The sequence below is a fragment of the Fictibacillus sp. UD genome (assembly GCF_043558025.1).
Taxonomy (GTDB): domain Bacteria; phylum Bacillota; class Bacilli; order Bacillales; family Fictibacillaceae; genus Fictibacillus.
Window position 1 is genome coordinate 173015 of record NZ_JARUHH010000001.1, and the last position, 57671, is coordinate 230685.

Genomic DNA, 57671 nt, shown 5'->3' on the forward strand with positions numbered 1-57671 from the left:
ACAGTTTCCTTTTATCAGACAGCTATTAGATGCTTTTGAAATTAAACGTTATGAACTTGAGAATTATGAAGCCGATGACATCATCGGAACACTTGCTTCGCATGCGGTAGATGGTGAATGGGATGTCAAAGTTTTTACTGGCGATAAAGACTTGCTTCAGCTCGTTACCGAGGATGTTGAAGTTGTTTTAACGAGAAAAGGAATAACAGAGGTAGAAGCATATACAGTCGAACAAGTAAATGAACGATATGGTATCACGCCAGATCAGATCATTGATATGAAAGGTCTGATGGGAGACCCGTCAGACAACATTCCAGGCGTTCCTGGAGTTGGAGAAAAGACTGCGATCAAGCTTATCAAACAATACGGAACGATTGAAAAAGTATTGAATTCGATTGATGAGATCTCAGGAGCTAAGCTGAAAGAACGTTTAACAGAAAATAAGGAACAAGCTTTAATGAGTAAAGAGCTTGCTACTATCACAAAGGAAGCCCCTGTTAAGATTGGTTTAGAAGATACAAACTACGAAGGCTATGATAATTCTTCTGTTTTTCCTCTATTTAAAGAGCTAGGTTTCAACTCGCTGCTAGAAAGATTAGGTGGTGAAGAAGAAGTCCTTCAAGATGCAGAAAAAGAAGAGCTTAGCTTTCAGACTGTTACGAAAATAGAGCCTGACATGCTAAGAAGTCCTTCTGCCCTTGTTGTTGAAACTCTTACAGAAGATTATCATAAAGCGAAAATTCATGGGTTTGCGCTCAGCAATGAAAGTGGAACGTTTTATATCTCTTCCACTCTTGCAGAAGAATCTACTGAATTTAAGGATTGGCTGCAAGATGACAAACAAAAAAAGGTCATGTTTGATGCCAAAAGAGCTCATGTAGCATTACACGGTCAAGGAATAACGTTGAATGGAATTGAATTTGATATCCAACTTGCTTCATACCTGCTAAATCCTGCTGAATCTTTAGATGAGGTGGCTGATGTTGCAAAGCAATATGGGAAATCCAATGTAGATGTGAATGAAGCTGTATACGGAAAAGGTGCTAAGAAAAAGCTGCCGGAAGAAGAAGGAGTTTTAGCTGAACACCTATGCAGAAAAGCAAATACCATCTTTCAATTGAGTGAAATACTAGATGGAAAGTTAAAAGAGAACGAACAGAGTGATTTATTCTATCATCTAGAGATGCCGCTAGCTCTAGTACTAGCTAAAATGGAAGAGTTCGGAGTAAAGGTTAAGGCAGATACACTGCAAAAGATGGGCGCTGAATTAGATCTGCAGTTAACTTCATTAGAAAAAGAAATTCACGAGCTTGCAGGTGTTTCATTTAATATCAACTCACCAAAACAGCTCGGTGAAATCTTGTTTGAGAAATTAAATCTTCCTCCTGTAAAAAAGACCAAAACGGGTTACTCTACTTCAGTAGATGTTTTGGAGAAATTAGAAGGAAAGCATGAGATCATTCATAAGATTCTTATCTATCGTCAGCTTGGTAAGTTAAGATCAACTTACATCGAAGGTCTTTTAAAAGTTGTGAAAGAAGATACAGGGAAAATTCATACTCGATTTAACCAGGTGCTTGCTCAGACAGGAAGACTCAGTTCGATCGATCCGAACCTGCAAAATATCCCGATACGTTTAGAGGCAGGAAGGAAGATCAGACATGCCTTTGTGGCTTCAGAACCTGGATGGAAGATTCTTGCAGCCGATTATTCGCAGATTGAATTGCGAGTACTGGCGCACATCTCTCAAGATGAAAACTTGATGGAAGCTTTCAAAAAGGAGATGGATGTTCATACGAAAACAGCCATGGACGTTTTTCATGTTGGAGAAGATGAAGTAACATCTGAAATGAGGCGACATGCAAAGGCCGTTAACTTTGGTATTGTTTATGGAATTAGTGATTATGGATTATCTCAAAGTCTAGGAATCACAAGAAAAGAAGCAGGCGAATTTATCGCGTCTTACTTAGAAAGTTTTCCAGGTGTACAGCAATACATGAAGGATAGCGTTACAGAAGCAAAGCAAAGCGGATACGTTTCAACTCTTCTTCATAGAAGACGTTATTTACCAGAAATCAACAGCAGAAACTTTAACCTTCGCAGTTTTGCTGAGCGTACAGCTATGAACACTCCGATCCAGGGAACAGCAGCTGATATAATAAAAAAAGCGATGGTGGATATGGATCAGCGTTTAAGTAAAGAAAAACTAGAAGCGAAGATGCTTTTAACCGTTCACGATGAACTTATTTTTGAAGTACCTGAGAATGAATTACAAAAGCTAGAACAAATTGTCTGTGAGGTAATGGAACAGGCAGTTGAGCTAGATGTGCCATTAAAAGTAGATGTGAACTGGGGAGATTCCTGGTTTGAAGCAAAATAAATAAAAAAACAGCATCCTCATTAAAAGTGGGGTGCTGTTTTTCTTAATAAAGGAGGTGGACTTGATGCCTGAGTTACCTGAAGTAGAAAACGTCAAAAATACGCTGAATCAATTTTTGCCTGGCAAAGTAATTAAAGATGTAAAAATTCATTGGGATAATATTATCAAACATCCTTGTACGGAAGAATTTGTCATGAAGCTCACAGGTCAAACTTTTGAAAAGGTGTACAGAAGGGGTAAATTTTTAATTTTTCATCTGAATGAAGATTCTTTAGTTTCTCATCTGCGAATGGAAGGCAAATACGGTTTGTTTGAATCGGATGAACCTGCTGATAAGCACACACACGTGGTGTTTGAGTTTACCGATGGAACAGAGCTTCGATATCGTGATGTAAGAAAGTTTGGTACTATGCACTTGTATCCAAAAGGGACAGAAGAAAGTAATGCCCCGTTGAAAACGTTAGGAATAGAACCTCTATCAGATTCCTTAACAGCAGCTCTTATGAAAAAGTTATTCTCTAACAGAAAACGAAATATAAAAGCAGTACTCCTAGATCAGACGCTTTTAGCTGGATTAGGAAATATCTATGTGGATGAAGTATTGTTTCAAGCAGGCATACATCCAGAGACACCTGCGAATGAATTATCACTTCACAGGTTAAAGAAATTAAAAAAAGCAATAACGGATATATTATCTGAATCCGTTAAGCATGGGGGAAGCTCCATCCGTTCTTATACGAATGCGATGGGTGAAACAGGTGGATTTCAGCTGAAATTATTTGTGTACGGCAGGAAAAATGAAGCGTGCCGGGTATGCGGGACCGAGATCGAACGGTTAGTCGTAGCCGGAAGAGGAACTCATATTTGTAAGTCTTGTCAAAGATAAACCATTTTACTGCTCCTTTCATATACTACGTTTACCGTTAACTGAAAGGAGTACAGGAACATGGTGGCTTACTCATTTGTTTTACTGGCACTAGCCGTCAGCCTGGACAGTTTTGGAGCCGGATTAACGTATGGAATGAAATCCATTAAAATTCCTTTTCGCTCCATAATAATCATTGCAATTTGTTCAGCTGTTACCTTTTTACTTTCAATGGTGCTCGGATTTGCGTTAGAACAATTCATTTCGCCAAAAACGGGTGAGATATTGGGAGGCATGATTCTTTTAGGAATAGGAATCTATTCTCTATGGCAGGTTTTTTTGCCAGAGAAAGAGAACATTGAGAGCAATGAAAAAGAACCTAAGAACATTGTGCTTTTTGAAATTAAGTCTCTAGGCATCGTCATACACATTCTGAAGAAACCAGTGATGGCTGATATTGATAAGTCTGGTTCCATAACAGGCTGGGAAGCTGTACTGCTAGGAATAGCATTATCGCTTGATGCGTTTGGAGCAGGAATCGGAGCCGCACTTATCGATCTTTCACCTTTTTTAACAACTTTTACGATTGCTGTAATGAGTGCGTTGTTCTTGTGGGGTGGAATGGCGTTAGGTTTATATTTATTCAATAAAACAAATTGGATGAAGGGTTTATCCATTCTGCCAGGTGTATTATTGATTGTAATGGGATTGCTAAAAATGTAACAGTAACAGGGGGAAAACGATTGATAATCGGATTAACAGGAGGCATCGCAACTGGGAAATCGACAGTCAGCCAGATAGTAAGGAATCAAGGAATTCCTATAGTCGACGCTGATATCATTTCCAGGGAAGTTGTTATGCCAGGAAAAGAAGCATATGAAAAAATTGTCTCTAGTTTTGGCGCAGGTATTTTGCATGAAGACGAGACGATAAATCGAGCACAATTAGGAGAAATTATTTTTAACGATGCTGAAAAAAGAAGTGTACTAAACAATATAGTACATCCTGCTGTTCGGAAAGAGATGCGGCTGCAAGCTGATTCCTACCTTAAATCAGGTGAATCTTTAGTGATAATGGATATTCCTCTACTATTTGAGAGTAAACTTACGCACATGGTGAATCGAACCTGGCTCGTATATGCAAAACCTGAAATACAGTTAGAGCGTCTTATGTTAAGAGACGATTTTACGGAACAGCAAGCATTATCTAGAATTCAATCACAAATGCCGATCGACGAGAAAAAGAAACTAGCAGATATAGTGATTGAGAATAACGGTTCTCTTACAGAGTTGGAGAGTCGTGTTCTGCAGCTGCTAAACGATACAAAAAACAGACCTTAAGAATGATAAGGTCTGTTTTTTGTATATATAAGCCCCTTTTTAGCCTATTTTAAATAAAAGTATGTTCTTTTCGTGGTTCATTATGATATACTATTTACAGATAGATACCATAAAGAGTATAACACATTGGAAGGAGCAGCTTCATGAAAGCAAAAATTGCAATTAATGGCTTGGGGAGAATCGGAAGAATGGTCTTCCGTAAAATGATGGAGAACGATGAATTCGAGGTTGTAGCTGTTAATGCCAGCTATCCAGCAGAAACACTTGCTCACATGGTTAAATATGATTCTATACACGGAACATATCCTGGAGACGTTATCGCTGGAGAAGATGCCCTTTTTGTTAACGGAAAAAAAGTTCTTTTAGTAAATTCCCGTGATCCTCGCGAACTTCCTTGGGGAACATTAGGTATTGATATTGTTATAGAAGCTACAGGCAAATTCGTTTCAAAAGAATCGGCAGGTCTTCATATTGAAGCGGGTGCAAAGAAAGTAATCATTACAGCGCCAGGGAAAAATGAAGATATTACAATTGTTATGGGTGTAAATGACAGCGATTACATTTCAGCTGAACATCATATTATTTCAAATGCATCTTGTACAACTAATTGTTTAGCACCAGTAATCAAAGTGCTAGATGATCAGTTTGGTGTTCAATCTGGCATGATGACAACGGTTCATGCCTATACAAATGACCAAAAGAATATCGATAATCCACATAAAGATTTAAGACGTGCACGTGCATGCGGAACATCTATTATTCCGACATCAACAGGTGCAGCCAAAGCGATCTCAAAAGTTCTTCCGCATTTAGAAGGAAAGCTAAATGGAATGGCCCTTCGCGTTCCAACTCCAAATGTTTCTTTGGTAGATGTTGTTGTGGAACTTAAGACGCCAGTATCAAAAGATCAAGTAAATCATGCATTTCAATCAGCTGCTGAAGGATCCATGCAAGGTATCCTCGGGTATAGCGATCTTCCTTTAGTTTCGATCGATTATAACGGAAATGAAAACTCTTCGATCGTAGACGGATTATCGACTATGGTGATGGACGGGAATAAGGTTAAAGTTCTTGCTTGGTATGATAATGAGTGGGGTTATTCTTGCCGAGTTGTAGATCTTGCAAAGCATGTTAGCCTTGCATTGAATACGCCTGTTCAAGAGAAGAATGTATCGGTTTCGTAAATTAAAAAATATTTATTCAGAGAGCTGGTAACTTGCCAGCTCTTTTTCGTTTTGCTAAATACTTAAAGAGAATCATACTAGCAGTAAAGGACAGGCAACAAAAATGAATCGCATCAAAAAATTGATACAAAAAAATTTGCCCATACTTATTGCAAATAAATTTTAAAAGAAGTATACTATGTTTCGTGAACTTCAAATAAAGCAAACAAAGGCGTTGAATGCTACTTAAAGGGTTAGGACCTCTTTGGACTAACTTGCCCCCGTGGTGGATGTTCAATACCGCATGCTTGAAGGCATGATTATTTTTAAAAGGGGGACTATGCTAATGGATACAATGGGAAGACACGTAATTGCTGAGTTATGGGGTTGTGATTCTGAAAAATTAAATGACATGAAATTTATTGAAGAGACATTCGTTGATGCTGCATTGAAAGCAGGTGCAGAAATTCGTGAGGTTGCTTTTCATAAATTTGCTCCACATGGTGTAAGTGGGGTTGTTATTATTTCTGAATCTCATCTAACTATTCACAGTTTTCCTGAGCATGGTTATGCAAGTATTGATGTTTATACGTGTGGAGATCGAATTGATCCTAACGTAGCTGCTGATTACATTTCAGAAGCATTAGGCGCTAAGAAACGTGAAAACTTGGAAGTTCCTCGTGGAATGGGTCCGATTTCCGTTGCCAAATCAAAAGTTACTGCTCAATAATTAAAAACAGAATGTAAGCGAGGTGTGAGATTTCACACCTCTTTTTTATTTCACTCAAAATAGGGAATAATACGATACAAATTACGTTGCTTTGGAGGACTACTATGTTTAGAAAACTTCAAAATCTTATGGAAAGCCATGCAGAAACGAGTGAACAGCATGTAGACGAAAGGCTTAAAACACATTATTTTAAAGCTAATAAGCATGAAGTAATGAGAGTTATTAAACAAATCTTAGATGAGGATACCAATTTTCAGGAACTTGGTTTTTCAGAAGAAAGGGGAGAGGTAACCTTTGAGGTAAGACAGCCTAAGAATGCATTTGTTGTAGTAAGTGTCGTAACAGTGAAGCCAAATCGTACAGCTGTAGACCTTAATGTTTCTACAGAATCTGCTCTTCCCTTTAATTTCGGCAATAATCAAAGACTGATCACGAGCATTTACGAAATGTTAAAACAAAAGCTTACGTTTATTGGGACGTCTATGGCTGAAAAATTGTAGGAATAGCTTGTCACATTCCTCCATTTTCTTTAAGATAGATATAGAATAGAAAATTTTTTGGGGATGATTACAATGAGGTGTCCTACTTGCCAGCACAACGGAACAAAAGTGCTTGATTCAAGACCTGTACATAGCGGAAGGTCCATTCGCCGACGAAGGGAATGTGAATCTTGTAGCTATAGATTTACTACATTTGAAACGGTAGAACAAACACCGCTTATCATTGTTAAAAAGGGCGGGGAACGGGAAGAATTCAGCCGCGAAAAGATTCTTCGAGGGCTTATTAAAGCATGTGAAAAGAGACCTGTTCCCTTGGAAACACTTGAAAATATAGTAGATAGTATTGAAAAAGAATTGCGAAACTCAGGTGCATCTGAAATTTCAAGTACAGCTGTTGGTGAACAGGTAATGGAACACTTGTCTAAAACGGATGAAGTTGCTTATGTAAGATTTGCTTCGGTTTATCGCCAATTTAAAGATATTAACGTCTTTATACAGGAACTTAAGGAACTCATTAACAAAGAGGAGCGTTAAAGCGTCTGATATACTGCTGTAACGCTCTTTTTGTTCCTTTAACAAAACAGTTATGAAGAGATAAAAAACGTAAAATACATTGTAATTATGGCTGACGATTAAAACGATCTGTCGGCCACATTACTTTTATAACTTATCATTTATAAAGGGTGAAAACGATGACGGTACATTTTCAGGAAGTCGTGCCCGTTGATGCGTATTCCGTCCAGTGCAAGGGTGTATTACATGAAGGAGATCACAAAGTTCTCACCATGCTTTATCAGCCATTGATTGGCGCTTTTGCACATAGTTTATACATGACATTATGGTGCGAAGCAAATATGGATCGACAGGCACAAAAACACCAGCACCTTATGAACGTAACTCAGTTCTCATTAAAAGATATTTTATCCGGCAGAAAGAAATTAGAAGCGATCGGACTGCTAAAAACATATAAGAGAGATGGAGAGAGTTCAAGGGAATATTTGTATGAGCTTCAACAACCTCTATCTCCAAATGCATTTTTTACAGATGGTTTTTTAAGTATTTACTTATTTAATCGACTAGGAAAAGCGAAATTCACTGAAGTAAGAGAATCATTCTATATTCCTCAATTAGATGTTTCGGGTTTTAAGGATGTGACAGCTTCGTTTAGCGATGTGTTTACTTCGCTGCATCCATCTGAGATGTCTTCAAAGAGTTATGCCGAGATATCAGAAAATGTGCTTCCAGAAGATGCCGCTTTACATGAAAAAGGAGTTCATGGGAAAGTTGTACTAGGTGAGTCTACTTTTGATTTTGAGGCGATGGTAAACCAGATTTCTGCTTTCATCGTCCCTAAAGAGGTTCTTACTCCTAAATTGAAGGAAGCAATATATAAACTGGCTTATATCTACCAGCTGCAGCCAATAGATATGAGCAAGCAAATCCAAAACGTATATTACTCAACAGGTGAGATATCTGCGGAAAACTTAAGAAGAGAAATTCAAAAGTGGTATCGTTTTGAACACGAAGAGGGGCTTCCGGTTTTGGCTTTGAAAACACAACCGGTTCCTTTAAAAGCACTGCATGGGATGCAGCCGCAAACAAAAGAAGAAGAGCTTATTAAGTATTTTGAAGAAGTGTCACCATATCGTCTTCTAGAAGACTACTCTGGTGCTACACCTTCGGAAGTTGATCTGAAACTAGTTGCGTATTGTATGCTCGATCAAAACTTAACACCAGGAGTTACAAATGTGCTTTTGGATTACGTTTTATCTGAGAATGACATGAAACTTGCAAAAGGACTAATTGAACGAATCGCATCACATTGGGCTCGTAAAAAAGCGCAAACCGTAACGGAAGCTATGGCGCTTGCTCGTGATGAAAAACGAAAATATAAAGAATGGCAAGATAAAAAGTCAAATTCTAGATCTTATAGAGATAATAAAAAACCGAACGTAACAGTACCAGATTGGCTGAAGCAAGATAAGGCTCCAACTAGTCAGCCAGACGAGACGAGTTCAAGTTCTACAGAAGATGAGAATCGCAAATGGCTAGAGAGCTTGTTAAATAGTTCGAAATAAAGGGGGGAACAACATGGAATCCATAAAGGAATCTGTTAAACACATGCCGGGTTTTGATAAGTTTCAAGAGAGATATGAGCAAATGAAACAACAAGTTCTATCTGACCCGGGTGTCATGCGTTTTTTAAGAGAAAACCCTGACATATCAGATGTCCACGCGGAAAAATTATTGTCCAGTTTTTACACCTTTAAGAACGAACAACATGCCTGCCGCAATTGCCCTGGTTTAGAGAAATGTCCTAACCTTATGCAAGGATACAGATCGGAACTGACGAAAGTTAGACAAACTGTAGAACTTCGATACAAACCATGCGAGCTGAAAATTCTTGATGAACAAAAGAAAACGATGACTTCATTAATTAAAAGCTATTTTATTCCAAAAGAGATTTTAGAAGCAAGGTTCGATCGTTTGTATAAACATAGTATTGATGAAACAAGACGAAATGCTATCTCAAAGGCGTATGAGTTTGTCCAAATGGCAGGTACAGACCAACAAGTAAAAGGCATTTATTTTTATGGTAAGTTCGGTGTAGGTAAAACGTATTTACTCGGTGCCATTGCAAATGGATTAGCTGAAAAAGGCATTCATTCACTAATCATCCACACACCGGAGTTTCTGCGAGAGATGAAATCATCACTTTCTGATGGCAGTTTTGATTCTAAAATGGAACTATTAAAAACGGTCCCTGTATTAATGTTGGACGATATTGGTGCGGAAAACATGACTAATTGGGTAAGAGACGAGATTATCGGAGTTATCCTTCAATATCGAATGATGGAAAAGCTGCCAACTTTGTATACATCCAATTGTGATTATGACATGCTTCAGCAGCACCTGTCTTATTCCCAAAAAGGCGGCCTCGATGAAGTGAAAGCTCTTAGGATCATGGAGCGAATTAAACATTTAAGTTCTCCAGTATTCATGGGCGGCAATAAAAATTTCAGAGAAGACTATTAATATCGGTTTCTGCTCTTTCTAGGGCAGAAGCTTTTTCTTTAATGCTGTTATAGTTATCATTCATTGGTGTTTTTGAAAGTGGTTGATCTCCGTTTCAGGTGCTCGCTTTCCGCGGGGCATTCGGTGAGCCACATTCGTACGTTTCACTCTTAAGTGTCTCACCTGACCGCTTGTCCCGCAGGAGTCTCACACCTTACACTCCGATCAACCTGCCAATGGAAGCGATTTTTAAAATGCTTTTAAGAGCATCCAATCTTTTAGAAAACGACGTCATTAAAAACCCAAAGCTGTCTCTTCTGCTAAAATATGATAGGATAAGAACAGATGAGATCTAAGAAATTGTATTCGGAGGTTACCGATGAGTATAGAATCGATTTTACAAAAAGCTTTAGATGGCGAACGTTTATCGGTAGAAGACGCCGTTAAACTTTATGAAAGTGATGAAGTAGAACGTATGGGAGAAGTGGCGGATATTATTATGAAAAGGTGGCACCCAGAACCGATCACCACTTTTGTAATAGGACGCAACGTAAACTATACAAACTTTTGTGATACATATTGCAGGTTCTGTGCCTTCTACAGAGCACCAGGAAGTGAAGAAGGTTATGTATTGGACGATGAAGTAATCTTCCAAAAAATACAGGAAACCGTTGATGTTGGCGGTACAGAAATCTTAATGCAAGGTGGAACAAACCCAAATCTGCCGTTTAGCTATTATACCGACTTATTGCGTGAAATAAAGAAACGGTTTGATATTACGATGCATTCTTTCTCTCCGGCTGAAGTGTGGAAGATGGTTGAAGTATCAGGGCTATCTCTTGAAGAGGTACTTCGTGAACTGAAAGAAGCTGGTCTTGATTCGTTGCCTGGCGGAGGAGCGGAGATTCTGGATGATCGTACACGTAAGAAGATAAGCAGATTAAAAGGTTCTTGGACCGAGTGGATCGAGTGTATGAAGACAGCTAAAAAAGTAGGGCTTCATTCTACTGCGACGATGGTAATTGGATTTGGAGAAACGTTTGAAGAGAGAGCTCTTCATTTAAAACGAGTTCGCGATGCTCAAGATGAAGCGGATTGCTTCCTGGCTTTTATTTCGTGGACGTTCCAACCTGACAATACAAATATGAAGGCAGAGAAGACAACGCCAAGAGAATATTTGAAAAACGTTGCCATCTCTCGTATCTTCTTAGATAACATTCCAAACTTCCAATCCTCTTGGGTAACAATGGGTCCTGAAGTTGGAAAAAAATCTCTTCATTATGGCTGTAACGATTTTGGCAGCACGATGATGGAAGAGAACGTTGTTTCAGCTGCTGGGACAACACACAAAGTAAACACAAACTTAACGCTTCGCTTAATTCGTGAAGCAGGTAAGATTCCTGCACAGCGAAATACAAAATATGAAACGCTTCGTGTTTTTGAAGAAGAGGAAAAAGCAGAAAAAGATTTTGTTATGCAAAACTAATGGAGAACACCTGACATGAATTCGTGTCGGGTGTTTTTTTATGTATGAATACCGTTATGACTTTTGTCACAGCGGTAATTTTTATAAAGCATTATTCTGTAGATGTAAAACGTGAGGAGGAATGAAGATGCCGCAGCTTCAAAAAAATGTAAAGGAAGAAGTGGAAGTAAAAAAAGAAAGAGAGTTGTTAGGCACTCTTATATCAGTAATGGGTGTAGGATTATTTATCGTTTTATCATGGACGGCAATTTATTTGCTGTACCTTTCACGTTAGGAGGTTGAAACATGCATATTCATAGATATGAAAAGATTTGGCTCTGGTCTGGCGCAGTGTGTTTAACGCTTTTTCTATTAATTGTAGGTGTATCAGCATTTGCTATGGGGAATCAGCCACCTAGTCATATGGAAACAATCGATCCAGAAAAAGCTGTAACTACTCCTCCTTTTGATAATCCAGGTTTTACAAAGGTTGGAGAAAAGGAATATGAAGCGGTTATGCTTGCACAAGCTTTTACGTACACTCCTTCTAAAATGTCTGTACCTAAAGGCTCTACCGTACATTTTAAAGTAACAAGCACTGATGTGGTTCACGGTTTTGAAATTCCATCAACGAATGTAAACATGATGATTACTCCAGGGTATGTAAGTGAAATCTCTTATACGTTTACAAAACCCGGTAAGTATCTCATTTTATGCAATGAATATTGCGGAGCTGGTCACCAAGTCATGGCAGTAACCTTGGAGGTGACAGCATGATTGATAAAAGAGACGCTCACTTAAGTTTAGCTTTTTTGACGGTTAGTTTCATTGCTCTTTTTATTGGGGCAATAGCAGGGTTATTGCAGACGTTTGTAAGAAGTGGTGCAATTGAACTTCCGCTTTCTATCGGCTATTATCAGCTGTTAACGGCTCATGGGGTATTGTTGGCACTTATTTTTACGACTTTTTTCATTTTAGGATTTTTATATGCTGGAATTAGTAAAACGATGGGAACTCTTTACGACGTACCAAGGCGAACAGGCTGGCTTGGGTTCGTGATGATGACTTTTGGTACTGGGTTAGCAACGGTATTTATTCTTTTAAACAAAGCAACGGTTCTTTACACCTTCTATGCTCCACTCCAAGCATCCCCTTGGTTTTACATTGCTCTCGTTCACGTTGTTGTGGGAAGCTGGTTATGTGCTTTTTCGATGTGGAACCAACATTACATTTGGAAAAGCAGAACAAAAAATAAACTTTCTCCTCTTTTTAGCTACATGGCAGCTATGACTATGGCATTATGGTTTGTTGCAACCCTTGGGTTAGCGGCAACGGTTCTTCTTCAATTTATTCCATGGTCGATCGGCTGGGTTGATAAGATTGATATCTTAATTAGCAGAACTCTCTTTTGGTATTTCGGACATCCGCTCGTATACTTCTGGCTGCTGCCAGCTTATATGTGCTGGTATGTAGTGATTCCAAAGATTATAGGTGGGAAAATATTTAGTGATGCTTTAGCTAGGCTTTCGTTCGTATTGTTTTTATTATTTAGTATTCCAGTAGGGTTTCACCATCAGTTGCTGGAACCTGGAATCTCGCATACGTGGAAGTTTTTCCAAGTGGTTTTAACGTTTATGGTTATTGTTCCCTCTTTGATGACTGCCTTTTCTATGTTTGCTGTATTTGAAACAGCAGGCAGAAAAAAGGGAGCAAGGGGTTTGTTTGGCTGGATTAAAGTTTTGCCCTGGAAGGATGTGCGATTTTTCGCTCCTATGATGGGTATGCTGATTTTTATCCCGGCAGGGGCTGGAGGAATCATCAATGCTAGCCATCAGTTAAACCAAGTTATTCATAACACGCTGTGGGTCACAGGTCATTTTCATTTAACAGTAGCATCAACCGTTGCACTCACTTTTTTTGGCATCTGTTACTGGCTCATTCCTTACCTTACAGGACGGACGTTAACGCCTAGAATGAATAAGCTGGGAATCATCCAAACTATCATGTGGACCGCAGGAATGGCGATTATGTCGGGTGCGATGCATATAGTTGGTCTGTTCGGTGCACCACGAAGAACTTCGTATACGACTTATGCAGATCATTCGCAGGCAGTTGATTGGATTCCTTATCAGGTCGCCATGGCAGTAGGTGGAACAATCCTCTTTTTAGCTATCATACTATTGATGTATATTGCTTGGTTTCTCGCCTTTAAAGCTCCTAAAGGTGTTATGGACTTTCCGGTAGGAGAGGTAGAAGAAAATGCAGTATCCACTCCTGTCATTCTTGAAAACTGGAAGCTTTGGGTGGGCATTTGCGCTGCATTGATCCTTATCGCGTACACCGTTCCTTTTTGGCACATGATTGAGCATGCACCCCCAGGTTCACCAGGTTATAAGTTTTGGTAAGAAAAAAGCTTGTAGACACAGTCGTCTACAAGCTTTTCTTTTTTTGTTCATGAAAAAATACATAATTAATTTGGCGCAAAAATTTTGCTGTATCTTTATTGTTCTCGCTTAATTGTTTTTGAAGGACACTCAATACACTTTTATCAAACAAACTATTAGTAAAGCAGGTCTTCGATTCCTCTTGATAGAGAATACCTTGAGTTTGAAAGTATTCCTTCGTTTTTTTCATTTCTTTAAAAGTATGAATACCAGAAAAGCCTTTGGATTCATGAAGCAGCCAAACTTCGTCTGAAACAGCTAAGGATAATGAAGTATGAAGAGACGATAATGGATCTGCACCTTTGTAGAAAGGAACAAGAATACGTGCTTGATTCTTAACAAACGGCAAATATAGTGAGGGTTGATTGCTGATCAAAATTTTTTCTTGAAAATAAGGTTCAAGTTCTTGCAATATGTGTGGTACAGTATTGGTTTTGTGACTAGCTGGTTGTATTTCCGTTAAAATAACTGCTGCTGTCATTTAAATAACCTCCTTCTAACAAAAGGATAATTCAAATACATTTAAGGGGATGTATCAAAAATCACACATTGTTCACAGTTGGTGTGATAAAAATCACACCCGTTATTTCGTTTGTGGATTATAATGGAAACAAGTAAAGCGGGGAGGTTTTATTTATGGGTGCCTGCACGCAACAGTCAAATTTTTGTTCATATCAAAATACCGATGTATTTTCAAAGAAAACATTTCAATATTTAGAGAATCTTATGTATTTGAAAAAGGTGGAAAAAGATCATTATTTATTTGTTGATAACGATCCTGCCGATCGTCTGTATTACTTGAAACAAGGACAGATTAAAATTACTAAAATGAACGAAGATGGAAAAGAACTCGTCTTATATATTTTTCAAGAAGGCGATCTTATTGGCGAATTAGGCATTTCAACAGACTCACGATACAGCTACAGTGCAAAAGCAACGAGAACGTGTGAAGTAGGAATCATACAGCAAAAAGATCTTGAAACGATTATTTGGCAGCATGGTGAAGTAGCAGTTGAATTCATGAGATGGATGAGTAATATGCATGCAATTACTCGATCCAAGTTTAGAGATTTAATGCTTTATGGAAAAAAAGGAGCGCTATGCTCGACATTAATCAGGCTTGCAAATTCTTATGGAATAATGACACCGGAAGGAATTGTGCTATCCCAGCACTTCACAAATACTGATCTTGCAGAACTTATAGGTACATCACGAGAAACGGTAAACAGAATGTTAAGCCAGTTAAAAAAAGAGGGTGCCGTTGTTTATTCAGAAGGAACGATTAAAATTACCTCTTTGGAGTATTTGAAAACAGCATGCAGCTGTGAAGATTGTCCAATCGAGATTTGCAGAATATAAATGTTTAAATAAGAGACTCCTAGATGGGGTCTTTTTGTTTAATACAATTTTCTAAAGGATTGTTGTTTTGCTTTGTTGTTCCAAATACACCTTTGACAAGCTAAGTGGAGTGAAGGTGCGTGTCTAACACTTAATCAGCTTTTCGCATAGCATGGAAAGAGGAAGCTCGCGTCGTTAGCATATACTTTTAGACGCAGAGCAAAGATCAATTTTATTTTCTTCTCTGAAAGTTGATTGTAGTGCAAGGTGGGAGACTCCTGCGGGAGGCGGGCAGGTGAGACACTTAAAAGTGAAACGTACAAATGTGGCTCACCGCCTGCCCCGCGGAAAGCGAGCACCTGGAACGGAAATCAACCACTTTCAAAAGCATCAAAGTTTACGAAAACAGCGATTTCTAAAAATAATTATCTTAATTTTCCTTATATTTTAAATTTTGTGTATAATATAAGAATATTTAGAATAAAGGGGGAAACAAAATAATGAACATGAAACGAAAATTTAAAATGGGACTTATCGGTTTATCTGCTGCTTTCCTTGTAGCCTGTTCGTCTTCAGAAGATAAGTTAACGATTGGAACAGATGCGGCATATGCCCCTTTTGAATCCTTGGATGGGGAAAAGATTGTCGGATTTGATGTGGATTTACTTGATGCTGTGATGAAAGAAGCAGGATTAGAATACGAAATGAAGAACACAGGGTGGGAGCCACTCTTTATTGCCTTAAAAAATGAGGAAGTATCTGCAGGGATCTCAGCTATTACGATTAATGATAAAAGAAAAAAAACGTACGATTTTTCTTCACCGTACTTTGAATCCGTAAATATGATCCTAGCAAAAGAAGGAACATCTATTAAGAGTGCAAAAGACCTTGAAGGAAAGAAAGTAAGTGTTCAAAACGGGACAACCGGTCAAGAAGCTCTAGAAAAAATGTTCGGGAAAAATGAAAATATCAAAAAGTTTGATAACAATACACTGGCTATACAAGCATTATTGAACGGGGAAGTAGAAGCGGTTGTTGCGGATAATGCAGTTGTTCAGGAGTATGAAAAGAATAACCCTGATAAAAAACTAGTGACGATCAGTGATAAAGATAGTTTTGAAAGTGAATTCTACGGTATCATTTTCCCTAAAGACGGGGAGCATCAAGATGAGATCAACAAGGCTTTGAAAAAAGTAATTGATGATGGCAAGTATGCTGAAATTTATAAAAAATGGTTTGGTGAAGAGCCGAATGTAGATGTGCTGAAACAATAAACTATCTTTGGAGGTCTACATGGAATTCTCTTTACAAATAATTGGTGAGTATATGCCTCTGTTCTTAAAAGGAACATGGGTTACAATCCAGCTTTCATTGCTAGCCATTCTTTTTGGCACCCTATTAGGATTGTTTATTGGACTCGGGAAAATGATGAAACAGTCATACATAAGTCTTCCTTGTGTCTGGTATATCAGTTTTTTTCGAGGAACTCCATTATTAGTTCAGATTCTTTTGATTCATTCAGCACTAATGCCGATTTTTATGAAGCCGCCTAATGTATTTGTATCCAGTGTTCTAGCACTCTCACTGAATGCGGCAGCATATATTGCGGAGATCTTCAGAGCTGGTATTCAATCGATCGACAAAGGGCAGATGGAAGCTGCGCGATCTCTAGGAATGAATCATGTACAAGCTATGAAACATGTAATCCTTCCGCAAGCTTCAAGAAGAATGATTCCTCCGCTTGGGAATGAATTTATTGTTCTGATTAAGGATTCATCACTCGTTTCCATCATTGCTACACCTGAATTGATGTATTATGCGAGGGCCATGATGGGGGAATACTACCGGCCCTGGGAGCCCTATATGACCGCAGCCTTGATGTATCTGCTCTTAACTCTTGGGATGGCATATATCTTATCAAAAATTGAACGTAAATTTGTTTATGATTAAACAACCCGATCTACTGGGTTGTTTTTTCGTTTGTAAGTAACATGTTTTAGGACCTCGTCCCATATAGTGTATTATTGAGGATTTTATATGGGGGGGACTTATTTGGTCGCGATTGCTTTTTCACACCCATCAGATGGAATAGCTGTCTTGAAAAACATGATCAGGATGGCTGCAAAACATAAAATAAACCCTTCCTTTGCCAAATTATCTGAAACTTCTTCAAAAATTCTTGAACTGCACATACATGAGAAAAAATCGTTCATATTGGATGTGTTAACAGAATTTACACGGAATAAGGTAGAAGATATTTGTTTAAAGGAATTGATTGAACATGCCTTTTTTTACACAGATACCGCTGAACAAAAAGAAATTTTCGCCATCACAAAAAGTATTCTTTTAGGAGAAATCGAAGGAATTCCTGAGGTGAAGCATCTGCCAAACTTGAATGATCTGATTCGCAGACAGTGGGATTCTATACTTGAAGCAAAAACAGAATTTTTAGAGTTTGAATCATTTATAAAATTTAGATTGAAAGAGTACTTAGCTACCCTGCTTAAGGTTGTTGAATGTGCGATCGATGAATATAAATTAGAACTTGAATACCAGATGTTTGTCGAACAGCTGCGGACTTGCTTAACCAAACAAAGATCTTTCTCGAAATCTGATATCATCATTATTTTTGAGAAAGAGCATGTGTTTCTTTTTGATGAACAGCAAAAACAGTTGTCACACACAGAATTAATGATGTTGCATGAAAAAGCTTTGAGGTTAACAAATGTTACAAATCTGGATGAAAGGCTTCTAGGTCCGTTAATCGGATTATCACCCTCTTCAGCTAGAATATATGCTTATGACATCGATCACCCATTGCTTCAAACCGTAAAAAATATATTTCAAGAAAAGGTGACAATTAGTCCGATTGAGAGGATGACATATAAGGAACAACGGTACTATCGCAAAAAAAAGTCATAAACATACAGAGCCCCCTTGCTTTTTGAAAAGTGACTGCATATAATAAATGTATAATTTTATCACTCAATCTGTATTGAAAAGGACACGAAGCAAATTTTTACGGTTTAAAGAGAGGGAAGTCTAGGCTGAAAACTTCCTATCACGGAAAATTGCTTTACCACCTTGGAACTTCAACGGTGAAATGTTTTCAGAGTATTCGTTGACGGCCGCAGTCCGTTACACTGTCCGAGTGCCGCAGCATATTTATTTGTTGTGGAACAAGGGTGGAACCACGAGATAATCACTCGTCCCTTCTTTTAGGGACGGGTGTTTTTTGTTTTTTTGAAGGTTTGTTGCTTCTGAGTTTTTTGATTTTACTTTACCTTCATCGAAATGTTGATTGGAGTGTAAGGTGCGTGCCTACCACCTGAGAAACTTCTTGCAAGGCATGCGACGAGGAAACTCACTTCGGTAGCATGTACTTGTAGACGCAGGAGCAAGATACTTCCTTGAAGTGGGACAGGTGAGACTCCTAATGGCGCATAGCGTCAAGGAGGCTCACCGCCAACCCCCGGAAAGCGAGTATCCTGAGATCAACCTCTTTCAAGGACAACAAATATTGCGAAAAAGAAATTGTTTTAAATAAAAAGGAGATGTTTAATATGTCGTCAATTTCAATCAAATTCCCAGACGGATCAGTCAAGGAATTTCCAAAAGGCGTTACTTCTGAACAAGTGGCAGAAAGTATCAGCCCAAGTTTAAAGAAAAAAGCAGTTGCAGGAAAAGTAAACGGACAATTATATGATTTTTCTCGTCCGATTGAAGAAGATGCTTCCATTGAAATCGTGATGCAGGATTCTAAAGAAGGTCTTGAAATGACAAGACACTCGAATGCCCACTTGCTTGCTCAAGCTCTAAAACGCCTTTACCCAGACGTGAAGCTAGGAATCGGACCTGTAATCGATAACGGCTTCTACTACGATGTAGATATGTCTCACAATTTAACACCAGAAGATCTTCCAGCGATTGAAAAAGAAATGAAGAAGATCGTTAACGAAAATCTGTCTATCGTGCGTAAAGAAGTAAGCCGCGAAGAAGCTCTTGAAATTTATGAAAAATTGAACGATCACTTAAAGCTTGAATTGATTCGTGACCTTCCAGAAGGTGAAAAGATCACAATCTATGAGCAAGGTGAGTTCTTTGACCTTTGCCGCGGGCCGCACGTTCCTTCGACTGGAAAGATCAAAGCGTATAAATTAATGAGTATCTCTGGAGCTTACTGGCGTGGTGACAGTGACAACCAAATGCTTCAGCGTATTTATGGCTCTGCATTCTTAAGCCAAAAAGATCTTGATGAGTATCTCCACTTTATTGAAGAAGCTCAAAAACGTGATCACCGTAAATTAGGAAAAGAATTAGAACTGTTCATGTTTTCTGAAGAAGCTCCAGGTATGCCGTTCTATCTTCCAAACGGCCAGACTATCCGTACTGAGCTTGAGAATTTCTCTCGCGAACTTCAGCGTCAAGTGGATTATGATGAAGTGCGTACGCCATTTATGATGAATCAGCGTTTATGGGAGCAATCTGGCCACTGGGATCACTACCACGAAAACATGTATTTCTCCGAAGTGGATGATACTAAATTTGCGATGAAACCGATGAACTGCCCAGGTCACATGCTTATCTTTAAAAACAAGCTTCATTCATACAGAGATCTTCCTGTACGTATGGCCGAGTTCGGTCAAGTTCACCGTCATGAATATAGCGGTGCACTAAACGGTATGATTCGTGTTCGTACTTTCTGTCAAGATGATGCACATATCTTTGTTACACCGGGGCAGATTGAAAGTGAGATCAAAAACGTATTCAAACTGGTAGATAAAATTTACAGCACTTTTGGTTTTGAGTATTCAGTTGAACTATCCACTCGTCCAGAGGATTCTATGGGCGATGACCGTTTATGGGAACAAGCTGAGGGCGCGTTGAAAAACGTTCTAGAAGATCTTGGAATGAACTATCACCTTAATGAAGGAGATGGAGCGTTCTACGGTCCAAAGATTGACTTCCATATTAAAGATGCTTTGAAGAGAAGTCATCAGTGTGCAACAATTCAGCTGGACTTCCAGATGCCAGAAAAGTTCGACCTAACTTATGTAGATGAAAACAACCAAAAGGTACGTCCAGTTGTTATTCACCGTGCGATCTACGGATCAATTGACCGTTTTTTAGGAATTCTAGTTGAACACTTTGCTGGAGCATTCCCTACATGGTTAGCACCAGTTCAAGTGAAACTAATCCCTGTATCCGATGTTCATAACGAGTATGCTCATAAGCTACAAGAAGATTTGAAAAAGCACGCTATTCGTGTAGAGATCGATACTAGAAATGAAAAGATGGGCTACAAGATCCGTGAAGCTCAAATGAAGAAGATTCCTTACATGCTTGTTTTAGGTGATAAAGAGATCGAAGACAATGCGGTAAACGTTCGTAAATATGGTGAGCAAAAATCAGAAACTGTTTCATATGAAGATTTCAGAGACAAGATTCTAGCTCAAATTAACGAGAAGAGATAGATAAAAGAGCGAAGCAGCCAATTTCAAAGTTGGCTGCTTTTATTTGATAGGAAAGTTGAATTGGACAGTTTATCTATTTTAGACACACAACAAATGGGTTTACTATCATTAAAGTGGTTCGCTCAAAAAAACTCTTGCATTCTTTCTGTAAACGAAGTAAAATTAATTTCGTTGCTTGTTGTTATATTCGTTGTTTGACACAATTGACTCCAATATGTTATAGTATGTAAGGTTAATAAAATAAGCAAAAGCATCAAACAAGCAGAAGCACCCGCTTCTCACCTGATTCGACGTCTTTAGACTGTTGATGGGTAGATGGATATTCAGGCATGTCAAAGTGTACATAGCCGGTTTACTATGTGTGGGTGATCGTTGCGCCGACGCTTTTTTTATTTGCAGAAATAACAAGTCGAGTGTATTTGCACTCACTGAAAAATTTTGGAGGTGACTTACTATTAGTAAGGACATGTCTGTCAATGAAGGTATTCGTGCCCGTGAGGTTCGATTAATCGGTCCTGATGGAAGCCAGCTTGGCATTAAAACAAGACAGGAAGCTTTAGACCTTGCAACAAACGCAAATCTTGACCTTGTTCTCGTTGCTGCAACTGCTAAACCGCCAGTGTGTCGTATCATGGACTACGGTAAGTTTAAATACGAGCAACAGCGTAAAGATCGTGAAGCACGAAAAAATCAAAAAGTCATTACGACTAAAGAGATTCGTTTAAGTCCAACAATTGAGGAAAACGACTTTAATACAAAGCTTAGAAATGCCCGTAAGTTCCTTGAAAAAGGCGACAAAGTAAAAGCAAGTATTCGTTTCCGTGGACGTGCAATTACTCATTCTCAAATCGGAAAAACGGTATTGGAAAAGTTAGCGAAAGAATGTGAAGATCTTTCTACGGTTGAAACAAAACCGAAAATGGAAGGTCGTAGCATGTTCCTTATCCTTGCACCTAAAGCCGAAAAATAATTTTTACCAGGGAGGATAACCATTATGCCTAAAATGAAAACTCATAAAGGTGCTGCAAAGCGCTTTAGAAAAACTGGATCAGGTAAATTGAAGCGTGCTCGCGCTTATACTAGTCACTTGTTTGCTAACAAGTCTACAAAAGCAAAGCGTAAGCTTCGTAAAGCAAAACTTGTTCACAGCGGTGATTACAAGCGTATCCGCACATTGTTAACTTACAAAAAACGTTAATCGTTCGTCATTCGATTTAAAATTAGGAGGTTTTTAATATGCCAAGAGTAAAAGGTGGCTATGTAACACGTCGTCGTCGTAAAAAAGTTCTTAAGTTAGCTAAAGGCTATTTCGGTTCTAAACATAAATTATTTAAAGTAGCACAACAACAAGTATTCAAATCACTTATGTACGCTTACCGTGACCGTCGTCAGAAGAAGCGTGATTTCCGTAAGCTTTGGATCACTCGTATTAACGCTGCTGCACGTACAAACGGTCTTTCTTACAGCCGTTTAATGCACGGTCTTAAACTTGCGGGTATCGACATCAACCGTAAGATGCTTTCTGAGATCGCAATCACAGACGAAAAAGCTTTCGCTGAATTGGCTTCAAAAGCTAAAGAAAGCCTAAAAGCTTAATTCGAAAAAAAGAAAAGATCATTTCCTCATTTGATGGAGATGATCTTTTTTCATTCTGAAGGGAAAACAACAAGGTGTTAATCATATATTTAATCATTTTAAACGCTGCCGCCTATTATGTTATGAAAAAAGACAAAGCGAACGCAAAAGAAGGAAAATGGCGCACGCCTGAAGCGAGGCTTTGGCTGATCGCTTTTATAGGTGGAGCACCTGGAATGTGGCTCGCTATGAAAAAGTTCCGTCATAAGACGAAACATCCATCTTTTCGAAATGGTTTACCTGTCTTAAGCATTGTAATAACTGTTTTGGCCGGCTGGTTTATATAAAAAAACACTAATCCTGTTGAAGGTATCGTTTGTCTTTTAAGAAGAGCCTCCAGAATATATAAAAACCAGGAGCGAGTATGGCAAGACCTACGATATACATAATCATCAAGGAATAAAAGGTTTCTTTAGCGGTAAAAGCCTCATAAATCGTTAAATCAGGGAAAACGATATACGGCAGGTGAGCTAAACCATAGCCGATACTAGCTAGACCATATTGAAATACAGTTGCCAATAATGTAAAACGCGGCCGTCCAATTCCTGGGCGGTTTTGTTTTGGCCACCAAAGGGCTGCATATGCCATTAGAAACGCAAGTAAAGATAGAATAAACCATATCTTTTGATCCATTAAATTGTCTATAAGCCAACGAGATTCAGGTGCCATAAACAATAATGTAAAAAGAGCTGAAAGCAAAGTAAGGGGTCCTAACATGATGGCATTGCTGCGATACAGCTTGTAAGCATCTTCTTTATTTGAAACCCGTGCGTAATCTGCTAAAAATAACGATGACAAATAAAGTTCAGAAGTTAAGCCGAACAGTACATAAAGATATAGTGTAGGACTTGTAAACAATTTTCCTAACAAAAGGCTTTGGGTGTCTCCATCAACAGCTATAAATCCACCTTGAGAAATAGGCAAAACAGCTATGAGTAGGGAAGGAATTAATAATCCTGATATTCCTGATATGATAAACATCGTCCTTCTATATCCTTGTACAGAATAGGAGAACACCATAAAAGCACTTCGAATGGCCAGCAAAAAGAGAATCAATGAAACAGGTACTAGCATGACAGTTCCAAGTGTGTAGGCTCCTTTTGGAAAGAAGCCGACAAACGCTACCACTAGAAGAACGAGAAACGTATTCGTAATTTCCCATGTGGGTGATAAGAAACGATTGGCGATCCTACCTGCCATCGTCCTATGATTGTTGTAGATCATCGCCCAAAATCCTGCTCCAAAATCGATGGATCCAAATATGCTATAAATAAATATAAAGGTCCACATCATCAGGATCGCTAAAACTTCTTCGCTCATCCTTTACTCCTCCTTTCTAACTCTGAAGTTTTTCCATATCTTTTGAAACTGGGTTTCGTTTGAAATAAGCAGTTAAAATAAGAACCGTTAAAACGCTTAGCAAGGCATATAGGCCTAAGAATAATAAGAAAAGCATACCGAGATCTTCATTCTTTGTTGCAGCTTCTGCTGTTGTCTGAACTCTGTAGATGGTCCATGGCTGTCTCCCGCTGCAGCTGAATACCCAACCGAATTCAATGCCTAGCATGGATAGAGGTCCAGACAATACGAGCGACCAAAGCAGCCACTTTGGAAATGGCTTTCCTCGCTTTTTAACAAAAAACCACCAATAAAATAACACGAATGCGGCCAGTCCCAATAAAAGAGTGCCGATCCCAACCATTAAATTAAAGAGAGTGTGGACATAGAAAGGTGGCCACGTTTCACGAGGAAATTCGTATAGTCCCTTAACTTCCGTATCAAACTTTCCGGCAGCCAGCCAGCTGAGAGCCCATGGAATTTCTATGCCGTATTTAACTTCTTCTGTCTTTGGATCTGTATAACCACCTATTGCAAGCGGTGCATATCTTTGTGTTTCAAACAACCCTTCAGCAGCAGCTAGTTTTTCAGGCGAATGCTGATGAAGAATCTGTGCTGAATGATGCCCGGAAGTAGCAGAGACAAAACTCATAACAAGAGCGACAGCTAAAGACATGAATAAACCTTTTAAGTGATATGCACGTTCACGTTCAGGACGTTTTTTTAATAGTTTAAATGCCGCGACTGCTGCAACGGCAAAGGCACCTGTCATATAGGCGGTGACCGCAACGTGGAAGGAGGAAGACAAAAAGCTGGGGTTAAAAAAGGCGTCCCAAGGATTTACATCATAGATCGTGCCATCAGGTTTGATTTTAAATCCTGCAGGTGTATTCATCCATGTATTAACTGCAGAAATTAAAATCGCAGATGCCACGGCGCCTAGTGCAACAAAGAATACCGAGATTAAGCGAAAGTACCTTGGTAATCTGTCCGCTGCATATACATAAATAGACATAAATAAGGCTTCCAAGAAAAAAGCAAAAATCTCAATCTGAAAGGGAAGTGAGATTACTTTCCCGACGATCTCCATAAAACCTGGCCATAGAAGCGATAGCTGTACACCTACAATCGTTCCTGATGGAATGGCAACACCTAAAAGAACAGCGAAGGCTTTCGTCCAACGTTTTGCCATAATAGCGTAGTCGTTGTCACCTTTAACTTGATGAATGATTTCTGCGATGACGATCATTAAAGGGATTCCAACGCCAAGCGTAGCAAAAATAATATGAAAACCCAGTGATGTTCCAAAAAAGGCTCTCGCTAGTACAACTGTATCCATGCCCGATTCCTCCTAAAAACTAAGAACTTTGTAAGTAAACAATCTATCTTTAAGGTGTCAATATATAGAATGGATTATGCACACGACATTTTGTCATATAGAGCTCGTCTTCTGTCATATGCTGACTTAAAGGGGGGTGAGTGCGTGCTAGACAATACAAGTGTGTATATCGAGGTGCTCAAGTTTAGTGGAATCTTTGCCCCTTTGCTGTTCATTCTTCTTCAGGCTTTCAGACAATTCTTTTTCCTGCCTGTAGGTCTTATCTGTCTGACAGGTGGAATTTTGTTCGGAGCCGTTGCGGGCACATTTTATTCTGTTATCGGTATCACCTTGTCGAGTGTTCTTTTTTACTGGGGTATGAAAAGCATGCCAAAGCTTATGAAAAAAGTAAAAAAACTGCAGAAAAAGTGGATCGGAAAAAGAATGCCATTCTCGGTTGGTCAGATTGCTATTTTAAAAATGGTCCCATTCATGCATTTCCATCTTTTAAGTCTTTGTCTGATTGAGATTTCATCAAATTTTAGAGAGTACACGAAGGCTAGTATTATTTCAAACATACCAATAGCCATTTTCTATTCCTCTTTTGGATCCGTACTGCTTTCACTGTCATTATTTACATCTCTTGCCGTTATAATTGGGTTATCCGTTCTGTTTTATCTATTAAGAAGAAAAGAATGGGTCATAAAATGGAGTGAATTTTTTGAAGAAGACAACGTAAAACGTGAAAAACAGCGCATGCCTGCATAGGGTATGCTTTTTTTTGTTGAAATTAGAATAAATTCATCCTCGAATGTAGATCAAGATAACGTTATAATAGCTTAGGAATGAAAGGCAGGGGATGAACGTGGAGATTGAACGACTTTTTTCCATGCAAGATGAATTAAATTCACGAATCGTAAAAGAACATAACCTTGAGAATGCATCATTATCTGAACAAAGAAGATTGGCATTTCTTGTTGAACTTGGGGAGCTGGCAAACGAAACAAGATGCTTTAAATATTGGAGTAAACGTCCAGCATCTGAGAAAGAAGTAATTTTAGAGGAATATGTAGACGGACTGCATTTTGTATTATCCATCGGGCTAGACCTTGGTTTTACAAAGATCGAACTGCCAAATGAGGTTGAAATTCGAGGGGAAATGGACAAGATAGAGTTAAACAGTCTCTTTCTTTCACTTTATCAATGGGGCTCTAAATCTTTATCACACCAAGATTTTCATGCGTTTTTTGATGAATTCTTAGGTTTAGGCGTAAAACTTGGCTTTTCATTTGAAGAGATTGAAACGGCTTATTTTGATAAAAATGCTGTAAATCATGAACGTCAGGATACAGGTTATTAAACAAGTCTAAAAAATTGTTGCTTTTGAAAGTAGTTGATCTCCGTTTCAGGTTGCTCGCTTTCCGCGGGGCAGGCGGTGAGCCACATTCGTACGTTTCACGTATAAGTGTCTCACCTGCCCGCCTGTCCCGCAGGAGTCTCGCACCTTACACTACAACCAACTATTTAAAGAAGAGAAAAAAGATGATGAAAAAGCAACATCCTTTAGAAAACAGTTTAAAAATAAAAACCCGGAGATCCCGGGTTTTACTTTAAGCCATCAGATAGAGTTGTTAAAATTTCTTCCTTCTTTTGCTGATCTGAATTTTTCCAGATCACTTCAAAAAGCACGCCAAGACCAGGAAGCATTTTTTCTTCTCCACTTTCGATTGCATCAACAATCGTATCTTGTAATTGCTCTTTATTGTTTCCTGTAACGTTATGCAATACAGCTTTTCTTAAATCAAGATTCATGGGATAAGCACCTCTATTAATTTTTTTCTTTTTTTATTGTGTACGTTATGAGTAAGTTTTATGAGGAAAAATATTAAATATTTATGATTTAAAGGAGTACACCTTATAATGAAGCACATCGAATCAGAATCCAACGCTTCTTTAAAGCAATGGAAGAAGCTGCATACAAAAAAAGAGCGAGAAAGATCAGGCACATATTTGATTGAAGGCCCTCATCTTATTGAGGAGGCAATAAAATCTGGTGCAAAGCTGCAGCATGTCATTATTGAAGAAAATTTTGAAATAAAGGAATCATGGCTAAAAGAAAAGTTTACGCTATGGTCGGTTCCGGCTAAATTGATGAAACAGCTTTCTGAAACAGAAAAGCCGCAAGGGATTGTGGCTGTATGTGAAATGATGGATCAGTCAGCAGAGCTTATAAAAGAAAATGGCCGTTACTTATTGATAGACGGAGTACAAGATCCAGGTAATCTTGGAACAATCATTCGTACAGCGGATAGTGCTGGACTTGATGGAGTCTTCTTAGGTGAGGGTACCGCAGACCTTTATAATGGTAAAACAGTTAGGTCTACTCAAGGTTCTCTTTTTCATCTGCCGATTGTAAAAGCTGATCTTTTAGAGATTATCGAGCAATGTAAGGAGCGGAATATCACTGTACTTTCAACTTCTCTGCAAGAAGCTGTCGACATGAGGAAAGCTCCAGAAGTTGAAGGTTTCGCCTTAATTGTTGGGAATGAAGGAGCCGGCGTGCAGGAAGTATTGCAGCAAGAATCGACGATGAATGTAAAGATACCTATTTTCGGAAGTGCTGAGTCACTAAACGTGTCCGTTGCTACAGGCATCCTTTTGTATGAATTACAGCGAAATCGAACGTAATTTGTTCCAAAGCGTTGCAATTGATGATTTTATTCATATATAATGAAAAAGATGAATGAAATAGAGTAAAAAACAAAGATGGAGAAAAGTAAATAATGATTCCGCCAAAAAGGGAGGAAATGTCCTGGACTGCGAGCATTTCTTTGGTAGGTATTATTGAATTCACTCCTGAGTTGTCACCTGAAGGATCTAAGTAGGGCTGACCGGTGAAGAGCCGTTATTGAAATGAAGTGAACAGTGTATTTTTCATTGTTAAATTGGGTGGTACCGCGAACTCCTCGTCCCTTATTGGATGAGGAGTTTTTTATTTTTTTAAGGAGGGGTTGCACGGTGAAAGACCGTTTAGAAGCTCTAAAAGTAGAAGCGATCGGCCAAATCAAAGAAAGCCAAGATTTAAAAGATCTTCAAGCTGTGAAAGTTGCTTATCTAGGTAAGAAGGGACCCATCACTGAAGTTTTAAAAGGAATGGGTAAATTATCCGCAGAAGAACGACCTGTAATCGGAGCATATGCAAACGAAGTGCGTGACAGCATTCAGCAGGAGCTTGATAAAAAACAGACTGAGCTGGAAAATGCAGCAATTTCAGAAAAACTGGCAAAAGAAACGCTCGATGTTTCATTACCAGGCAGACCTGTAAAGAAAGGTAATGCTCATCCGTTAACAGCGGTTGTAACAGAGATTGAAGATCTGTTTCTTAGCATGGGCTTTACCATTGCGGAAGGTCCAGAAGTAGAAACGGACTATTACAATTTCGAAGCGCTGAACTTGCCAAAAGGTCATCCGGCACGCGACATGCAGGATTCGTTCTTTATCACTGAAGACATTTTGCTTCGTACTCAAACGTCTCCAGTACAGGCTCGTACGATGGAAAAGCATGAGGGTCAAGGACCTGTGAAAATTATCTCTCCAGGGAAGGTTTACCGCAGAGATAACGACGATGCAACACATTCTCATCAGTTCATGCAGATTGAAGGGCTTGTGGTTGATCAGAACGTTCGTTTAAGTGACTTAAAAGGAGTCCTTGAAACGTTTGCTAAGAAAATGTTTGGCGAAGATCGTAAAATCCGCCTGCGTCCAAGTTTTTTCCCTTTTACAGAACCGTCTGTTGAGATGGATATTTCATGTTTTAAGTGCAGTGGAAAAGGGTGTTCGATCTGTAAACAAACGGGATGGATTGAAATCTTAGGAGCGGGAATGGTTCATCCGAATGTTCTTGAGATGGCTGGGTTTGATTCAAAGAAATACACAGGTTTTGCATTTGGTATGGGGCCAGAGCGTATCGCGATGCTCAAATATGGAATTGATGATATCCGTCATTTCTATGCGAACGATATCCGGTTTTTAAAACAATTCAAAAATGCATAACTTGAGGAGGGGAATTACATGCTAATCTCTTATAACTGGCTAAAAGAATATGTAAACATCGAAATCACTCCGTCTGAATTAGCAGACAGAATTACAAAAAGCGGTATTGAAGTTGAAATGGTCGAATCGTTAAATAAAGGAATCAGCGGAGTTGTTGTAGGATATGTTCAAGAATGTATCCAGCATCCTAACGCTGACAAACTTAGAGTTTGTAAAGTAGATGTCGGCCAAGGAGAAGTTTCTCAGATCGTTTGCGGTGCACCTAACGTGGCACAAGGTCAAAAGGTTGCCGTAGCGGTGCCTGGAGCAATTCTTCCAGGGAACTTTAAAATTAAAAAAGCAAAACTTCGCGGAGAAGAATCACACGGTATGATTTGTTCTCTTCAAGAGTTAGGCGTAGACACAAAACTTGTACCAAAAGAATATTCAACAGGTATTTTTGTGATGCCTTCTGATGCAGAGCCAGGAAGCGATGCTTTAGAATACTTAAACCTGCATGATCACGTACTTGAATTAGGCCTAACGCCAAACCGTGCTGATTGCTTAAATGTGATCGGTGTTGCATATGAAGTGGCAGCCATTCTTGAGCAGGAAGTGAAGCTTCCAAATCTAGCGATTGCAGCTACAGAAGAAAAAGCAGAAGACTTTATTTCTGTTCATATCGATTCACTGGAAGATAATCCGTATTATGGAGCGATGATTATCCGTGATGTTAAGATTGGTCCTTCACCGCTTTGGATGCAGAATCGTTTAATGGCTTCTGGAATTCGTCCGATCAATAACATTGTTGATATTACAAATTATGTATTGCTGGAATATGGTCAGCCGCTTCACGCATTTGACTATAATCGTTTAGGTTCTAAAAAAATCGTTGTTCGCCGTGCAAATGAAGGCGAGCGCATTCTTACACTTGATGATCAAGATCGTACGCTCAAAGACACACACTTAGTGATTACAAACGGCAAAGATCCAATTGCTGTTGCTGGTGTGATGGGCGGAGCAACGAGTGAAGTGCAAAATGATACGACAAATGTTCTTTTAGAGGCAGCTTACTTTGCTTCACAGCGAGTAAGAGCAGCTTCTAAAGATCTAGGTTTACGCAGTGAAGCGAGTTCTAGATATGAAAAAGGCATTGATCGCAACCGTGTATACGCAGCAGCTATGAGAGCAGCTGGATTAATGGCTGAACTTGCTGGCGGTAAAGTGGCTGAGGGAATTGTTGAAGCAGGAAAGCGTGAAGTAAACACATATAGCGTGAAGATGGACGTATCTAGAATGAATGGTCTTCTCGGAACAGAAATTTCGTCTGAACAAACAGCAGCAATCTTTGACAGACTTGGGTTTTCATATAAAGAGGCAGATGGCCAGTTTGAAGTGGTTGTTCCTTCAAGAAGACCAGACATTACGATTGAAGCGGATCTGATCGAAGAAGTAGGCCGTATTTACGGATATGACCGCATTCCAACGACATACCTTTTATCAGAAGCACGTCCTGGCGGATTAACAAAGAACCAGGCACAACGCCGTGACATTCGAACGTATCTTGAAGGTGCTGGACTTTATCAAGCAGTAACATATGCATTAACGACTCCAGCTAAATCCACACATTTTTCATTTAGCAGTGAAAAAGTATATCCGATTTCTGTTGCTCATCCTATGAGTGAAGAGCGAAGTACGCTAAGAATGAGCTTGCTGCCTCAGCTTCTTGAAGTGCTTCAATATAACAGAAACCGTTCAATGGAAGATCTCGCTATTTATGAGATGGGCTCTGTGTTCATCAATCGTCAAGAAAAGTTGGCAGAACTTCCAGAGGAGTATGCATTTGTTTCTGGCGCAGTAACAGGTGTATTTAATGAACATCTGTGGCAAGGTGAAAGAAAGACAGTCGACTTTTATGTTCTAAAAGGAATTTTAGAAGGATTAATGAACGAACTGAACCTTTCCGAACGCATCACATATGAAGCAGGCGAAATTGAAAATATGCATCCAGGAAGAACAGCCATCGTGAAACTTGATGGTATTTCCGTTGGATTTGTTGGTCAGCTTCACCCTGCAATCCAAAAAGAATTAGATTTAAAAGATACGTATGTGTTCGAGTTGAACGCAACAAATCTTTTGGAGAAGGAAACAGATCAGATGGTATATCAGACATTGCCTCGTTATCCTTCTATCACACGTGATATTGCATTAGTTGTTGATCAAGAACTTCCAGCAGGTGATCTGACAACCGTAATACAAGCCGCGGGTGGAGAATTATTAAAAGAAGTAAATCTTTTTGATCTGTATGAAGGAGAAAAGATGGAGAAAGGTAAGAAATCACTTGCTTTCTCTTTAAAATACTTTGATCCAGAACGTACGCTTACAGATGAAGAAGTAGTAACGGCACATGATCGTGTATTGAAGAGCTTAGAAGAACGCTTTGGCGCTCAATTAAGAAAATAAACAGTAAAACCGGCTTATCAAATGATGAGCCGGTTTTTTTTAGTAAAATCTTACAGCAAAACTTCTAGAATTTCGCGTTAACACCTAAGATTTCTGTAATTAATAGCTGGCATACTCACAAGTGCGTGAAAATCGCAGGGATGCGGGGGCAATTGGTTGGTTAGTGCGCGCAAACGAGGCCAAGCTGCGCGTAAACTTCATTCGACTGCGCGTAAAGTAAGGCTAGTTGTGCGAATTTGTAAAAAATAATAGAAAACTACCGTAACCATGCATTGCTTATACGAGATTGCGTTCAACTTCTTTTTTTACTCAATAAATTTAAAGCTTTTTGGGTATTTGCAAAGTGTTTCTTTGTTGCTGTATCAAAAACAGACTGTCCGAACTTCTCAACAAGTTCTGCCGCTTTAACATCGACATGAGGACCTGCTCCTTTTGGGATTATAGTATTGAAGCGAGCCCCTAGTTTATCCATCTCTTTTAAGAAGCTGTATCTTGCCAAAATAGAAGCGGCCGCCACCGCAAGATGAATGGATTCACCTTTTGTCGCAAAATAGAGACCTTCTTTTAAAAGGTTTTTCTCTTTCGTTAAATAGTTAAAGTAAACACCAGGTTCGCAAAATTGATCTACTAATATGCCTTCAATCGCTTCTCCTTCAATTTTAGCTTTTACATTTTGAAGAGCGCGATTATGAAGAATCGCCTTAATCTTTCCTTGAGTCATTCCTTTTTGCTGCAGTTCATTGTACTTTTCATTGTTTAAAACAAGCAGGGAATAAGGGACGGTGTGGATCAGCTCTTTTGCGATTTGAATGATCTGTTTATCGTTTAAGTGCTTCGAATCTTTAACCCCAAGTTCCCTTACCAGATCTAGCTGATCTCTTGATACATACGCTGCAGCAACTGTCATCGGACCAAAATAATCACCTGTGCCAACTTCATCGCTTCCGATCATAGATAACTCGGCGGCATTTTGCGGCGGTGCATAGCGATGTGCTGGTTTGGCTGGTTTGCTTTTTTCTTTAGAGGGTGCGACTTGACCTGAAAATTTTTGAGACGCTTCCTCGGCCCCTTTTCCTTGAAACAGGACTTTCCCTGAATGATAGGCCGTTACTGTGCAATCTGTAAGTTTAGCCGAAAAAACGGCTCCAGGAGGTGTTTTAGGTGAGAGGACTTGTGAAAGTTCTTTTTTCATTGCTAGAATTTCCGAGTTCGTCATTTTTTTTACTACATGAGCCATGCGTATTTTCCTCCTATGAATGAAGAGATTTCCAAATATATCAAAAAAAAGTTACGATAGAACAGAAATATTTTCAACTATGTACGATATTTGATAAGATAAAGATTAGAGTATTCATTAAATGAATGATCCTTTTTATGATAAGGAGGTTATTTTGTGGCGGAAGACAAAAATAAAAACCGTACTACGGTCGAGATTTATGGCCAACGTTATGTAATTGCAGGGACCGAAACTTCCAGCCACATTCATTTAGTAGCTGATAAAGTAGATTTGAAAATGAGAGAAATTCAATCTCATAATCGGTTTCTCGATACGAAACAACTTGCTGTACTAACAGCAGTAAATACAATGAGTGAATATTTAAAGATTAAAGAAGAGCTGAAAAAATTGCAACAGCGAATTGGAAAAGAGGAAAGATAGCATGTTAGATTTAATTTTATTTGTCATATTAATTGGCGGTTTTTTGATTGGATTAAAACGCGGTTTCATTATGCAACTGGTACACTTGATCGGGTTTATCGCCGCTTACATTGTTGCTTATCTGTATTATGACGATTTAGCTCCAAAGCTGGAGTTATGGATTCCATACCCTTCTTCAAATGATAGTTCAGTATTATTTCTGCTGAACAGTATATCACTAGAACAGGCATACTATAATGCCATTGCTTTTGCTGTTCTGTTCTTTGCGACAAAGATTATTTTGCAAATTCTTGGTTCAATGCTCGATTTTCTTGCCAACCTGCCAATCCTGCATACATTTAATAGATGGCTTGGCGGCTTATTAGGCTTTGTAGAAGTATATCTGATTGTGTTTATTTTGTTGTATATCGCAACATTAGTACCGATTGAAGCCTTTCAAGCTCATTATGAAAATTCATGGATCGCACAGGGAATGGTCAAAAACACCCCCGTATTTTCTGAGTCAGTAAAGGAAATGTGGATGAAACATATGGCATAACTTCTCCCGAAGCGGAGAAGTTTTTTTCTGTTTGTAAAAAAATTTGAAAGTGGTTGATTTCCGCTCCAGGCTGCTCGCTTTCCGCGGGGCAGGCGGTGAGCCACATTTGGACGTTTCACTCCTAAGTGTCTAACCTGCCCACCTGTCCCGCAGGTGTCAGCAACCTTACGCTACAATCAACTCGTCAATGAAGCGGAAGTATAAAGAACCATATGATAACTACACAAATTTAAACAGCTTTTGTCTTTCTAGCCTTATAATTAACAAAAGAGGAGAGCTCATTATGGTTAATAAAAAAGAGGTAGTACGTACACTTGAACAGATTGCTTTGTACCTTGAAATCTTAGGTGAAAATTCATTTAAAGTTTCTGCTTATCGTAAAGCGGCGAATGCTCTTGAGAGTGATGAGCGGACGATGGATGAGATCGGCGATGTGTCAAAGCTGAAAGGAATCGGTAAAGGAACAGCAACTGTTATCGTTGAAATGATGGAAAAAGGCGAGTCGGACCTTTTAGTAGAACTTCAGGAAAAAGTACCATCTGAATTGATTACTTTGCTGCAAGTTCCTAATCTTGGCGGAAAAAAGATTGCGAAACTTTATTCAGAGTTAGGTATAACGAATATTGAATCTCTTAAAGAAGCATGTGAAAATGGTAAAGTAAGAGAACTGGCAGGCTTTGGTGCAAAAACAGAAGAAAAAATATTATCTTCTCTAAAAGATCTTGGTAAACGCCCAGAAAGATTGCCGATAGCCTATATGCTCCCGATTGCTGAAAAGATCGAGTTGCAGCTGAAAAGAATGACAAACATTGAGAAGTTTTCTAGAGCGGGCAGCCTTAGACGTTACCGCGAAACGATAAAGGATTTGGACTTTATTATCTCTAGTAAAAATCCTGAGAAAGTGAAGGAACAGCTTCTGAATTTAGAGGGTGTCATAGATGTAATTGCAAGCGGCGGTACAAAAGTTTCTGTGGTGCTAGATGAAAACTTGTCCGTCTCAGTTGATTTCCGAATCGTTGAACCACAGCAATTTGCTACAACCCTGCATCATTTTACAGGTTCGATGGAGCATAATGTGAAAATGAGGCAGCTTGCTAAGGCTCGAGGGGAAAAAATTAGTGAGTATGGTGTTGAGAATATTGAAACAGGTGAGGTTAAAACGTTTGAGACTGAAGAAGAATTTTATTCGCATTTTGATTTAAACTGGATACCGCCTGAAGCTAGAGAAACCGGAGATGAAATTGAGCTTTTTAAAGAGACTCATGAGCTTATTCAATTGTCGGATATAAAAGGCGATCTTCATCTTCACTCAACCTGGAGTGATGGAGCTTTCTCAATTGAGGAAATGGCTGAAGAAGCAAGAAATAGAGGCTATGAGTTTATGGCGATCACTGATCATTCTCAATATTTGCGTGTAGCGAATGGTCTTACACCTGAAAGAGTTCGTATGCAGCGTCAAGAAATTAATAAATTGAATAAAAAATACTCAGATTTTAAAATTTTCGCGGGGATTGAAATGGATATACTACCCGATGGCACATTGGATTATGATGATGAATTACTAGAGGAAATGGATTTTGTTATAGCAAGTATTCATTCCGCCTTTTCACAAGACAAAAGCAAAATCATGAAACGCTTAAAAACAGCTCTAGAGCATAAGAAAGTAGACCTTATCGCTCATCCAACAGGACGCTTGATCGGCCGCAGAGAAGGGTATGACGTGGACATAGAGATGCTGCTGAAGCTCGCCTCTGAGACGGATACAGCGATTGAGTTAAATGCAAACCCTAATCGGTTGGACCTTGCACCTGAATGGCTGCAAAAAGCACAAGAGCTCGATGTGAAAATTGCGATAAACACAGATGCACATTATAAAGATACAATGAAACATATGGAGATTGGAGCAGCGGTTGCACGAAAAGGTTTGATTAAAAAAAGCAGTGTAATAAACACGATGACTTTAAAAGAACTAGAAACCTATCTTAACCGTAAAAAATAGCTCTAGATCCTCGAATCAGGAGGAAACAATATGCAAGAAAAAATGCTGCGTGTTTTAGAATTGAGTAAAGTGATTGATCGGCTAAAAAAGCATGCAAGCTGCTCACTTGGACTTAATAAAATTGATTCGCTCATGCCTTTTACGACACTTGAAGAAGTGAACGAAGCACAAGAAGCGACAGATGAAGGGGTAAAAGTCCTGCGTTTAAAAGGACAAGTTCCGTTTGGCGGGATCTTTGATATTTCTTCAAACGTGAAGCGTTCTAAAATAGGAAGCCTGCTTAACGAAGAAGACCTGATGGATATTGCTTCCACTCTTTATGGGGGAAGACGGTTCAAAAGATTTATTGAGGGATTAACTGAGGATGGGATCGAACTTCGTATTTTAAGTTATGCGGCAGATCAAATCGTCCCTCTTCACGAACTTGAACAATCCATTAAAAATTGTATTGATGACAATGGTCACATGATGGATAGTGCCAGTCCGGAACTGCGCGCGATCCGTCAGCAGCTTCGTACGTTTGAAGCGAGAGTAAGAGAAAAGCTTGAATCGATCGTAAGGTCTTCGAGCTATCAAAAAATGTTATCAGACTCTATCATCACCATTCGTAATGATCGATTTGTTATTCCGGTTAAACAGGAGTACAGAGGCAATTTTGGCGGAATGGTCCATGATCAATCGGCAAGTGGAGCAACTTTGTTCATCGAACCTCAATCCGTTGTAACGGTTAACAATCAGGTGAAGGAAGCAAAAGCAAAAGAAGCACGAGAGATCGAAAAGATTTTAAGAGAGCTCACTTCACAGGTAGCTGAGAGTGCTGACGATATCTTAGTAAACGTAGACATTCTAGCTGAAATGGATTTCATTTTAGCGAAAGCTAGATTTTCTCATGAGTTAAAGTGTACGCGTCCAATTATGAATGATAAAGGATTTATTTCATTGAACAGCGGAAGACACCCTCTTCTCGATCAGGAAACTGTTGTCCCAACAAGCGTTATGTTAGGCGGTGAATATCAATCACTAGTGATTACAGGTCCTAACACCGGGGGTAAAACAGTTACACTTAAAACAATAGGACTCCTTACGCTAATGGCACAATGCGGACTTCAAATTCCTGCTCAGGAAGAATCGGAAATGGCTGTGTTTAAGAGTATTTACGCTGATATTGGTGATGAGCAATCGATTGAACAATCATTGAGTACGTTTTCTTCACATATGGTGAATATTGTGGATATCTTAAACAAGATTGATTTCGAATCACTTGTACTCTTTGATGAATTAGGTGCAGGAACAGATCCACAGGAAGGGGCAGCACTCGCTATCTCAATCCTGGATTTTGTTTTCGCAAGAGGAGCAAGGGTTGTAGCAACGACACACTATAGTGAACTAAAAGCATACGCTTATAACCGTCCCGGAGTAATGAATGCATCCGTTGAATTTGATGTGCAGACACTAAGGCCGACATATCGGTTATTAGTTGGAGTTCCAGGCCGAAGCAACGCGTTTGAAATTTCGAAAAGACTAGGACTCCGCCAGGATATTATTGATTCAGCGAGATCACAGATCAGTGAAGATGAAAACAAGATTGATAATATGATTAAGTCTCTTGAGGATAACCGCAAACAAGCAGAAAAAGAGATGGAAGAAGCTGAACGCAGAAGAAAAGAAGCAGAGGATATAAAAGCTGACTTGGCAAGAGAGCTCGAGCTTTTCCAAAATGAAAAAGAACGACTGTATGAAAAAGCGAAAACAGAAGCAGAGAAAGCTGTTGAAAAAGCGCGTGAAACGGCTGAAGAAATCATTCATGAGATCCGCGAGCTTCAAAAAGCTGGCGGACAGATTAAAGAACATAAGCTAATTGAAGCGAAAAAGAGATTGGAAGAAGCCGTTCCTCAATCAAAAACCAAAAGCAAGAAGCCCAAAGCCGTATCAACCAAGAAAGAATATGTTCCTGGAGATGAAGTAAGAGTACTCAGCGTTGGGCAAAAAGGACATATTGTTGAAAAGGTGAGCAGCACCGAATACCAAGTTCAGATCGGAATCTTAAAAATGAATGTTTCAGAGAAAGATTTGGAATGGGTAAAACAAAGTAAACCGAAACCTGAACCGCGTTCATTCGTAAAAGTAACAGGAAACTCAGACTCTTCACGACCTGAACTGGATCTTCGCGGGAAACGATACGAAGATGCGATGCTCGAAGTGGACCGCTATTTGGATGAAGCTCTATTGGCAGGCTTTAACCAAGTGTATATCATACATGGTAAAGGTACTGGTGCATTAAGAAAGGGCGTTCAAGATCTTTTGAAAACTCATCGAAATGTGAAGTCCACTCGGATGGGTGCCGCCGGTGAAGGCGGGGGCGGAGTAACCGTAGCTGTGTTAAAGTAAGAGGAGATTCTTCAGGGTTCATTCATGGAAAAGACCCTAATCTCACACACATAACCAAGCCATTTACAAAGGGGTATTGCTGAATGGATTTTATGAGTAACGCGTTTGTTAAAACAGCCGCAAACTACAGTGTTGTAGTGCTATGTCTTGTCGTCTTTTTGGCTGTATTTGAACTTGTTACCCGTTATAAAAACTGGGTGGAGATCAAAAATGGAAATTTTTCCGTTGCAATGGCTACAGGCGGGAAAATTTTTGGTATCGCAAATATTTTCCGCTATTCTATTGCTCAGAATGATTCCTTGATCATGATGATTACATGGGGAATCTATGGGTTTGTATTGCTTTTGATCGGTTATTTTATTTTTGAATTTCTGACTCCTAAGTTTCAGATTGATAAAGAAATCGAGAATGATAACCGAGCGGTTGGTTTTATTTCAATGGTCATTTCTATTGGTTTATCGTTTGTAATCGGTGAAGGAATCGAATAGCTGAAGGGAATAAATATGGAAACATTATTTAAAGTCTTGTTTGTACTAAGCGGAGTATTTATCGCCGCAGGTCTTATATACTTATTTTTCTTTGCGTAAGCAAAAACCCGGGACTAGTTTTTTGGTCCTGGGTTTTTTATTCCTCATTTAACTAATAATTTTTAATTTTTAAAAAAGTATATAAAATTGTATCCGTTTTCAATATAATAGGAATAAAGATATAGAAATTTTGAAGGAAGGCGTGAATTAAAGGAGGAGATGCAAGTGGAAAGACGGTGGCTTAACAGTTACCCAAGTGAAATTCCGGGACATCTTGATTACGACAGCAAACCTTTATTCGCGTATTTAGAGATAGCAGCAGAAGAAAAAAGAGACAATACTGCTGTACATTTTTTAGGGAAAACATTAACGTTTGGTGAGCTTCACGAAAGCAGTTTGCGGTTCGCACATGCTCTGTCAACACTTGGAGTGAAAAAAGGAGACCGGGTCGCTATCATGCTGCCTAACTGTCCTCAGGCAGTGATTGCTTATTACGGAAGTCTTTTCTTAGGTGCAATCGTTGTTCAAACCAATCCGCTCTACACAGAAAGAGAACTTCGCCATCAACTTTCTGATAGCGGTGCGAAAGTCATCGTTGGATTAGATTTGTTGTTCGGCAGGATCTCAGCAGTTCGTGGCGATACGAACCTTGAGCACATTGTCATGACATCGGTTAAGGATTATCTGCCATTTCCAAAGAACCTACTGTATCCTTTTGTTCAAAAAAGGCAGAATCCAACTGTTGTGGTCGATATCTCTTACAATCACGAAGTTCATTCGTTTCGTGATCTGCTTAAACGCTCACAAGCGATTAAGCCTCAAACAGAGATCGTACCAGATGAAGATCTTGCACTGCTGCAATACACCGGAGGTACTACAGGGCCTGCAAAAGGTGTAATGCTCACTCACAAGAATCTAGTGACAAATGCACTTCAATGCAATGCGTGGATGTACAAGAATAGAGACGGTAAAGAAAAGATACTTGGTGCTTTGCCATTTTTTCATGTTTACGGCATGACATGTGTTATGAATTTAGGCATCATTACAAAAGCAGAGATGATTATATTGCCTCGTTTTGATCCTGCACAAGTTCTTAAAACAATTCATAAGGAGCGCCCAACACTTTTCCCAGGAGCTCCAACTATGTATATTGCATTGCTTAATCATCCAGATTTAAAGAAGTATGATTTATCTTCTATTCAAGCGTGTATCAGTGGGTCAGCAGCACTTCCGTTAGAAGTTCAAGAAAAATTTCAGGCAGTCATATCCGGTTCGCTTGTTGAAGGATATGGGCTTACTGAAGCATCACCTGTTACACATGCCAACCTAATCTACGGAAAACAAATAAAAGGAAGTATTGGTTTGCCGTGGCCAAATACTGAGGCAGCTATTATCTCTGCGGAAACAGGAGATTGGGCAGAACCTGGAGAAATCGGGGAGTTGGCTGTTCGAGGACCTCAAGTTATGAAAGGCTATTGGAATCAACCGGAGGAAACCGCATCCGTTTTCAGGGAAGATTGGCTGATCACAGGGGATATGGGTTATATGGATGACAATGGATACTTTTATATCGTGGACCGTAAGAAGGATTTGATCATCGCTGGCGGATTTAACATTTATCCACGTGAAGTAGAAGAAGTTCTCTATGAACACGAAAAAGTAAAAGAAGCTGTAGTAGTTGGTGTTCCAGATGAATACCGAGGCGAAACAGTAAAAGCTTTTGTTGTGTTAAAAGAAGGTGCTGAATGTTCGGAAGAAGAATTAAACAAATTCTGCAGAGAGCATCTTGCATCCTTTAAAGTTCCAAGACTTTACGAGTTTAGGACTGAACTTCCGAAAACGATGGTAGGAAAAATATTAAGAAGAGTTCTTTTAGAAGAAGAACGTGAAAAAGCAATCCAAAAAACGTAAAAGCTGCCTATAGGCGGCTTTTTACGTTTAAATGCTTTCTTTTTACAGTTCATTTTAACTTACACTTGTAAAATATATTTAAAAAGTGACATAATGAAATTGACAGAAAAGAAAGATTTGTTTTACAATTATGAATGAACAATCATTCATTTTTTACAAAGTGATTGTCTTATACAAAAAGAGGCGATAGCAATGAAACGTAAAGGTCCAAAATATGAAAAAATAATTGATGCTGCTGTTAATGTGATTGCAGAAAACGGTTATCATCAATCCCAAGTTTCAAAGATAGCGAAAGAAGCGGGTGTCGCTGATGGCACCATCTATCTATATTTTAAAAATAAAGAAGATCTGCTTGTTTCTGTTTTTAATGAAAAGATGGGGACCTTTATTGAAAAGACAGAAAACGAGCTAAAAAGCAATGATTCAGCTATAGAGAAGCTTAGAATTCTTGTTGAGATGCACTTTAAGCAACTCACTGCTGATTTTGAACTATCAATCGTTACACAGTTGGAACTCCGTCAAACAAACAGACAGCTTCGTGCAAAAATCGGAGAGGTATTAAAGCGTTATTTGAATTTAATCGACTCTATTTTAAAAGACGGCATGAATGAAGGTGTGTTTGTGAAAAACATGGATTACCGATTGGCTCGACAAATGATTTTCGGGACGATCGATGAAACTGCTACAAACTGGGTAATGAATGATCATCGATATGATCTTCCTGCTCTAGCGGGACCTGTGCACCAAATGCTTGTTAACGGTCTGTCAGTCAGGTCTGTTCAATCAGATTGATATCTATAAATAAGGAGGGGTTGCACAATTGGAATTTTTACAAATCGAAACACAAAATAAAGTGGCAACAATTAAACTCAACCGCGCACCTGCAAATGCGTTGTCCACTGGAGTTATACAAGAAATTGATCAAGCGCTCGATCAGATTGAAAACGATAACTCTATAAAAGTCGTTGTCATTCTTGGAGAAGGCCGATTCTTTTCAGCAGGAGCTGATATAAAAGAATTTACAGAAGTACCTGACGAAAAAGGCTTCGCTGAGCTAGGGAAAAAAGGACAGGATGTTTTCAACAGAATTGAACAATTTTCAAAACCGGTAATAGCAGCTATTCATGGCGCGGCTCTTGGCGGTGGCTTGGAACTTGCGATGAGCTGCCACATAAGACTTGTTGCAGAAGATGCTAAGCTAGGACTTCCAGAACTTACGTTAGGCCTAGTACCTGGTTTTGCGGGAACGCAGAGGCTTCCTCAACTTGTTGGAGTACCGAAAGCTTGTGAAATGCTCCTTTCAAGTAAACCGATCTCTGGAAAAGATGCTGTCACATACGGTTTAGCGAATGATGCTTTTCCAGCTGAAGAACTTTTTGAAAAGGCTTACAAAATGGCGGGAGACTTTTCAGAAAAAAGTGCTGTATCTATCAAGTACACGCTAGAGTTATTGAATTATGCAAAACACGGCCTTTATGAAAAAGGGGCTGAGAAAGAACAAGAGTTGTTTGGCAAAGCATTTAAAAGTTTCGACGGACAAGAAGGAATCGCTGCATTTATTGAAAAAAGAAAGCCTGAATTTCAGGACCGATAATTAGGAGGGTAACGATGAATATTTTTGTTATTTTAAAACGTACTTTTGATACAGAAGAAAAAATCACTGTTTCAAACAATAAGATCTCTGAAGACAGCGCAGAATTTATCATTAATCCATATGACGAGTATGCGATTGAAGAAGCGATCACATTAAAGGATGCTCATGGCGGTACAGTAACGGTTGTAACGGTTGGGGATGAAGACTCTGAAAAAGAGCTTCGTACAGCTTTAGCGATGGGCGCTGATCAAGCGGTTCTTATTTCGAATGAAGACTTAGACAGCCAAGATCAATTTACGACTTCATCAGTATTAGCGGCTTATTTTAAAGATAAAGAGTACGACATTATTCTAGGTGGAAACGTTGCGATCGATAATGGAACAGGTCAAGTAGGTCCACGACTTGCAGAACTTCTAGATATTCCGCACGTAACGACAATTACGAAGATTGAAGTGAATGGAACAACGGTAAATATTGAACGTGACGTTGAAGGAGATCTTGAAAAAATTGAAACGACTCTTCCTTTACTAGTTACGGCGCAGCAAGGATTGAATGAACCTCGTTATCCTTCTCTTCCAGGGATCATGAAAGCGAAGAAAAAACCGCTTGAAACCCTAGAATTAGATGATCTCGATATTGATGAAGATGACGTAGAAGCAAAAACAAAAACAGTAGAAGTTTATCTTCCTCCTAAGAAGGAAGCTGGAAAAATCCTTTCAGGTGAAACTCCAGACCAAGTGAAAGAACTTGTATCTCTGTTAAGAAACGAAGCGAAGGTAATATAAGGAGGAGTCATCATGGCAAAAAAAGTTTTAGTACTTGCAGAATCCCGTGACGGTGCATTACGTAATGTTTCATTTGAAGCAATTGCAGCAGCAAAAGAAATTTCTGGCGGAGGAGAAGTGTTCGCCGTATTATGTGGTGACTCCGTTCAATCGTTAGCAGCAGAATTATTCCACTATGGTGCTGACCGTGTTCTTGTGGCTGAAGATGAGAAACTAGCAACCTATACACCAGATGGTTATTTTCAAACATTGAAGCAAATCATCGACGACGAGAGCCCGGAAGCTATCGTGTTCGGACATACATCACTAGGTAAAGACCTGTCACCAAGGCTTGCAGCACGTTTAGAATCAGGACTGATCTCAGATGTAACAGGTCTTGAACAAGCTGGTGAGAACACTGTATTTACTCGTCCTGTATATTCGGGGAAAGCATTTGAAAAGAAATTAATTTCCGATGGACTAGTATTCGTGACGATTCGTCCAAATAACATCACCCCTCTAGAAAAGGATGAGTCTAAAACAGGTGATGTTAAGTCAGTTTCTGTTGAAATCAAGGACATAAGAACAATTGTAAAAGAAGTTGTTCGTAAAGCATCGACAGGCGTTGACCTATCTGAAGCTAAAATAATCGTTGCGGGAGGCCGCGGTGTGAAATCTGAAGATGGATTCAAACCTCTTCAAGAGCTTGCAGATGTACTCGGAGCAGCTGTTGGTGCTTCTCGTGGAGCTTGTGATGCTGATTATTGTGATTATTCACTTCAAATTGGCCAAACAGGTAAAGTAGTTACTCCTGATCTGTATATTGCTTGTGGAATCTCAGGAGCTATTCAGCATTTAGCTGGTATGTCCAACTCTAAAGTTATTGTAGCAATCAATAAAGATCCAGAGGCAAGCATCTTCTCTGTTGCTGATTATGGAATCGTAGGAGATCTGTTTGAGGTAGTACCTTTGTTAACAGAAGAGTTTAAGAAAGTGTTAGTATAAAAGAAAAACGTTTAAAACGTCCATACACTGGACGTTTTTTTTAAGCGAATATGGAGGGTGCTAAATGACTACAATCGCTTTTATTCGTCACGGTGAAACAGATTGGAACACAGAGAGAAGGGCGCAAGGCTGCAAGGATATACCTCTAAATGATAAAGGAATATATCAGGCTGCCAGGCTATCTGAAAGATTGATTGATGAAAAATGGGATGTCATATATGCCAGTCCCCTTAAAAGAGCGTTTAAGACTGCTGAAGCTTTAAGTGGTGTGACGGGTTTACCTGTAATAGCCGATGAAAGACTTCGTGAAATCTCGTTCGGTGAGACAGAAGGGACAACGGAAGCTGAACGGGTTGAACGCTGGGGAGAGGATTGGATGAATCTTGATCTCGGCAGAGAAACGAATGAAGAGGCTGATCTTCGCTGGAGAGCAGTGTTAAAAGAAATTACTGTAAACCACAAAAATCAAAAAGTGCTTATTGTGACACATGGTGCACTCCTTGTAAGAATATTTAAGGATCTTCTTCAAGACAAGACGGATCAATGGTATGGACTGAACAACACTTCATTTTCTATTTTCCAACTAACACAGCAAGATAGTTGGAAATGTGAATTGTTTAACTGCCAAAAGCACCTTGAGGAGACAGCAACTATTTAACGTTTGTCGAAATGAAAACTTGGGTACCATAAGGTTGAGCAAACTATTAGCAACTGTGTAATTTGTAAGATATACTTTGTTTACACTTTGTTATTTAAAAGGAGGGCCAAATAAATGGCTATTGTTAATGCATCAGATCAAACATTTAATACAGAAACGAATGAAGGTTTAGTACTTGCTGACTTTTGGGCACCATGGTGCGGACCTTGTAAAATGATTGCTCCAGTACTTGAAGAAGTAGATCAAGAAATGGAAGAAGTAAAAGTAGTAAAGCTGGACGTTGATGAAAATCAAGAAACAGCTGGTAAATATGGCGTAATGAGCATTCCTACTTTACTAGTATTCAAAGATGGTCAAGTGGTTGACCAAGTTGTAGGTTTCCAGCCTAAAGAAGCTTTAGTAGAGCTTTTAAACAAACATAAGTAAGCAATCTTCAAAAAAGCCCGAACTTCGGGCTTTTTTTTGTGGGATAGATTTCAAGTTTTTTAAAATGCGATTCAATGTAGTTTGAAAGTAGTTGATTTCCGCTCCAGGCAGCTCGCTTTCCACGGGGCGTGCGGTGAGCCTCCTGCCGCTTTGCGCCATTAGGAGTTTCCACCTGTCTAGCTACAGCGGCTAACCCCTCGAGGTCAAAAGTTAAATGGACAACAAGGCAAAGTGCGCTTTGCTAGCCCATTCACCTTTTGCTGGTCGGGGCTGAACGAGCCACTTCCGCTTTTCGGACTGATTGCTCGTACCATAGGAGTCTCGCCACCTTGCGCTCCAATCAACTTGCAAATGAAGAGAGAATTCAATCAAAAGTAACATTTCTTTTGAAAAGAACCATTAAGAGTTGCAGCTAGGCAGGAGATACATAACTGATGAGTTCAGGTGATCAACCGCATACAATCAAGCATTAAAGAAAGAAATCAACTAATATTTCTAAAAGAAAAACCATCGCTTTTGTACTATTTTCTAGGAAATATTGTCGATAAATGAATGTATATGGTAATTTAATCACGAGAGTATAATGATTTACCTCATACATGATATGATTAAAGAAAAGACTGCAATGAAGTTAAAGGGGGGATGACATGACCTCTGTATCGGTAAAACAAAAATTAATGCTGCTTCCTGATCAGCCAGGATGCTACCTCATGAAAAATGAGTTCGGTAAAGTAATCTACGTAGGTAAAGCAAAGGTTTTAAAAAATCGAGTGAAATCTTACTTTTCAGGAACACATGATGGTAAAACACAAAGACTCGTCAGTGAGATCAGAGACTTTGAATATATTGTCACCTCTACTGAGATGGAAGCATTAGTTCTCGAGATGAACCTAATAAAAAAGCATGATCCTCGGTATAATGTCATGCTGAAAGATGATAAAAGCTATCCATATTTAAAAATTACTTCTGAAAAACAGCCAAGACTATTATACACAAGGAAAATAAAAAAAGATGGCGGCAAATATTTTGGACCGTTTGTAAATGCATATGCGGCCCAAGAAACGAAAAAACTGTTAGACCGTATTTTTCCACTAAGAAAATGCGACACGATGCCTAAACGAGTGTGTTTGTACTATCACATTGGTCAATGTTTAGGGCCATGTGTTTACGATATTACAGAACAAGAAAACAAGAAGATGGTAGAAGGTATTGTGAAGTTTCTTAATGGCGGATATCAAGATGTGAAAAACCAGTTATCTGAAAAGATGCTTGAAGCGTCTGAAGCCCTAAATTTTGAAAGAGCAAAAGAACTGCGCGATCAGATTCAGCACATAGAAGCTGTAATGGAAAAGCAGAAGATGATGACAGCAGATCTAGTGGATCGAGACGTGTTTGGCTATCATTTTGATAAAGGCTGGATGTGTGTTCAAGTCTTTTTTATCCGTCAAGGTAAAGTGATTGCTAGGGATATTTCAGTTTTTCCTTTTTACGGAGAGGCTCATGAGGATCTACTTACATTTATCGGTCAGTTTTATCTGCAAAAAAATCATCTGCTGCCTAAAGAAATTCTACTTCCGCAAGAAGTAGACGCTGAACTCGTTTCAGAGCTTCTTCAAGTAAAAGTTCTTCAGCCAAAAAAAGGCCAGAAGAAAGAGCTAGTTGAATTAGCCACTAAAAATGCGACCCTTGCTCTTAACGAAAAATTTGCTTTGATTGAACAGGATGAAGCTAGAACGATAAAAGCAGTAGAGAACCTGGGTGAGAGAATGGGTGTAGCTCCACCATATCGAATAGAAGCGTTTGATAACTCAAATATTCATGGAACAGATCCTGTATCGGCGATGGTGGTTTTTGTAGATGGAAAACCATATAAGAAAGATTATAGAAAATATAAGATCAAATCGGTGGAAGGTCCTGATGATTATGCTTCCATGAAAGAAGTCGTCAGAAGAAGATACACAAGAGTATTAAGGGAAGAAGGGGAACTTCCGAGTTTGATTCTTATTGATGGAGGAAAAGGTCAGATTTCAGCAGCTCAAGATGTTTTAGAAAATGAGCTCAACCTTTTTATACCTGTGGCAGGACTGTCGAAGGATGACAAACATAGAACGTCACAACTATGGATTGGTGATCCTCCAGAAATGATCCACTTGCCGCGAAACAGCCAGGAATTTTATCTTTTGCAACGTATTCAGGATGAAGTGCATCGATTTGCGATATCGTTTCATCGTAAAGTACGTTCTAAAAGTATGTTTGAATCCACATTAGATAACATAGCGGGGATTGGAGATAAAAGAAAGAAGATGCTTCTTCGCCATTTTGGTTCGCTGAAAAAACTAAAGGAAGCGTCTGTCGAAGAGATACAAGAAGCTGGAGTGCCTAAACCTGTTGCTGAACTCATTACAAAAGCCTTTTTATCAAATGAGTAGTTGCAGTTGAAGAATAACTTTGTTAAAATGAATCCAACTTTATAAATAATGCCATGCTTCGAATGAAGTGATGGTAGAGGAGCAGGAACCAATAGTAGACCATCTGAAGAGAAGAAGCTCTTAAGATGATGGAGGAAAGGGGATTCTTGCCGAAGTGTAAAAGGACTTCTAGCCTTTTATGCTGGACCTGTATTGAATAAATACAGAGCTGTCACACAAGTCCCCCCAGGATTTGTGTGGAGGACTATCTCACTAGGGGAAACAAACTTGGCTTGCTGCGGATAATAGCAACAATAAGGTTTTTTCCTTATTGTTGCTTTTTTTGTTTTTACTTTCAGAATAATATAACTTTTCCCGCATGTTCGATTATCTGGTGAAAGTTATTGTTGAAAGTATTAGTGCAACTAAGTAGACGTGAATAGATTGAACGTCAACAAAGTTTTCTATTAAAAGAGATAGATTATTACAACAAGAAGGGAATTAGAGAATCATGGGGAGAATCGTACAAAAATTTGGCGGTACAAGTGTTGGTTCAGTTGAGCGGATACAAAATGTTGCAAAACGGATCATCCATGAAGTTGATGGCGGGAATGAAGTCGTTGTTGTCGTATCTGCAATGGGTAAAACAACAGATGAGCTTGTAAGACTGGCTGGAGAAATCAATCGTAATCCTTCCAAGCGTGAAATGGATATGCTTCTTACTACAGGAGAACAAGTTACGATTGCACTATTAACGATGGCTCTTCATCATGAAGGATACAAAGCTCAATCCTTAACAGGCTGGCAAGCTGGAATTCAAACAGAAAATGCTTTTTCGAATGCTAGGATACTAGACATTGATTCCGAAAGAATAAACGGTTTGCTAAAGGAAGGAAACATTGTTGTTGTAGCTGGTTTCCAAGGGCTGATCCCTGAGACAAAAGATATAGCTACTCTTGGAAGAGGCGGATCGGACACTACAGCCGTTGCATTAGCAGCAGCATTGAAAGCTGACCGATGTGATATCTATACAGATGTTACTGGCGTTTATACGACCGATCCTCGAGTAGTAAAATCAGCAAGAAAAATACCTTCTATCTCTTATGATGAGATGCTGGAAATGGCGAACCTTGGAGCAGGAGTTCTGCACCCTAGAGCAGTAGAGTTCGCAAAAAACTATTCCATTACGTTAGAAGTTAGATCGAGTATGAGTGAAGAACGCGGAACGTTAGTAGAGGAGGAAGCATCAATGGAACAAAACTTAATGGTAAGAGGTTTGGCATTTGAAGGGAATATAACGAAAATCACAGTTTCAGCGATTCCTAATGAGATCCATGCATTAGCGGAACTGTTTACAATACTTGCTTCAAACGGAATTAATGTAGATATTATCATTCAAAATGTATTAAATGAAGAAAAAACAAATATTTCATTTTCGATAGAATCGAGCTCTTTATCAGAAACACAAGAAGTACTTGCTGCTCATCAAGAACAATTAGGATTTGAATCCATCAGTTATGAAGGGGAGCTTGCTAAAGTTTCTATTGTAGGATCAGGAATGATTTCTAATCCTGGTGTAGCTGCTAAAATGTTTAAAGCTTTGTCAGATAAAGATATTATGATTAAGATGGTAAGCACATCAGAAATTAAGGTTTCAACCGTTGTTAAACAACAAGATATGATTAAGTCAATTGAAACGCTGCATGATGTATTTGAATTGGATGCACGTGTTCCAGTACAGAACACGTAATGAAAACAATCAAAAAGCCGGCTTATGCCGGCTTTTGTGTTATTCGATCGTATCTTTTTTATCCCATTGAACGGTGATGGAAACTTTGTTCCGTTTAACAGATTCTAATGCTTCGGTCGTACATTTTTTTTGCAGCTGGACTTGTTCTGCCAGAAAACCTGCTTCTAAGCTAAACGTTTGGTGACTGAAATTCTCGATTCGCTGCTCAATGAGAACAGAGTGTAAAGAGAACAGCATTTCTGTTTTTGATGCTTCAATCATTTCAAGATTACCCCAGCCTGCTTCAATAAAAAATGCATGTACTTCTTCCATCGTATGTAAAGGATATTTTCTGGCTAAGTGTCTTCCTGCCCAATATAGAATATTTCGTTCTTGTTTACCGAGAAGTTCAGGCAACAAATCGCTTCGAAGGATTTCATACCCAAAAGCTGAAACAGAAAGCTGTTCTACAGGGGTGTTATCATCCTTTGTTTTTTGTTTAAACATTCTGCATCCCTTCTTTCTATTTTTATTATAACGGGAATGCTGTTTAAACTCTAGAGCAACTATCGGTATTTGTCGAAAATCTTAGCAGGAAAAAACGTTGATTTATCAATAAAATTTACGCATTAAGTTGTTAGCGTTTTCTTGACGGTGTCAAACGATGGGAGTAAAATGGACATGTTGCTAGTTAATTAAACTAATTGTTTAACACTCATCCTCTAAAAGAGGAAACTTAAAACGCTTACATGTGGAGAGGAACAAAGATTAGCAGCCAGAGAGAGGCTAAATTTGAAGGGGGCAAGAAAATGGCTGGCAGTAGAGATTTTATTAACAGAAGAATTCATTCATTATTAGGAGTAATTCCGATCGGGCTTTTTCTCGTTCAGCATTTAGTTGTAAACCATTTTGCAACAAGGGATGCTGAAGCATTTAACAAAGCGGCGCACTTTATGGAAAGTTTACCGTTTCGTATTTTCCTAGAAACGTTTGTTATCTATTTACCACTTTTGTTTCATGCAGTGTTTGGACTTTACATTACGTTCCAAGCAAAAAATAACGTTACCCGTTATGGCTATTTCCGAAATGCGATGTTCCTTGTTCAGCGTGTAACAGGTGTGATCACATTGATTTTTATCGCTTGGCACGTTTGGGAAACACGCGTACAAGCTGCATTGGGACAAGAAGTAAACTTCAATATGATGGCAGATATATTAAGTTCTCCATTCATGGTTGCCTTCTATCTTGTAGGTGTTTTATCTGCGGTATTCCATTTTGCTAACGGATTATGGTCGTTCTTTGTCAGCTGGGGCCTTACAGTTTCGCCTCGTTCACAGAAAATTTCAACATACGTAACAATGGCTGTATTCGTAGCTCTTGCTATTGTTAGCGTTAGAACAATCTTTGCATTCATTTAAAAGGGGTGAGACAAATTGAGTAATCAAAAAATTATTGTTGTTGGCGGAGGTCTCGCCGGATTAATGGCTACAATTAAAGCAGCTGAAGCTGGTGTTAATGTTGACCTCTTCTCAGTAGTTCCAGTAAAACGTTCGCATTCTGTTTGTGCTCAAGGTGGTATAAACGGTGCTGTAAATACAAAAGGTGAAGGAGATTCACCGTGGGAGCATTTTGATGACTCTGTTTACGGAGGAGACTTCTTAGCAAACCAGCCGCCTGTAAAAGCAATGTGTGATGCGGCACCAGGAATCATCCACTTAATGGACCGTATGGGTGTTATGTTCAACAGAACGCCTGAAGGATTGCTTGATTTCCGTCGTTTCGGTGGCACTCAGCATCACCGTACAGCATTTGCAGGTGCTACAACAGGTCAGCAATTATTATATGCACTTGATGAGCAAGTTCGACGTCATGAAGTTGCGGGTCTTGTAACGAAGTATGAAGGCTGGGAATTCTTATCTGCAATCATTGATGACGAAGGCCAATGCCGCGGAATTACGGCTCAAAACTTAAAAACGATGGAGATCGTAAGTTTTCCTGCTGATGCTGTTATTATGGCAACTGGTGGCCCTGGTATTATCTTTGGTAAGTCAACAAACTCTGTCATTAACACAGGTGGCGCTGCATCTTCTCTTTATCAGCAAGGTGTTTATTACGCAAATGGTGAGTTTATTCAAATTCACCCAACTGCTATTCCTGGTGATGACAAGCTCCGTCTAATGAGTGAGTCAGCACGTGGTGAAGGTGGACGTGTTTGGACATATAAAGATGGGAAGCCTTGGTACTTCCTTGAAGAGAAATATCCAGCTTACGGTAACCTTGTTCCTCGTGATATTGCAACTCGTGAAATCTTCCACGTTTGTGTAGATCTAAAGTTAGGAATTAATGGCGAAAACATGGTATACCTTGATCTTTCTCACAAAGATCCTAAGGAATTAGATATTAAGCTTGGCGGGATCATTGAGATCTATGAGAAGTTCATGGGTGATGACCCACGTAAAGTTCCAATGAAAATCTTCCCAGCTGTTCACTATTCAATGGGTGGCATGTGGGTAGATTATGATCAAATGACAAACATTCCGGGTCTTTTTGCCGCTGGTGAATGTGAGTATCAGTTCCACGGTGCTAATAGATTAGGAGCAAACTCATTGCTTTCTGCTATTTTCGGAGGTATGGTGGCAGGTCCATCTGCTGTTAAGTATATTAAAGGATTGGAAAAAACGGTTGAAGATGTTTCTTCTTCTGTATTTGACAACCAAGTGAAGAAAGATCAAGAAGTATACAACAATATCCTTTCTATGGATGGAACTGAAAATGCATACGTGATCCATAAAGAGCTAGGTGAATGGATGACGGACAATGTAACAGTCGTTCGCTACAACGATAAGTTAAAGCAAACGGATGAAAAAATTCAAGAGTTGATGCAGCGTTACAAGAACATCAATATTAACGATACGTCTAAGTGGAGCAACCAGGGTGCGTCGTTTACTCGTCAGCTTTGGCACATGCTGCAGCTTGCTCGTGTTATTACTCTTGGAGCGCTTAACCGTGATGAGAGCCGTGGCGCACATTATAAGCCTGACTTCCCTGAACGTAATGACGAGCAATGGTTAAAAACAACAAAAGCGAAATTCAATCCTGCGACAAACGGACCAGATTTTGAATATGAAGAAGTAGACGTTTCGCTTATCCAGCCACGTAAACGTGACTATTCTAAGAAGAAGGCAGGGGTGTAAGTATGAGCACAAAAATGGTGAAATTCATTATCTCTAGACAGGATAACCCAGAAACTGCCCCATATTTAGAAGAGTTTGAGATTCCTCATCGTCCGAATATGAATGTAATATCTGCTCTTATGGAAATTCGTAGAAACCCAGTAAATTCAAAAGGGGAAGCTACGACTCCCGTAACGTGGGAGATGGGATGTTTAGAAGAAGTTTGTGGTGCTTGTTCAATGGTGATCAACGGAAAGCCTAGACAATCATGTACGGCTCTAGTTGATCAATTAGAACAGCCGATTCGTCTTGAGCCAATGAAAACTTTCCCGGTTGTCCGTGACTTGGCAATCGACAGAAGCAGAATGTTCGATGCGCTTAAGCGAGTTAAAGCCTGGATTCCAATTGACGGTACGTACGATCTTGGACCTGGTCCTCGTATGCCTGAAACGAAACGCCAATGGGCATATGAGCTATCAAAATGTATGACTTGCGGAGTATGTTTAGAGGCATGTCCAAACGTTAACTCAAAGTCAGACTTTATCGGTCCTGCACCATTATCACAAGTTCGTCTGTTCAATGCACATCCAACAGGTGAAATGAACAAAGAAGAACGTTTGAATGCGATCATGGATGACGGAGGACTTGCTTCTTGCGGTAACTCTCAAAACTGCGTACAGTCATGTCCAAAAGGTATTCCTTTGACAACATCGATTGCAGCACTAAATCGTGATACAAGTTTCCAAGCATTTAAAAACTTCTTTGGAAGCGATCGTTAAAAGTTTAAACAGAGCTTCTCTCATTAGGGAGAAGCTTTTTAAGTACGATTGGTTTATACGAAGATTTTCTATATAAGAGAGGCGGTAAAGGATGGCTAGACAAGATTACATATCAAACATGGATGAGTGGCAGAATGGATTTTCTTTTTTTCACGAACTGCAAGTCCGTTTTGGTGAGATTGATGGATTTGGTCACGTAAATAATACAAATATCTTTACTTATATGGAAGAAGCTAGAATTGCAATGTTTAAAGAGTTAGGATTAATGACTGACTGGGGAGCCCCAAATTCTGCAGAAATCCCGGTAGTTGCAGATTTACAATGTGATTACCTTGCTCAGATCATGTATGACGAAAGATTAAAAGTATATGTAAAAATAAATGAAGTGGGTTCTTCTTCAATCGACATTCATTACTTAGGTGTAAACGAGAAACAAACTCCAGTCTTTACAGGAAGAGGTGCAATCGTACAGATTTCAAGGCAAAGTGGACGTCCTTCCAAGTGGAATGAAGAGCTAAAACAACAATTGAATAATTTTTCTGACAAAGCCCGTGTTTAAAAAATGGGCTTTTTTTATTGTATATGTTTAATATTATTCATCTTTTTGATTGAACCAAGTCACTCACATCTGCCTTTTTACATACTATATGTTGACTAAATACTTCCAATATTCGTTGGCGGTTCCTAAACCCTAGCAAGGAGGGGTGAATTCATTGAAAGATAAACACTACCGACCGAAGCCTCTACTTACAAAAAGAGAGAGAGAAGTTTTCGAACTATTGGTCCAAGATAAGACTACAAAAGAGATTGCAGAACAGCTGTTCATTAGTGAGAAAACAGTTCGAAACCATATTTCGAATACCATGCAAAAGCTTGGGGTTAAAGGACGCTCTCAAGCCGTTGTAGAGTTATTGAGGCTTGGAGAACTCGAGATTTAGTCAGAAAGCGGCTTTCAAGCGAAAGCCGTTTTCAGTTTGCATGAAGAAAGTATGCGGAATTTTATGAAGCTGTTTTCGTATGCTTTGTTGCTGTTTAAAGAAGCTGCAGAGAATTTATCTGCCCAGTTTTCCTTGCAGGCAAAAAGTGTAATTGATTTTTCTGTCCTTTTTCAGCTATGATGAAGGTTATGATGTTAATGGTTTATGGACCTAAATGAAAAAGGTGAAAATTCATGAACAAAAACCTCCAAGTAAAAAAAGTACTTAACAATAATGTGGTAATTGTCACTGATTCTTCGAGCGAAGAACGAATCGTAATTGGAAAAGGGATCGGCTTTGGAAAAAAGCAAGGCGAACCGATTCTGCCTGATCAAGTGGACAAGCTGTTTGTTTTAAAAGATGAAAACGAGCAGGAACAATATAAGACTCTTTTGAATCATATAGATGAAAAAATTGTTGAATTGATTAATGATGTTATCGTTCATATAAGAGCAAGATTTGAGAATGACTTGAATGAACATATTCATGTAGCTTTAACAGATCATATCACATTTGCCATTAAACGATTGGAGCAAGGTCTGGATATAAAAAATCCATTTCTCACCGAGACTCAAACACTATACCCTAAAGAATATACGGTTGCAGAAGAAGTTATTGAGATCATTAACAAGTCTCTTTGCATTCACCTTCCTGAAGGGGAGATTGGATTTGTTGCACTCCATATTCATAGTGCAATTACGAATAAAAGTGTGACGGATATTAAAAAACATTCTCAATTGATTAATACACTGATGCAGATGGTTCAGCATTCATTAGACTTGACGATTGATACAAAAAGCATCAATTATTTGCGGCTTGTTCGTCATTTGCGTCATGCGATAGAGCGGATATCTATGGGTGATATTATGGAAGAACAAGAAAAGTTAGCAAAAGTGTTGAAAGAAGAATATCCGATATGCTACAATTTGGCTTGGAAGTTAATAAAGGTGATGCAAAACACCTTAAACAAACCCGTGCCACATGCAGAAGCTGTTTATTTAACCATGCATTTGCAAAGGCTTTCGCGTTATGACAATTAAGGCAAACTGTAATAAGTAAATGAATATACCATACATCGTTTTTACGTGTTACTGATTCGATCAGGCATAAGTAAGAAACAAAAGTGTAGCAGTCATCTAATTAGGATATATTAATATCTGATTAGACAAGTTTGCTCATGTTTCTTATTTATGTCTTTTTTTGTTTTATGCGGAAGTAAATGGAAGGGTTATCATAATAAAAGGAGGACTTCCTATGTGGAAAAAACTTTTTGGTGTTTTACAGCGCGTAGGTAAAGCACTTATGCTGCCGGTAGCAATTCTGCCAGCTGCAGGTTTGTTGCTTGCCTTTGGTAATGCGTTCAAGAACCCAGCATTGATTAAAGTAATACCAGCATTAGATGCTTCATGGTTTCAGCTTGTTGCAGATGTAATGGAGAAATCTGGTGATATTGTCTTTGCCAATCTATCCTTGCTATTTGCAGTAGGTGTTGCCGTTGGACTTGCTGGCGGTGAAGGTGTAGCTGGATTAGCTGCGATCATCGGATACTTAATTATGAACGTGACGATGAGTGTTATTGAAGGGGTTACACCTGATATGATCGGAAAAGATCCTTCTTTTGCGAACGTACTAGGTATCCCAACGCTTCAAACAGGTGTGTTTGGAGGTATCATCGTTGGTATTTTGGCTTCATATCTATACAAGCGTTTTTACAATATTGAACTTCCTCAATACTTAGGGTTCTTTGCTGGTAAACGTTTTGTTCCAATCATTACTGCTGTATCTGCTTTAGCACTTGGTATCGTAATGACGTTCATCTGGCCTCCAGTTCAGCATGGACTTAATACGTTCTCTGAAAGTATGATCAATTCAAACTTAACGGTTGCAGCCTTTATTTTTGGAGTAATCGAAAGATCATTGATCCCATTCGGTTTGCATCACATTTTCTATTCACCGTTTTGGTTCGAATTCGGCTCTTACAAATCCGCTGCTGAAGGACTAGTGCGCGGTGACCAAGCAATCTTCTTTGCACAGTTAAAAGATAACGTTGAGTTAACGGCTGGTACATTCATGACAGGTAAGTTCCCGTTCATGATGTTTGGACTTCCGGCCGCGGCACTTGCTATGTATCACGAAGCACGTCCTGAGCACAAGAAAGTAGTAGCAGGTATCATGGGTTCAGCAGCTCTAACATCCTTCTTAACAGGGATTACTGAACCACTTGAGTTTACGTTCTTATTTGTTGCTCCAGTACTTTTTGGAATTCATGCTATTTTTGCAGGACTTTCTTTTATGGTCATGCACTTGTTAAATGTTAAAATAGGGATGACTTTCTCAGGTGGTGTAATTGACTACTTGCTGTTCGGGGTTCTTCCTAACCGTACAGATTGGTGGCTCGTTATTCCTGTAGGTCTAGTCTTTGCTGTTATTTACTATTTCGGTTTCCGTTTTGCAATTCGTAAATGGAACTTGAAGACACCAGGACGAGAGATCGTTGATGATGAAGTTGAAACGAATGTTAGTGCGTCCAATAAAGATTCTCTTGCAGCGAATATTTTAGAAGGCCTTGGCGGAGAATCCAATATATCTAACCTTGATGCATGTATCACACGACTAAGGGTTTCTGTTAAAGATCCTAAGGAAGTTGACAAAGATCGCTTAAAAAAACTTGGAGCTTCCGGTGTTCTTGAAATGGGCAACAACATCCAAGCAATTTTCGGAACACGTTCTGATACGATTAAGAGTGAAATTCAAGATATTATTAATGGTAAGACAGTAGCCAAGCCGAAAAATATCGAGAAGACGCCTGAACAAGGAAAAGTTGTCGATACGAAAGAAACGGAAGCTGTTAATCCAACATCTTCAATTTCTACTGATGATCGTTTCGTTTCACCGATTAAAGGGAAAATACTTCCGATCACAGAAGTTCCAGATCAAGTATTCTCAGGGAAAATGATGGGTGACGGATTTGCAATTGAGCCAGCAGAAGGCTTGGTGGTTTCACCGGTTAATGGTAAGATAATCAATATCTTCCCGACTAAACATGCCATTGGTATTGAGTCAGACTCAGGTAAAGAAATCTTAATTCACTTTGGTATAGACACAGTCAAACTTAAAGGTGAAGGATTTGAGAGCTTTGTTTCTGAAGGTGACAAAGTGAAAGCTGGCCAGAAAATCTTAAAGGTCGATCTGAACTTTGTTAAGGAAAATGCTCCATCTATCATAACGCCAATCGTGTTTACGAACTTATCGGGTGAAACGGTTTCCGTCGAAAAAACAGGAACTGTTGCTATTGAAGAAGAAAATATTATTACATTTAAAAAATAAAGGGGTAATTATCATGGCAGAAAAAACATTCAAAGTAACTAGCGAATCAGGAATTCACGCACGTCCAGCAACAACATTAGTTAACCAAGCAGGTCAATTCAGCTCAGATATTACACTTGATTACAACGGAAAAAGCGTAAACTTAAAATCAATCATGGGTGTTATGAGCCTTGGAATCCAACAAGGATCTACAATCGTGATTAAAGCAGAAGGCTCAGATGCAGAAGAAGCAATTTCAGCATTAGAAGATGTTATGAAAAAGGAAGGGCTTGGTGAGTAATGTCTGAAAAAATTTCAGGTATTGCAGCATC

The 57671-nt window shown here is 39.1% G+C and carries 58 protein-coding genes, 1 riboswitch and 2 other annotated features (2 of these 61 running past the window's edge); of the genes, 52 read left to right on the top strand and 6 right to left on the bottom strand.

Translation table 11 applies throughout. The annotated features are described in order from the left end of the window. The 14 genes from polA to P8610_RS00955 form a co-directional block, all read left to right on the top strand. On the top strand, positions 1 to 2380 hold the 3' portion of the coding sequence (polA, locus tag P8610_RS00890; protein WP_394602773.1) for a DNA polymerase I. Its footprint begins 263 nt before the window's first position; the window shows 2380 of its 2643 coding nt (coding positions 264-2643); its start codon lies off the left edge, out of view; it ends in the stop codon at positions 2378 to 2380. A 64-nt stretch (positions 2381 to 2444) separates the two neighbouring features. Next, on the top strand, positions 2445 to 3266 hold the full coding sequence (gene mutM, locus P8610_RS00895; RefSeq protein ID WP_394602774.1) for a DNA-formamidopyrimidine glycosylase: 822 nt from the start codon (positions 2445 to 2447) through the stop codon (positions 3264 to 3266). Positions 3267 to 3326: 60 nt separating this feature from the next. Beyond that, positions 3327 to 3968, top strand: coding sequence for a sporulation membrane protein YtaF (ytaF, locus tag P8610_RS00900; RefSeq protein ID WP_394602775.1), 642 nt, complete (start codon positions 3327 to 3329; stop codon positions 3966 to 3968). 20 nt (positions 3969 to 3988) lie between these two features. Further along, on the top strand, positions 3989 to 4585 hold the full coding sequence (gene coaE, locus P8610_RS00905; RefSeq protein ID WP_394602776.1) for a dephospho-CoA kinase: 597 nt from the start codon (positions 3989 to 3991) through the stop codon (positions 4583 to 4585). Between the two features lie 143 nt (positions 4586 to 4728). Beyond that, positions 4729 to 5769 carry a glyceraldehyde-3-phosphate dehydrogenase gene (locus P8610_RS00910; protein WP_289494880.1) on the top strand — a complete coding sequence of 347 codons (1041 nt, stop codon included), beginning with the start codon at positions 4729 to 4731 and terminating at the stop codon, positions 5767 to 5769. A gap of 325 nt (positions 5770 to 6094) precedes the next feature. After that, positions 6095 to 6478 carry an adenosylmethionine decarboxylase gene (speD, locus tag P8610_RS00915; RefSeq protein WP_066396744.1) on the top strand — a complete coding sequence of 128 codons (384 nt, stop codon included), beginning with the start codon at positions 6095 to 6097 and terminating at the stop codon, positions 6476 to 6478. 104 nt (positions 6479 to 6582) lie between these two features. Next, entirely contained in the window at positions 6583 to 6978 is a 396-nt protein-coding gene (locus P8610_RS00920) for a cytosolic protein (protein WP_289494881.1), read from the top strand. 72 nt (positions 6979 to 7050) lie between these two features. Beyond that, the gene (gene nrdR, locus P8610_RS00925) at positions 7051 to 7512 is read left to right on the top strand and encodes a transcriptional regulator NrdR (protein WP_188401624.1); all 462 of its coding nucleotides are present in this window, start codon (positions 7051 to 7053) and stop codon (positions 7510 to 7512) included. Between the two features lie 158 nt (positions 7513 to 7670). Continuing rightward, the gene (locus P8610_RS00930) at positions 7671 to 9056 is read left to right on the top strand and encodes a replication initiation and membrane attachment family protein (RefSeq protein ID WP_394602777.1); all 1386 of its coding nucleotides are present in this window, start codon (positions 7671 to 7673) and stop codon (positions 9054 to 9056) included. A gap of 13 nt (positions 9057 to 9069) precedes the next feature. Continuing rightward, complete coding sequence (gene dnaI, locus P8610_RS00935) at positions 9070 to 10014, top strand: primosomal protein DnaI (protein WP_289494883.1); 945 nt, start codon at positions 9070 to 9072, stop codon at positions 10012 to 10014. A 358-nt stretch (positions 10015 to 10372) separates the two neighbouring features. Next, on the top strand, positions 10373 to 11479 hold the full coding sequence (mqnC, locus tag P8610_RS00940; protein ID WP_289494884.1) for a cyclic dehypoxanthinyl futalosine synthase: 1107 nt from the start codon (positions 10373 to 10375) through the stop codon (positions 11477 to 11479). 127 nt (positions 11480 to 11606) lie between these two features. Continuing rightward, on the top strand, positions 11607 to 11753 hold the full coding sequence (locus P8610_RS00945; RefSeq protein WP_289494885.1) for a cytochrome c oxidase subunit 2A: 147 nt from the start codon (positions 11607 to 11609) through the stop codon (positions 11751 to 11753). A gap of 11 nt (positions 11754 to 11764) precedes the next feature. Next, positions 11765 to 12235, top strand: coding sequence for a cytochrome c oxidase subunit II (locus P8610_RS00950; RefSeq protein ID WP_289494886.1), 471 nt, complete (start codon positions 11765 to 11767; stop codon positions 12233 to 12235). After that, positions 12232 to 13863: a b(o/a)3-type cytochrome-c oxidase subunit 1 gene (locus P8610_RS00955; RefSeq protein WP_394602778.1), complete on the top strand. Its 1632-nt coding sequence runs from the start codon at positions 12232 to 12234 to the stop codon at positions 13861 to 13863. The genes P8610_RS00950 and P8610_RS00955 overlap by 4 nt, the downstream gene beginning before the upstream one ends. A gap of 25 nt (positions 13864 to 13888) precedes the next feature. Here the strand turns inward: P8610_RS00955 and P8610_RS00960 are convergent, their stop codons facing one another. Beyond that, positions 13889 to 14383: a hypothetical protein gene (locus P8610_RS00960; protein WP_394602779.1), complete on the bottom strand. Its 495-nt coding sequence runs from the start codon at positions 14381 to 14383 to the stop codon at positions 13889 to 13891. A 155-nt stretch (positions 14384 to 14538) separates the two neighbouring features. On the opposite strand from P8610_RS00960, the gene P8610_RS00965 reads away from it, so the two are divergent. The 10 genes from P8610_RS00965 to P8610_RS01010 all read left to right on the top strand — a co-directional run bounded on the left by P8610_RS00965 (position 14539) and on the right by P8610_RS01010 (position 22636). Then, positions 14539 to 15261: a Crp/Fnr family transcriptional regulator gene (locus P8610_RS00965; protein ID WP_394602780.1), complete on the top strand. Its 723-nt coding sequence runs from the start codon at positions 14539 to 14541 to the stop codon at positions 15259 to 15261. Positions 15262 to 15535: 274 nt separating this feature from the next. Further along, positions 15536 to 15691 (top strand): hypothetical protein, encoded by a 156-nt coding sequence (locus tag P8610_RS00970; RefSeq protein WP_394602781.1) that lies wholly within the window; start codon positions 15536 to 15538, stop codon positions 15689 to 15691. Between the two features lie 55 nt (positions 15692 to 15746). Next, a complete protein-coding gene (locus tag P8610_RS00975) occupies positions 15747 to 16514 on the top strand; it encodes a basic amino acid ABC transporter substrate-binding protein (protein WP_394603089.1) in 768 nt (255 codons plus the stop codon). A 19-nt stretch (positions 16515 to 16533) separates the two neighbouring features. After that, positions 16534 to 17190 carry an amino acid ABC transporter permease gene (locus P8610_RS00980; protein ID WP_394602782.1) on the top strand — a complete coding sequence of 219 codons (657 nt, stop codon included), beginning with the start codon at positions 16534 to 16536 and terminating at the stop codon, positions 17188 to 17190. A 102-nt stretch (positions 17191 to 17292) separates the two neighbouring features. Then, positions 17293 to 18162, top strand: a complete 870-nt coding sequence (gene ytxC / locus P8610_RS00985; protein ID WP_394602783.1) for a sporulation protein YtxC — start codon at positions 17293 to 17295, stop codon at positions 18160 to 18162. Between the two features lie 64 nt (positions 18163 to 18226). Continuing rightward, positions 18227 to 18457, top strand: a binding site (T-box leader). Between the two features lie 346 nt (positions 18458 to 18803). Continuing rightward, positions 18804 to 20714 (top strand): threonine--tRNA ligase, encoded by a 1911-nt coding sequence (gene thrS, locus P8610_RS00990; protein WP_394602784.1) that lies wholly within the window; start codon positions 18804 to 18806, stop codon positions 20712 to 20714. Positions 20715 to 21180: 466 nt separating this feature from the next. Further along, positions 21181 to 21684: a translation initiation factor IF-3 gene (gene infC, locus P8610_RS00995; RefSeq protein WP_289494894.1), complete on the top strand. Its 504-nt coding sequence runs from the start codon at positions 21181 to 21183 to the stop codon at positions 21682 to 21684. Positions 21685 to 21708: 24 nt separating this feature from the next. Next, positions 21709 to 21912, top strand: coding sequence for a 50S ribosomal protein L35 (rpmI, locus tag P8610_RS01000; RefSeq protein ID WP_066243622.1), 204 nt, complete (start codon positions 21709 to 21711; stop codon positions 21910 to 21912). A gap of 38 nt (positions 21913 to 21950) precedes the next feature. Then, on the top strand, positions 21951 to 22310 hold the full coding sequence (gene rplT, locus P8610_RS01005) for a 50S ribosomal protein L20 (RefSeq protein ID WP_251311360.1): 360 nt from the start codon (positions 21951 to 21953) through the stop codon (positions 22308 to 22310). 74 nt (positions 22311 to 22384) lie between these two features. Beyond that, on the top strand, positions 22385 to 22636 hold the full coding sequence (locus tag P8610_RS01010) for a DUF1294 domain-containing protein (protein WP_289494895.1): 252 nt from the start codon (positions 22385 to 22387) through the stop codon (positions 22634 to 22636). 7 nt (positions 22637 to 22643) lie between these two features. On the opposite strand, the gene P8610_RS01015 is transcribed toward P8610_RS01010, so the two are convergent. Then, the gene (locus P8610_RS01015; RefSeq protein WP_289494896.1) at positions 22644 to 23669 is read right to left on the bottom strand and encodes a cytochrome d ubiquinol oxidase subunit II; all 1026 of its coding nucleotides are present in this window, start codon (positions 23667 to 23669) and stop codon (positions 22644 to 22646) included. Between the two features lie 16 nt (positions 23670 to 23685). After that, positions 23686 to 25026 (bottom strand): cytochrome ubiquinol oxidase subunit I, encoded by a 1341-nt coding sequence (locus tag P8610_RS01020; RefSeq protein WP_394602785.1) that lies wholly within the window; start codon positions 25024 to 25026, stop codon positions 23686 to 23688. A gap of 144 nt (positions 25027 to 25170) precedes the next feature. Here P8610_RS01020 and P8610_RS01025 point away from each other — a divergent pair, with 144 nt between their 5' ends. Both P8610_RS01025 and P8610_RS01030 read left to right on the top strand, forming a co-directional pair. After that, complete coding sequence (locus P8610_RS01025; protein WP_289494898.1) at positions 25171 to 25773, top strand: TVP38/TMEM64 family protein; 603 nt, start codon at positions 25171 to 25173, stop codon at positions 25771 to 25773. A gap of 97 nt (positions 25774 to 25870) precedes the next feature. Then, positions 25871 to 26365, top strand: a complete 495-nt coding sequence (locus P8610_RS01030; RefSeq protein WP_394602786.1) for a dUTP diphosphatase — start codon at positions 25871 to 25873, stop codon at positions 26363 to 26365. Positions 26366 to 26610: 245 nt separating this feature from the next. Here P8610_RS01030 and sspI read toward each other — a convergent pair whose 3' ends face one another. After that, positions 26611 to 26817: a small acid-soluble spore protein SspI gene (gene sspI, locus P8610_RS01035; RefSeq protein WP_066243600.1), complete on the bottom strand. Its 207-nt coding sequence runs from the start codon at positions 26815 to 26817 to the stop codon at positions 26611 to 26613. Positions 26818 to 26925: 108 nt separating this feature from the next. On the opposite strand from sspI, the gene P8610_RS01040 reads away from it, so the two are divergent. The 3 genes from P8610_RS01040 (at position 26926) to pheT (ending at position 31500) form a co-directional block, all read left to right on the top strand. Next, complete coding sequence (locus P8610_RS01040; protein WP_394602787.1) at positions 26926 to 27693, top strand: TrmH family RNA methyltransferase; 768 nt, start codon at positions 26926 to 26928, stop codon at positions 27691 to 27693. Positions 27694 to 27759: 66 nt separating this feature from the next. Further along, positions 27760 to 27982, top strand: a binding site (T-box leader). 41 nt (positions 27983 to 28023) lie between these two features. Continuing rightward, a complete protein-coding gene (gene pheS / locus P8610_RS01045; RefSeq protein WP_289494901.1) occupies positions 28024 to 29058 on the top strand; it encodes a phenylalanine--tRNA ligase subunit alpha in 1035 nt (344 codons plus the stop codon). A gap of 18 nt (positions 29059 to 29076) precedes the next feature. Beyond that, a complete protein-coding gene (gene pheT / locus P8610_RS01050) occupies positions 29077 to 31500 on the top strand; it encodes a phenylalanine--tRNA ligase subunit beta (protein ID WP_394602788.1) in 2424 nt (807 codons plus the stop codon). Positions 31501 to 31792: 292 nt separating this feature from the next. Here the strand turns inward: pheT and rnhC are convergent, their stop codons facing one another. Next, positions 31793 to 32737 carry a ribonuclease HIII gene (gene rnhC / locus P8610_RS01055; RefSeq protein ID WP_394602789.1) on the bottom strand — a complete coding sequence of 315 codons (945 nt, stop codon included), beginning with the start codon at positions 32735 to 32737 and terminating at the stop codon, positions 31793 to 31795. A 156-nt stretch (positions 32738 to 32893) separates the two neighbouring features. Between rnhC and zapA the strand changes: the two genes are divergently transcribed. From zapA to P8610_RS01125, 14 genes are all read left to right on the top strand, one after another. After that, on the top strand, positions 32894 to 33157 hold the full coding sequence (zapA, locus tag P8610_RS01060) for a cell division protein ZapA (protein ID WP_289494904.1): 264 nt from the start codon (positions 32894 to 32896) through the stop codon (positions 33155 to 33157). Position 33158: 1 nt separating this feature from the next. Further along, entirely contained in the window at positions 33159 to 33695 is a 537-nt protein-coding gene (locus tag P8610_RS01065; RefSeq protein WP_394602790.1) for a CvpA family protein, read from the top strand. Between the two features lie 283 nt (positions 33696 to 33978). Next, entirely contained in the window at positions 33979 to 35694 is a 1716-nt protein-coding gene (gene polX / locus P8610_RS01070) for a DNA polymerase/3'-5' exonuclease PolX (protein ID WP_394602791.1), read from the top strand. 30 nt (positions 35695 to 35724) lie between these two features. Then, positions 35725 to 38082, top strand: a complete 2358-nt coding sequence (locus P8610_RS01075) for an endonuclease MutS2 (RefSeq protein WP_394602792.1) — start codon at positions 35725 to 35727, stop codon at positions 38080 to 38082. An 83-nt stretch (positions 38083 to 38165) separates the two neighbouring features. After that, complete coding sequence (locus P8610_RS01080) at positions 38166 to 38570, top strand: DUF350 domain-containing protein (RefSeq protein WP_289494909.1); 405 nt, start codon at positions 38166 to 38168, stop codon at positions 38568 to 38570. Positions 38571 to 38828: 258 nt separating this feature from the next. After that, positions 38829 to 40520: an AMP-binding protein gene (locus P8610_RS01085; protein ID WP_394602793.1), complete on the top strand. Its 1692-nt coding sequence runs from the start codon at positions 38829 to 38831 to the stop codon at positions 40518 to 40520. 192 nt (positions 40521 to 40712) lie between these two features. Next, on the top strand, positions 40713 to 41312 hold the full coding sequence (locus P8610_RS01090; RefSeq protein ID WP_394602794.1) for a TetR/AcrR family transcriptional regulator: 600 nt from the start codon (positions 40713 to 40715) through the stop codon (positions 41310 to 41312). A gap of 28 nt (positions 41313 to 41340) precedes the next feature. Then, positions 41341 to 42114 (top strand): enoyl-CoA hydratase, encoded by a 774-nt coding sequence (locus P8610_RS01095; protein ID WP_394602795.1) that lies wholly within the window; start codon positions 41341 to 41343, stop codon positions 42112 to 42114. Positions 42115 to 42128: 14 nt separating this feature from the next. Then, complete coding sequence (locus P8610_RS01100; protein ID WP_289494913.1) at positions 42129 to 42899, top strand: electron transfer flavoprotein subunit beta/FixA family protein; 771 nt, start codon at positions 42129 to 42131, stop codon at positions 42897 to 42899. Positions 42900 to 42911: 12 nt separating this feature from the next. Continuing rightward, positions 42912 to 43883 carry an electron transfer flavoprotein subunit alpha/FixB family protein gene (locus P8610_RS01105; RefSeq protein ID WP_394602796.1) on the top strand — a complete coding sequence of 324 codons (972 nt, stop codon included), beginning with the start codon at positions 42912 to 42914 and terminating at the stop codon, positions 43881 to 43883. 64 nt (positions 43884 to 43947) lie between these two features. Next, positions 43948 to 44541 (top strand): histidine phosphatase family protein, encoded by a 594-nt coding sequence (locus tag P8610_RS01110; RefSeq protein WP_394602797.1) that lies wholly within the window; start codon positions 43948 to 43950, stop codon positions 44539 to 44541. Positions 44542 to 44655: 114 nt separating this feature from the next. After that, positions 44656 to 44967, top strand: a complete 312-nt coding sequence (gene trxA, locus P8610_RS01115; protein ID WP_066396676.1) for a thioredoxin — start codon at positions 44656 to 44658, stop codon at positions 44965 to 44967. A gap of 647 nt (positions 44968 to 45614) precedes the next feature. After that, on the top strand, positions 45615 to 47396 hold the full coding sequence (gene uvrC, locus P8610_RS01120; RefSeq protein ID WP_394602798.1) for an excinuclease ABC subunit UvrC: 1782 nt from the start codon (positions 45615 to 45617) through the stop codon (positions 47394 to 47396). A 66-nt stretch (positions 47397 to 47462) separates the two neighbouring features. Beyond that, positions 47463 to 47651, top strand: a riboswitch (Lysine riboswitch). Positions 47652 to 47886: 235 nt separating this feature from the next. Next, positions 47887 to 49125 (top strand): aspartate kinase, encoded by a 1239-nt coding sequence (locus P8610_RS01125; protein ID WP_394602799.1) that lies wholly within the window; start codon positions 47887 to 47889, stop codon positions 49123 to 49125. A 39-nt stretch (positions 49126 to 49164) separates the two neighbouring features. Here P8610_RS01125 and P8610_RS01130 read toward each other — a convergent pair whose 3' ends face one another. Continuing rightward, the gene (locus P8610_RS01130) at positions 49165 to 49611 is read right to left on the bottom strand and encodes a YslB family protein (RefSeq protein ID WP_394602800.1); all 447 of its coding nucleotides are present in this window, start codon (positions 49609 to 49611) and stop codon (positions 49165 to 49167) included. A 302-nt stretch (positions 49612 to 49913) separates the two neighbouring features. Here P8610_RS01130 and P8610_RS01135 point away from each other — a divergent pair, with 302 nt between their 5' ends. The 9 genes from P8610_RS01135 to ptsP form a co-directional block, all read left to right on the top strand. Beyond that, positions 49914 to 50522 (top strand): succinate dehydrogenase cytochrome b558 subunit, encoded by a 609-nt coding sequence (locus tag P8610_RS01135; protein WP_289494920.1) that lies wholly within the window; start codon positions 49914 to 49916, stop codon positions 50520 to 50522. A 15-nt stretch (positions 50523 to 50537) separates the two neighbouring features. Then, on the top strand, positions 50538 to 52298 hold the full coding sequence (gene sdhA, locus P8610_RS01140; RefSeq protein WP_289494921.1) for a succinate dehydrogenase flavoprotein subunit: 1761 nt from the start codon (positions 50538 to 50540) through the stop codon (positions 52296 to 52298). 2 nt (positions 52299 to 52300) lie between these two features. Next, a complete protein-coding gene (gene sdhB / locus P8610_RS01145; RefSeq protein ID WP_066243540.1) occupies positions 52301 to 53056 on the top strand; it encodes a succinate dehydrogenase iron-sulfur subunit in 756 nt (251 codons plus the stop codon). A gap of 91 nt (positions 53057 to 53147) precedes the next feature. After that, complete coding sequence (locus tag P8610_RS01150; RefSeq protein ID WP_394602801.1) at positions 53148 to 53615, top strand: acyl-CoA thioesterase; 468 nt, start codon at positions 53148 to 53150, stop codon at positions 53613 to 53615. Between the two features lie 154 nt (positions 53616 to 53769). Next, on the top strand, positions 53770 to 53994 hold the full coding sequence (locus P8610_RS01155) for a helix-turn-helix domain-containing protein (protein ID WP_066243534.1): 225 nt from the start codon (positions 53770 to 53772) through the stop codon (positions 53992 to 53994). Between the two features lie 233 nt (positions 53995 to 54227). Next, positions 54228 to 55073 (top strand): glucose PTS transporter transcription antiterminator GlcT, encoded by an 846-nt coding sequence (gene glcT / locus P8610_RS01160; protein ID WP_394602802.1) that lies wholly within the window; start codon positions 54228 to 54230, stop codon positions 55071 to 55073. 214 nt (positions 55074 to 55287) lie between these two features. Continuing rightward, the gene (gene ptsG / locus P8610_RS01165) at positions 55288 to 57360 is read left to right on the top strand and encodes a glucose-specific PTS transporter subunit IIBC (protein ID WP_394602803.1); all 2073 of its coding nucleotides are present in this window, start codon (positions 55288 to 55290) and stop codon (positions 57358 to 57360) included. A 13-nt stretch (positions 57361 to 57373) separates the two neighbouring features. Beyond that, positions 57374 to 57640 carry a phosphocarrier protein HPr gene (locus P8610_RS01170; protein WP_394602804.1) on the top strand — a complete coding sequence of 89 codons (267 nt, stop codon included), beginning with the start codon at positions 57374 to 57376 and terminating at the stop codon, positions 57638 to 57640. Continuing rightward, a protein-coding gene (gene ptsP / locus P8610_RS01175) for a phosphoenolpyruvate--protein phosphotransferase (protein WP_394602805.1) crosses the window boundary here: on the top strand, positions 57640 to 57671 show its 5' end (the start). Its footprint extends 1681 nt past the window's final position; only the first 32 of its 1713 coding nucleotides appear in the window; the start codon lies at positions 57640 to 57642; the stop codon falls past the right edge of the window. The genes P8610_RS01170 and ptsP overlap by 1 nt, the downstream gene beginning before the upstream one ends.

Bases quoted from the DNA above. Each gene is read 5' to 3' on its own strand.
- mutM (WP_394602774.1), top strand. From the start codon at position 2,445: ATGCCTGAGTTACCTGAAGTAGAAAACGTCAAAAATACGCTGAATCAA.
- ytaF (WP_394602775.1), top strand. From the start codon at position 3,327: ATGGTGGCTTACTCATTTGTTTTACTGGCACTAGCCGTCAGCCTGGAC.
- P8610_RS00910 (WP_289494880.1), top strand. From the start codon at position 4,729: ATGAAAGCAAAAATTGCAATTAATGGCTTGGGGAGAATCGGAAGAATG.
- speD (WP_066396744.1), top strand. From the start codon at position 6,095: ATGGATACAATGGGAAGACACGTAATTGCTGAGTTATGGGGTTGTGAT.
- P8610_RS00920 (WP_289494881.1), top strand. From the start codon at position 6,583: ATGTTTAGAAAACTTCAAAATCTTATGGAAAGCCATGCAGAAACGAGT.
- nrdR (WP_188401624.1), top strand. From the start codon at position 7,051: ATGAGGTGTCCTACTTGCCAGCACAACGGAACAAAAGTGCTTGATTCA.
- P8610_RS00930 (WP_394602777.1), top strand. From the start codon at position 7,671: ATGACGGTACATTTTCAGGAAGTCGTGCCCGTTGATGCGTATTCCGTC.
- dnaI (WP_289494883.1), top strand. From the start codon at position 9,070: ATGGAATCCATAAAGGAATCTGTTAAACACATGCCGGGTTTTGATAAG.
- mqnC (WP_289494884.1), top strand. From the start codon at position 10,373: ATGAGTATAGAATCGATTTTACAAAAAGCTTTAGATGGCGAACGTTTA.
- P8610_RS00945 (WP_289494885.1), top strand. From the start codon at position 11,607: ATGCCGCAGCTTCAAAAAAATGTAAAGGAAGAAGTGGAAGTAAAAAAA.
- P8610_RS00950 (WP_289494886.1), top strand. From the start codon at position 11,765: ATGCATATTCATAGATATGAAAAGATTTGGCTCTGGTCTGGCGCAGTG.
- P8610_RS00955 (WP_394602778.1), top strand. From the start codon at position 12,232: ATGATTGATAAAAGAGACGCTCACTTAAGTTTAGCTTTTTTGACGGTT.
- P8610_RS00960 (WP_394602779.1), bottom strand. From the start codon at position 14,383: ATGACAGCAGCAGTTATTTTAACGGAAATACAACCAGCTAGTCACAAA.
- P8610_RS00965 (WP_394602780.1), top strand. From the start codon at position 14,539: ATGGGTGCCTGCACGCAACAGTCAAATTTTTGTTCATATCAAAATACC.
- P8610_RS00975 (WP_394603089.1), top strand. From the start codon at position 15,747: ATGAAACGAAAATTTAAAATGGGACTTATCGGTTTATCTGCTGCTTTC.
- P8610_RS00980 (WP_394602782.1), top strand. From the start codon at position 16,534: ATGGAATTCTCTTTACAAATAATTGGTGAGTATATGCCTCTGTTCTTA.
- thrS (WP_394602784.1), top strand. From the start codon at position 18,804: ATGTCGTCAATTTCAATCAAATTCCCAGACGGATCAGTCAAGGAATTT.
- infC (WP_289494894.1), top strand. From the start codon at position 21,181: ATGTCTGTCAATGAAGGTATTCGTGCCCGTGAGGTTCGATTAATCGGT.
- rpmI (WP_066243622.1), top strand. From the start codon at position 21,709: ATGCCTAAAATGAAAACTCATAAAGGTGCTGCAAAGCGCTTTAGAAAA.
- rplT (WP_251311360.1), top strand. From the start codon at position 21,951: ATGCCAAGAGTAAAAGGTGGCTATGTAACACGTCGTCGTCGTAAAAAA.
- P8610_RS01015 (WP_289494896.1), bottom strand. From the start codon at position 23,669: ATGAGCGAAGAAGTTTTAGCGATCCTGATGATGTGGACCTTTATATTT.
- P8610_RS01020 (WP_394602785.1), bottom strand. From the start codon at position 25,026: ATGGATACAGTTGTACTAGCGAGAGCCTTTTTTGGAACATCACTGGGT.
- sspI (WP_066243600.1), bottom strand. From the start codon at position 26,817: ATGAATCTTGATTTAAGAAAAGCTGTATTGCATAACGTTACAGGAAAC.
- P8610_RS01040 (WP_394602787.1), top strand. From the start codon at position 26,926: ATGAAGCACATCGAATCAGAATCCAACGCTTCTTTAAAGCAATGGAAG.
- pheT (WP_394602788.1), top strand. From the start codon at position 29,077: ATGCTAATCTCTTATAACTGGCTAAAAGAATATGTAAACATCGAAATC.
- rnhC (WP_394602789.1), bottom strand. From the start codon at position 32,737: ATGGCTCATGTAGTAAAAAAAATGACGAACTCGGAAATTCTAGCAATG.
- P8610_RS01065 (WP_394602790.1), top strand. From the start codon at position 33,159: ATGTTAGATTTAATTTTATTTGTCATATTAATTGGCGGTTTTTTGATT.
- polX (WP_394602791.1), top strand. From the start codon at position 33,979: ATGGTTAATAAAAAAGAGGTAGTACGTACACTTGAACAGATTGCTTTG.
- P8610_RS01075 (WP_394602792.1), top strand. From the start codon at position 35,725: ATGCAAGAAAAAATGCTGCGTGTTTTAGAATTGAGTAAAGTGATTGAT.
- P8610_RS01080 (WP_289494909.1), top strand. From the start codon at position 38,166: ATGGATTTTATGAGTAACGCGTTTGTTAAAACAGCCGCAAACTACAGT.
- P8610_RS01085 (WP_394602793.1), top strand. From the start codon at position 38,829: ATGCAAGTGGAAAGACGGTGGCTTAACAGTTACCCAAGTGAAATTCCG.
- P8610_RS01090 (WP_394602794.1), top strand. From the start codon at position 40,713: ATGAAACGTAAAGGTCCAAAATATGAAAAAATAATTGATGCTGCTGTT.
- P8610_RS01100 (WP_289494913.1), top strand. From the start codon at position 42,129: ATGAATATTTTTGTTATTTTAAAACGTACTTTTGATACAGAAGAAAAA.
- P8610_RS01105 (WP_394602796.1), top strand. From the start codon at position 42,912: ATGGCAAAAAAAGTTTTAGTACTTGCAGAATCCCGTGACGGTGCATTA.
- P8610_RS01110 (WP_394602797.1), top strand. From the start codon at position 43,948: ATGACTACAATCGCTTTTATTCGTCACGGTGAAACAGATTGGAACACA.
- trxA (WP_066396676.1), top strand. From the start codon at position 44,656: ATGGCTATTGTTAATGCATCAGATCAAACATTTAATACAGAAACGAAT.
- uvrC (WP_394602798.1), top strand. From the start codon at position 45,615: ATGACCTCTGTATCGGTAAAACAAAAATTAATGCTGCTTCCTGATCAG.
- P8610_RS01125 (WP_394602799.1), top strand. From the start codon at position 47,887: ATGGGGAGAATCGTACAAAAATTTGGCGGTACAAGTGTTGGTTCAGTT.
- P8610_RS01130 (WP_394602800.1), bottom strand. From the start codon at position 49,611: ATGTTTAAACAAAAAACAAAGGATGATAACACCCCTGTAGAACAGCTT.
- P8610_RS01135 (WP_289494920.1), top strand. From the start codon at position 49,914: ATGGCTGGCAGTAGAGATTTTATTAACAGAAGAATTCATTCATTATTA.
- sdhB (WP_066243540.1), top strand. From the start codon at position 52,301: ATGAGCACAAAAATGGTGAAATTCATTATCTCTAGACAGGATAACCCA.
- P8610_RS01150 (WP_394602801.1), top strand. From the start codon at position 53,148: ATGGCTAGACAAGATTACATATCAAACATGGATGAGTGGCAGAATGGA.
- glcT (WP_394602802.1), top strand. From the start codon at position 54,228: ATGAACAAAAACCTCCAAGTAAAAAAAGTACTTAACAATAATGTGGTA.
- ptsG (WP_394602803.1), top strand. From the start codon at position 55,288: ATGTGGAAAAAACTTTTTGGTGTTTTACAGCGCGTAGGTAAAGCACTT.
- P8610_RS01170 (WP_394602804.1), top strand. From the start codon at position 57,374: ATGGCAGAAAAAACATTCAAAGTAACTAGCGAATCAGGAATTCACGCA.